The sequence below is a fragment of the Hymenobacter rubidus genome, assembly GCF_016734815.1.
In the GTDB taxonomy this organism is placed as follows: Bacteria; Bacteroidota; Bacteroidia; order Cytophagales; family Hymenobacteraceae; genus Hymenobacter; species Hymenobacter rubidus.
The window spans coordinates 1-55,705 of sequence record NZ_JAERQF010000007.1; the positions used below are offsets into that span (position 1 = coordinate 1).

The 55,705-nt window shown below is 62.3% G+C and carries 54 protein-coding genes; 33 read left to right on the forward strand and 21 right to left on the reverse strand.

What is annotated here, in order from left to right; translation table 11 throughout:
- Positions 1 to 233 precede the first annotated feature (233 nt).
- Entirely contained in the window at positions 234 to 1,058 is an 825-nt protein-coding gene (locus JKL48_RS06950; protein ID WP_201980473.1) for a hypothetical protein, read from the forward strand.
- A gap of 85 nt (positions 1,059 to 1,143) precedes the next feature.
- On the opposite strand, the gene JKL48_RS06955 is transcribed toward JKL48_RS06950, so the two are convergent.
- Together JKL48_RS06955 and JKL48_RS06960 are read right to left on the reverse strand one after the other, a co-directional pair.
- A complete protein-coding gene (locus JKL48_RS06955; protein WP_201980475.1) occupies positions 1,144 to 1,905 on the reverse strand; it encodes an SDR family NAD(P)-dependent oxidoreductase in 762 nt (253 codons plus the stop codon).
- A gap of 75 nt (positions 1,906 to 1,980) precedes the next feature.
- Positions 1,981 to 2,397, reverse strand: a complete 417-nt coding sequence (locus JKL48_RS06960; protein WP_201980478.1) for a helix-turn-helix domain-containing protein — start codon at positions 2,395 to 2,397, stop codon at positions 1,981 to 1,983.
- Between the two features lie 114 nt (positions 2,398 to 2,511).
- On the opposite strand from JKL48_RS06960, the gene JKL48_RS06965 reads away from it, so the two are divergent.
- Complete coding sequence (locus JKL48_RS06965) at positions 2,512 to 2,868, forward strand: VOC family protein (protein WP_201980480.1); 357 nt, start codon at positions 2,512 to 2,514, stop codon at positions 2,866 to 2,868.
- A 384-nt stretch (positions 2,869 to 3,252) separates the two neighbouring features.
- Here the strand turns inward: JKL48_RS06965 and JKL48_RS06970 are convergent, their stop codons facing one another.
- From JKL48_RS06970 to JKL48_RS06990, 5 genes are all read right to left on the reverse strand, one after another.
- Entirely contained in the window at positions 3,253 to 3,474 is a 222-nt protein-coding gene (locus JKL48_RS06970) for a hypothetical protein (protein ID WP_201980499.1), read from the reverse strand.
- Between the two features lie 50 nt (positions 3,475 to 3,524).
- On the reverse strand, positions 3,525 to 4,496 hold the full coding sequence (locus JKL48_RS06975; RefSeq protein ID WP_201980502.1) for a deoxyhypusine synthase family protein: 972 nt from the start codon (positions 4,494 to 4,496) through the stop codon (positions 3,525 to 3,527).
- Positions 4,497 to 4,651: 155 nt separating this feature from the next.
- Positions 4,652 to 5,191, reverse strand: coding sequence for an ATP-dependent protease subunit HslV (hslV, locus tag JKL48_RS06980; RefSeq protein ID WP_201980504.1), 540 nt, complete (start codon positions 5,189 to 5,191; stop codon positions 4,652 to 4,654).
- Between the two features lie 135 nt (positions 5,192 to 5,326).
- The gene (locus JKL48_RS06985; protein WP_201980506.1) at positions 5,327 to 7,027 is read right to left on the reverse strand and encodes a pyruvate dehydrogenase complex dihydrolipoamide acetyltransferase; all 1,701 of its coding nucleotides are present in this window, start codon (positions 7,025 to 7,027) and stop codon (positions 5,327 to 5,329) included.
- Positions 7,028 to 7,435: 408 nt separating this feature from the next.
- Complete coding sequence (locus JKL48_RS06990) at positions 7,436 to 8,059, reverse strand: histidine phosphatase family protein (protein WP_201980508.1); 624 nt, start codon at positions 8,057 to 8,059, stop codon at positions 7,436 to 7,438.
- A gap of 165 nt (positions 8,060 to 8,224) precedes the next feature.
- Here JKL48_RS06990 and JKL48_RS06995 point away from each other — a divergent pair, with 165 nt between their 5' ends.
- The 5 genes from JKL48_RS06995 (at position 8,225) to menB (ending at position 14,929) form a co-directional block, all read left to right on the forward strand.
- Positions 8,225 to 8,659: a hotdog fold thioesterase gene (locus JKL48_RS06995; protein WP_201980510.1), complete on the forward strand. Its 435-nt coding sequence runs from the start codon at positions 8,225 to 8,227 to the stop codon at positions 8,657 to 8,659.
- Between the two features lie 24 nt (positions 8,660 to 8,683).
- On the forward strand, positions 8,684 to 9,904 hold the full coding sequence (locus JKL48_RS07000) for a chorismate-binding protein (protein WP_236668655.1): 1,221 nt from the start codon (positions 8,684 to 8,686) through the stop codon (positions 9,902 to 9,904).
- A 131-nt stretch (positions 9,905 to 10,035) separates the two neighbouring features.
- A complete protein-coding gene (locus JKL48_RS07005; protein ID WP_201980515.1) occupies positions 10,036 to 12,198 on the forward strand; it encodes a M28 family peptidase in 2,163 nt (720 codons plus the stop codon).
- 60 nt (positions 12,199 to 12,258) lie between these two features.
- A complete protein-coding gene (gene menD / locus JKL48_RS07010) occupies positions 12,259 to 13,971 on the forward strand; it encodes a 2-succinyl-5-enolpyruvyl-6-hydroxy-3-cyclohexene-1-carboxylic-acid synthase (RefSeq protein ID WP_201980516.1) in 1,713 nt (570 codons plus the stop codon).
- Between the two features lie 133 nt (positions 13,972 to 14,104).
- A complete protein-coding gene (gene menB, locus JKL48_RS07015) occupies positions 14,105 to 14,929 on the forward strand; it encodes a 1,4-dihydroxy-2-naphthoyl-CoA synthase (protein WP_201980518.1) in 825 nt (274 codons plus the stop codon).
- A gap of 207 nt (positions 14,930 to 15,136) precedes the next feature.
- Here menB and JKL48_RS07020 read toward each other — a convergent pair whose 3' ends face one another.
- On the reverse strand, positions 15,137 to 15,331 hold the full coding sequence (locus JKL48_RS07020; protein ID WP_201980520.1) for a hypothetical protein: 195 nt from the start codon (positions 15,329 to 15,331) through the stop codon (positions 15,137 to 15,139).
- Positions 15,332 to 15,496: 165 nt separating this feature from the next.
- Between JKL48_RS07020 and JKL48_RS07025 the strand changes: the two genes are divergently transcribed.
- From JKL48_RS07025 to JKL48_RS07035, 3 genes are read left to right on the forward strand one after another with little or no spacing between them, the layout of a single operon-like run.
- Entirely contained in the window at positions 15,497 to 16,342 is an 846-nt protein-coding gene (locus JKL48_RS07025; RefSeq protein ID WP_201980523.1) for an FkbM family methyltransferase, read from the forward strand.
- Between the two features lie 28 nt (positions 16,343 to 16,370).
- Complete coding sequence (locus tag JKL48_RS07030) at positions 16,371 to 17,474, forward strand: AMP-binding protein (RefSeq protein WP_201980525.1); 1,104 nt, start codon at positions 16,371 to 16,373, stop codon at positions 17,472 to 17,474.
- Positions 17,475 to 17,526: 52 nt separating this feature from the next.
- A complete protein-coding gene (locus JKL48_RS07035; protein WP_201980529.1) occupies positions 17,527 to 18,351 on the forward strand; it encodes a DUF481 domain-containing protein in 825 nt (274 codons plus the stop codon).
- 187 nt (positions 18,352 to 18,538) lie between these two features.
- Here JKL48_RS07035 and JKL48_RS07040 read toward each other — a convergent pair whose 3' ends face one another.
- Both JKL48_RS07040 and JKL48_RS07045 read right to left on the reverse strand, forming a co-directional pair.
- On the reverse strand, positions 18,539 to 19,243 hold the full coding sequence (locus tag JKL48_RS07040) for a hypothetical protein (protein WP_201980532.1): 705 nt from the start codon (positions 19,241 to 19,243) through the stop codon (positions 18,539 to 18,541).
- A 91-nt stretch (positions 19,244 to 19,334) separates the two neighbouring features.
- Positions 19,335 to 20,774: a TlpA family protein disulfide reductase gene (locus tag JKL48_RS07045; protein ID WP_201980534.1), complete on the reverse strand. Its 1,440-nt coding sequence runs from the start codon at positions 20,772 to 20,774 to the stop codon at positions 19,335 to 19,337.
- Positions 20,775 to 21,107: 333 nt separating this feature from the next.
- Here JKL48_RS07045 and JKL48_RS07050 point away from each other — a divergent pair, with 333 nt between their 5' ends.
- The 6 genes from JKL48_RS07050 to JKL48_RS07075 all read left to right on the forward strand — a co-directional run bounded on the left by JKL48_RS07050 (position 21,108) and on the right by JKL48_RS07075 (position 25,537).
- Positions 21,108 to 21,548 (forward strand): ABA4-like family protein, encoded by a 441-nt coding sequence (locus JKL48_RS07050; protein ID WP_201980536.1) that lies wholly within the window; start codon positions 21,108 to 21,110, stop codon positions 21,546 to 21,548.
- 74 nt (positions 21,549 to 21,622) lie between these two features.
- A complete protein-coding gene (locus JKL48_RS07055; RefSeq protein WP_236668656.1) occupies positions 21,623 to 22,060 on the forward strand; it encodes an anthrone oxygenase family protein in 438 nt (145 codons plus the stop codon).
- Positions 22,061 to 22,122: 62 nt separating this feature from the next.
- Positions 22,123 to 23,106: a hypothetical protein gene (locus JKL48_RS07060; protein WP_201980538.1), complete on the forward strand. Its 984-nt coding sequence runs from the start codon at positions 22,123 to 22,125 to the stop codon at positions 23,104 to 23,106.
- Positions 23,107 to 23,116: 10 nt separating this feature from the next.
- Positions 23,117 to 24,151: a sensor histidine kinase gene (locus tag JKL48_RS07065; protein ID WP_201980540.1), complete on the forward strand. Its 1,035-nt coding sequence runs from the start codon at positions 23,117 to 23,119 to the stop codon at positions 24,149 to 24,151.
- An 8-nt stretch (positions 24,152 to 24,159) separates the two neighbouring features.
- Complete coding sequence (locus tag JKL48_RS07070; protein WP_201980542.1) at positions 24,160 to 24,912, forward strand: LytR/AlgR family response regulator transcription factor; 753 nt, start codon at positions 24,160 to 24,162, stop codon at positions 24,910 to 24,912.
- Positions 24,913 to 24,955: 43 nt separating this feature from the next.
- Complete coding sequence (locus JKL48_RS07075) at positions 24,956 to 25,537, forward strand: Uma2 family endonuclease (RefSeq protein ID WP_201980544.1); 582 nt, start codon at positions 24,956 to 24,958, stop codon at positions 25,535 to 25,537.
- 20 nt (positions 25,538 to 25,557) lie between these two features.
- Here the strand turns inward: JKL48_RS07075 and JKL48_RS07080 are convergent, their stop codons facing one another.
- The 4 genes from JKL48_RS07080 to JKL48_RS07095 all read right to left on the reverse strand — a co-directional run bounded on the left by JKL48_RS07080 (position 25,558) and on the right by JKL48_RS07095 (position 29,937).
- Positions 25,558 to 27,057 carry a TlpA family protein disulfide reductase gene (locus JKL48_RS07080; RefSeq protein ID WP_201980546.1) on the reverse strand — a complete coding sequence of 500 codons (1,500 nt, stop codon included), beginning with the start codon at positions 27,055 to 27,057 and terminating at the stop codon, positions 25,558 to 25,560.
- A gap of 40 nt (positions 27,058 to 27,097) precedes the next feature.
- The gene (locus JKL48_RS07085; protein WP_201980549.1) at positions 27,098 to 27,898 is read right to left on the reverse strand and encodes a LytR/AlgR family response regulator transcription factor; all 801 of its coding nucleotides are present in this window, start codon (positions 27,896 to 27,898) and stop codon (positions 27,098 to 27,100) included.
- 119 nt (positions 27,899 to 28,017) lie between these two features.
- Positions 28,018 to 29,127 carry a sensor histidine kinase gene (locus JKL48_RS07090; protein ID WP_201980560.1) on the reverse strand — a complete coding sequence of 370 codons (1,110 nt, stop codon included), beginning with the start codon at positions 29,125 to 29,127 and terminating at the stop codon, positions 28,018 to 28,020.
- Positions 29,128 to 29,226: 99 nt separating this feature from the next.
- Positions 29,227 to 29,937, reverse strand: a complete 711-nt coding sequence (locus JKL48_RS07095) for a hypothetical protein (RefSeq protein WP_201980562.1) — start codon at positions 29,935 to 29,937, stop codon at positions 29,227 to 29,229.
- Positions 29,938 to 30,170: 233 nt separating this feature from the next.
- Here JKL48_RS07095 and JKL48_RS07100 point away from each other — a divergent pair, with 233 nt between their 5' ends.
- Positions 30,171 to 30,881, forward strand: a complete 711-nt coding sequence (locus JKL48_RS07100) for an outer membrane beta-barrel protein (protein ID WP_201980564.1) — start codon at positions 30,171 to 30,173, stop codon at positions 30,879 to 30,881.
- A 195-nt stretch (positions 30,882 to 31,076) separates the two neighbouring features.
- Positions 31,077 to 31,736 carry an HlyD family efflux transporter periplasmic adaptor subunit gene (locus tag JKL48_RS07105; protein ID WP_201980574.1) on the forward strand — a complete coding sequence of 220 codons (660 nt, stop codon included), beginning with the start codon at positions 31,077 to 31,079 and terminating at the stop codon, positions 31,734 to 31,736.
- Here JKL48_RS07105 and JKL48_RS07110 read toward each other — a convergent pair.
- On the reverse strand, positions 31,733 to 32,140 hold the full coding sequence (locus tag JKL48_RS07110) for a peptidase associated/transthyretin-like domain-containing protein (RefSeq protein WP_201980577.1): 408 nt from the start codon (positions 32,138 to 32,140) through the stop codon (positions 31,733 to 31,735). The two genes, JKL48_RS07105 and JKL48_RS07110, sit on opposite strands and share 4 nt — an antisense overlap.
- A 582-nt stretch (positions 32,141 to 32,722) precedes the next feature.
- On the opposite strand from JKL48_RS07110, the gene JKL48_RS07115 reads away from it, so the two are divergent.
- The 9 genes from JKL48_RS07115 to JKL48_RS07155 all read left to right on the forward strand — a co-directional run bounded on the left by JKL48_RS07115 (position 32,723) and on the right by JKL48_RS07155 (position 43,074).
- Positions 32,723 to 33,463 carry a hypothetical protein gene (locus JKL48_RS07115; protein ID WP_201980580.1) on the forward strand — a complete coding sequence of 247 codons (741 nt, stop codon included), beginning with the start codon at positions 32,723 to 32,725 and terminating at the stop codon, positions 33,461 to 33,463.
- Between the two features lie 56 nt (positions 33,464 to 33,519).
- Positions 33,520 to 34,179 (forward strand): hypothetical protein, encoded by a 660-nt coding sequence (locus tag JKL48_RS07120; protein ID WP_201980583.1) that lies wholly within the window; start codon positions 33,520 to 33,522, stop codon positions 34,177 to 34,179.
- Positions 34,158 to 34,976 carry a sensor histidine kinase gene (locus JKL48_RS07125; protein ID WP_201980586.1) on the forward strand — a complete coding sequence of 273 codons (819 nt, stop codon included), beginning with the start codon at positions 34,158 to 34,160 and terminating at the stop codon, positions 34,974 to 34,976. The genes JKL48_RS07120 and JKL48_RS07125 overlap by 22 nt, the downstream gene beginning before the upstream one ends.
- A 338-nt stretch (positions 34,977 to 35,314) precedes the next feature.
- Complete coding sequence (locus JKL48_RS07130) at positions 35,315 to 38,416, forward strand: PAS domain S-box protein (RefSeq protein WP_201980588.1); 3,102 nt, start codon at positions 35,315 to 35,317, stop codon at positions 38,414 to 38,416.
- A 464-nt stretch (positions 38,417 to 38,880) separates the two neighbouring features.
- Positions 38,881 to 39,402, forward strand: a complete 522-nt coding sequence (locus tag JKL48_RS07135; RefSeq protein ID WP_236668657.1) for a c-type cytochrome — start codon at positions 38,881 to 38,883, stop codon at positions 39,400 to 39,402.
- 248 nt (positions 39,403 to 39,650) lie between these two features.
- Complete coding sequence (locus tag JKL48_RS07140; protein ID WP_201980592.1) at positions 39,651 to 40,208, forward strand: hypothetical protein; 558 nt, start codon at positions 39,651 to 39,653, stop codon at positions 40,206 to 40,208.
- A 76-nt stretch (positions 40,209 to 40,284) separates the two neighbouring features.
- Positions 40,285 to 40,542 (forward strand): hypothetical protein, encoded by a 258-nt coding sequence (locus tag JKL48_RS07145; protein ID WP_198070155.1) that lies wholly within the window; start codon positions 40,285 to 40,287, stop codon positions 40,540 to 40,542.
- A gap of 2 nt (positions 40,543 to 40,544) precedes the next feature.
- The gene (locus JKL48_RS07150; protein ID WP_317191902.1) at positions 40,545 to 41,723 is read left to right on the forward strand and encodes an ABC transporter permease; all 1,179 of its coding nucleotides are present in this window, start codon (positions 40,545 to 40,547) and stop codon (positions 41,721 to 41,723) included.
- Between the two features lie 46 nt (positions 41,724 to 41,769).
- The gene (locus tag JKL48_RS07155) at positions 41,770 to 43,074 is read left to right on the forward strand and encodes a PP2C family protein-serine/threonine phosphatase (protein WP_201980595.1); all 1,305 of its coding nucleotides are present in this window, start codon (positions 41,770 to 41,772) and stop codon (positions 43,072 to 43,074) included.
- Between the two features lie 141 nt (positions 43,075 to 43,215).
- On the opposite strand, the gene JKL48_RS23530 is transcribed toward JKL48_RS07155, so the two are convergent.
- Both JKL48_RS23530 and JKL48_RS07165 read right to left on the reverse strand, forming a co-directional pair.
- A complete protein-coding gene (locus JKL48_RS23530; protein ID WP_201980597.1) occupies positions 43,216 to 44,706 on the reverse strand; it encodes an O-antigen ligase family protein in 1,491 nt (496 codons plus the stop codon).
- Entirely contained in the window at positions 44,703 to 45,776 is a 1,074-nt protein-coding gene (locus JKL48_RS07165) for a GumC domain-containing protein (protein ID WP_201980599.1), read from the reverse strand. Before JKL48_RS07165 ends, JKL48_RS23530 begins: the two co-directional genes overlap by 4 nt.
- A gap of 147 nt (positions 45,777 to 45,923) precedes the next feature.
- Between JKL48_RS07165 and JKL48_RS23535 the strand changes: the two genes are divergently transcribed.
- The 6 genes from JKL48_RS23535 to JKL48_RS07195 all read left to right on the forward strand — a co-directional run bounded on the left by JKL48_RS23535 (position 45,924) and on the right by JKL48_RS07195 (position 52,005).
- Positions 45,924 to 47,396 (forward strand): oligosaccharide flippase family protein, encoded by a 1,473-nt coding sequence (locus tag JKL48_RS23535; RefSeq protein WP_201980600.1) that lies wholly within the window; start codon positions 45,924 to 45,926, stop codon positions 47,394 to 47,396.
- Positions 47,397 to 47,541: 145 nt separating this feature from the next.
- The gene (locus JKL48_RS07175; RefSeq protein ID WP_201980603.1) at positions 47,542 to 48,696 is read left to right on the forward strand and encodes a glycosyltransferase family 4 protein; all 1,155 of its coding nucleotides are present in this window, start codon (positions 47,542 to 47,544) and stop codon (positions 48,694 to 48,696) included.
- Positions 48,697 to 48,727: 31 nt separating this feature from the next.
- The gene (locus JKL48_RS07180) at positions 48,728 to 49,273 is read left to right on the forward strand and encodes a hypothetical protein (protein ID WP_201980605.1); all 546 of its coding nucleotides are present in this window, start codon (positions 48,728 to 48,730) and stop codon (positions 49,271 to 49,273) included.
- A gap of 5 nt (positions 49,274 to 49,278) precedes the next feature.
- On the forward strand, positions 49,279 to 49,959 hold the full coding sequence (locus JKL48_RS07185) for a polysaccharide deacetylase family protein (protein WP_201980616.1): 681 nt from the start codon (positions 49,279 to 49,281) through the stop codon (positions 49,957 to 49,959).
- The gene (locus tag JKL48_RS07190) at positions 49,956 to 51,068 is read left to right on the forward strand and encodes a glycosyltransferase (protein WP_201980622.1); all 1,113 of its coding nucleotides are present in this window, start codon (positions 49,956 to 49,958) and stop codon (positions 51,066 to 51,068) included. Before JKL48_RS07185 ends, JKL48_RS07190 begins: the two co-directional genes overlap by 4 nt.
- Before the next feature lie 169 nt (positions 51,069 to 51,237).
- A complete protein-coding gene (locus JKL48_RS07195; RefSeq protein ID WP_201980625.1) occupies positions 51,238 to 52,005 on the forward strand; it encodes a TatD family hydrolase in 768 nt (255 codons plus the stop codon).
- Between the two features lie 18 nt (positions 52,006 to 52,023).
- Here the strand turns inward: JKL48_RS07195 and JKL48_RS07200 are convergent, their stop codons facing one another.
- The 4 genes from JKL48_RS07200 to JKL48_RS07215 form a co-directional block, all read right to left on the reverse strand.
- Positions 52,024 to 52,374 (reverse strand): hypothetical protein, encoded by a 351-nt coding sequence (locus tag JKL48_RS07200; RefSeq protein ID WP_201980627.1) that lies wholly within the window; start codon positions 52,372 to 52,374, stop codon positions 52,024 to 52,026.
- A 51-nt stretch (positions 52,375 to 52,425) separates the two neighbouring features.
- Positions 52,426 to 53,748, reverse strand: coding sequence for a PAS domain-containing protein (locus tag JKL48_RS07205; protein WP_201980631.1), 1,323 nt, complete (start codon positions 53,746 to 53,748; stop codon positions 52,426 to 52,428).
- 109 nt (positions 53,749 to 53,857) lie between these two features.
- Entirely contained in the window at positions 53,858 to 54,217 is a 360-nt protein-coding gene (locus JKL48_RS07210) for a hypothetical protein (RefSeq protein ID WP_201980634.1), read from the reverse strand.
- 98 nt (positions 54,218 to 54,315) lie between these two features.
- Positions 54,316 to 55,632: a PAS domain-containing protein gene (locus JKL48_RS07215; RefSeq protein ID WP_201980638.1), complete on the reverse strand. Its 1,317-nt coding sequence runs from the start codon at positions 55,630 to 55,632 to the stop codon at positions 54,316 to 54,318.
- Positions 55,633 to 55,705 lie beyond the last annotated feature (73 nt).

Consider the following 55,705-nt stretch of genomic DNA (forward strand, 5'->3'; position numbering starts at 1 on the left):
GCCTAGGAGGCCAAACACCCGCTCAAGTCTTCGCACAACCCTCATTCATCCAACCATAACTATATTGCTTAACAGGCCCCGCTAAACTGTCCAGTTTTTGGGGAGTAGTACAATGCAACGAATTGCCCACGACGCCGGTCAGGCAGGCATCGGCCATTGCAATGCGGGTAATTTACCACCCGCTGGCCTTCTGAAAGGACTCGTTCCAGTCATTCATTTCATCAGTCGGGCCCATGACTACCGCTATCCGTTTACGTTTTATCGCGCTGGGCTTGCTGGCCCTGGCAGCTGCCTCGGGTTGTGCATCTGACAAGGCATCGTCGGCACTTCAGCCCTGCGCTGGTCCTTCGGCCTCGGCGGCTGGCCGGGTAGTGGTCCAACCGCGCGAAATGCTGCTGGCCACGGGCCCCAGCCTTGCCCTGCAGTGCCACGACGAAGTTGCGCATCCGTGCGGCAACTACAGCTTGCCGCGCACCGTGGCCCCCATCGACCAGGGCCTGCAAATTGTTTTTGGCAGCCCCGTAGCTCCCACTATTTGCCTCACATCGATTGGCTCCGCTGCCACCAGCATCGACCTGGCCAGCACGCCCACCGGCTCCTACGCCCTCGACCTGACGGCCAGCGGCCGGCACACCACCGGCACCCTGCTCATCCTCCCCGACCGCGTTGAGCTCACCACCTGCGACAGCAACACGGTGGCCGTGCGCGGCGGCGTGCTGTACCGCCTTCCCGTCAATACCCTCTTCGGGCAATTGTATGCACGCACGGCGGCGGCCCAAACGGCCGCCATTGCCCTGCTGGACTCCCTGCGTCGGGAAGGCGCCCAAGTGCTGACATTGCCAACCGGCAACTACGGCTATTTCCGCACCGACGGCAGCGGGCAGCTTATTCCTATTTCCAATTATCAGAACGGGCAGCCGGCCACGGCCATCGCCACGCCCGTGCTGATGACTTTCACGGGCGATTTCAACCGCATCAAGGGCGTGGTGCGCCGGCGGGCCCAGTACAATGACCTCTCCGTCGGCATTACCTCGGCGCGGGGCGAAAGAGCTTTTTGAGTGATACCCGAACGCAGGCGGGCAAGCAAAAAGCCGCTCTAATCTAATGTGAGAGCGGCTTTTTGCTTGGCACTGCCGGTGCAGCCTACACGAACATGCCGCCGGAAGCTTCAATGCGCTGGGCATTTACCCAGCGGCCTTCTTCGGAGCAGAGGAAAGCCACCACGCCGCCGATGTCGTCGGGCTGGCCGGTGCGGCCCAGCGCCGTTTGAGACGCCACGAAGGCGTTGAGCTGGGCATTGTCGCGCACGGCTCCACCGCTAAAATCGGTTTCGATAGCGCCTGGGGCCACCGTATTCACGGCAATGCCACGGGCACCCAATTCTTTGGCCTGGTAGCGGGTCAGCACTTCGATGGCGCCTTTCATTGCCGCGTAGGCCGAAGAGCCGGGCAGCGCGAAACGGGCCAGCCCCGAGGAAATGTTGATGATGCGGCCGCCATCGGCCAGCAGCGGCAGCGCCTTCTGCGTCAGGAAAAATGGGCCTTTGAGGTGGATATTCAGCACCTCATCGAATTGCGCTTCGGTGGTATCGACAAAGGCAGCGTGCAGGCCGGTGCCGGCATTGTTTACCAGAAAGTGAAACTGCTCGGCCTGGAAGGTATCGCGTAGCGTGGTGCGCACCTGAGCAAAAAACGCATCGAAGCTGCCGGTGTTGCTGGCGTCGAGTTGCAGGGCGGCAGCTTGCTGGCCCAGGGCCGCGATTTCGGCTACCACGGCGTCGGCGTCTTCTTTTTTGCTGTGGTAGGTAAGGAGTACGCTAATGCCTTTTTTGGCCAGGCTCAGGGCCATGTTTTTGCCCAGGCCGCGGCTGCCGCCGGTTACGAGGGCTATTTTGGAAGTGCTCATCAGTTCAATAATTGGGGTGAATGATGAGGCAAAGGTCCGGCCCGTGGCAGCGGGTTTTATGGTGAGTAGTTCAGTTTAAATGGTGACACGTTCCGCACTTGCCTCGCGCTGGGCGGCCCACTCCTGCTCGCGGTACTGCTTGGGCGTGCAGCCCTGGAAGCGCTTGAAGAACTTGGTGAAGTTGGAAGGGTCGTAGGTGAGGTTGGCGGCAATATCGGCCACCGAGCGGCTGGGGTCGCGCAACAGCTCCCGGGCCACGTCCATGATACGGGCCTCGAAAAAGTAGCACGGCGCGTGCCCGGTAGCCAGCTTAATGGTGTTGCTCAGGTGCGTGGGATGGATGCAGAGAATACCCGCCAGGTCGCGGACTTCGAACATCTCGGTGGCCCGGCCGGCCACGATATCGGCCAGGTGTCGGTCTACTTCGCGCAGAAAATCGGCGGTGATTTCGTGCTGGCGGGCGAAGAGCTTGGGAGGAATGGAGGTAGGCATGGGTGGTACTCGTTGGTATTGAAGCAGCGTATTATTCGAAGTAGAAAGGACCTGTAATGGTTATGACGTTGAATACCTTTAGAAACTTTACTTGCTAATGCCCACCGCCAAAACATGATTCTCAACCACCTCAACCTAGCCGTCAGCGACGTGCTACAAACCCAGGCTTTTTTCGAGAAGTACTTCGGCCTGCAAGCTGTCACGAAGCCCAACGCCGCCCTCGTGGTACTCCGCGACGATGCTGGCATGGTGCTCACGCTAAGCAATTTCGACCGCGCTACGGAAGTTACCTACCCCGAGCATTTCCACATCGGCTTCATCCAGGAAAGCCCGGCTCAGGTTGACGCGCTGCACCAGCGCCTCACTGCCGACGGTTTCGCCATCGACCCACCCCGCAAATTCCACGGCTCCTGGACGTTTTACCTGCGGACACCGGGCGGTATCCTGGTGGAGGTGCTGGCCGATATGTGAGCCAACGATAGTAGCGAAAGAGCCTGCCGCTTTACCAGCGGCAGGCTCTTTTGTTATAGGTTCCGAATCAGGTCTTCTAATTCGCGTTGGCTGATACTGGCTGTTTCAGCCTTATCGTAGATATAGAGTAAGCTCACCGTTTGAGTCGCTTCATCGGTCACCAGCACCGATTCTAAGTGAGTTTTGATGCGGGCTCCTCCGCTTTTGCCCCGGCCCTTGCTGCGAATGGCCAGCCGAATTTTAAAAGCATTTTGCCCCAAGGGCGTACCCAAATCCGGTTTGGCTTGCAGTTAGGCCTCCAGCAGGGCAAGGTCAGCTTTTAACGACGGATATTTCTTCAAGAGCTTCTTAGCAGCCACCAAAAAGCTCTGCGCTGTGACGATGTTAACTGGCATCGTCCAAGAACTCGCGCAACGAAAGCAGGGCCTGCCCAATCCGGCGCGCCTCCTTCACCTTGGCAAAACCAGCGCTGATGCCCTGCATAATTTGCAGCTTCTGACGCAACTGCTGTTGCTGGCGTTGCAGCTTTTCCCATTCGGCATAGGCTACGACCACGGCAGTGCGTTCGCCGGCTTCATTGGTGAGGTATTGCACGGTGCTTTTCATGGTGTTGAAACTGGAATAAGCAACGGCTGGTTCAGCCGCCGCTCAAGAACTTATTGCCCCAGCACAATGGCGAACACCAGTGGCGCGACAATAGTAGCGTCGGATTCGATGATGTATTTCGGCGTTTTCTCGCCCAGCTTGCCCCAGGTAATTTTCTCGTTGGGCACGGCGCCGGAGTAGCTGCCGTAGCTGGTGGTGGAGTCCGAAATCTGGCAGAAATAGCCCCACAGCGGCACCTCGTGGCGCTGCAAGTCCTGGTGCAGCATGGGCACCACACAAATGGGGAAGTCACCGGCAATGCCGCCGCCAATCTGGAAGAAGCCTACTTTGCTTTCTTCGGTGGCATTCTGGGTGTACCAGTCGGCCAGGTACATCATGTACTGGATGCCCGTGCGCATGGTGTGCACGTTCTTCACGTCGCCGGTCATCACGTGACCCGCGTAGATGTTGCCGAGCGTGGAATCTTCCCAGCCGGGGCAGATGATGGGCAGGTTTTTCTCGGCCGCGGCCAGCATCCAGGAGTTTTTGGGGTCAATCTGGTAATACTGTTCCAACTCGCCGCTCAGCAGAATCTGGTAGAAGAATTCGTGGGGGAAATAGCTTTCGCCGGCCTTGTCGGCCTTTTCCCAAAACTTCAATACCGAGTGCTCGAGGCGGCGCATGGCCTCTTCTTCGGGGATGCAGGTATCGGTTACGCGGTTCATGTGGCGGGCCAGCAGGGCCTGCTCGTCGGCGGCGGTGAGGTCGCGGTAGTGCGGCACCCGCTCGTAGAAATCGTGGGCCACGAGGTTGAAGATGTCCTCCTCCAGGTTGGCGCCGGTGCAGCTGATAATCTGCACCTTGTCCTGCCGAATGAGCTCGGCCAGCTGGATGCCCAGCTCGGCGGTGCTCATGGCGCCGGCCAGGGTAATCATCATCTTGCCGCCATCGGCGAGGTGCTTGTTGTAGCCATCGGCCGCATCCACGAGGGCAGCAGCGTTGAAGTGGCGGAAATGGTGGCGGATGAAGTTGGTAATGTGCATGGGTTGGGGGAAATGTTTTCTGAATTGGCTGAACGTCATGCTGAGCGTAGCCGAAGCATCTCGCGTGCCGAAGTAATTCTTACGATTGATTTACTGCCACACGCGAGATGCTTCGGCTACGCTCAGCATGACGGGTTGGCTGTTTCTGTTGCCGCCTACGATGGCGACTCAATCATCAAATTATGATTGGTGTAAATGCAGATGTCGGCCGCGATGTGCAGGCCTTCTTCCACCATCTGGCGCGCGGTGAGGTGCGGCGCGTGTTTCTTCAGCGCCAATGCGGCGGCCTGCGCATACATCGCGCCGGACCCAATGGCGGCCACGTCGGAGTCGGGTTCCAATACGTCGCCGGTGCCGCTGAGGATGAGCAGTTCGTCCTTGTCGGCCACCACCATCATGGCTTCGAGCTTGCGCAGGTACTGGTCTTTGCGCCAGTCCTTGGCCAGCTCGATGGCGGCGCGCTTGAGGTTGCCGCCGTAGCTGGTCAGCTTCTCCTCGAAACGGTCGAGCAGCATAAATGCATCGGCCGTGGAGCCGGCGAACCCGGTCACCACTTTGCCCTCGAGCAGCTTGCGGATTTTGCGCACGTTGTTTTTGGCTACGTGTTTGTCCATGGTGGCTTGGCCGTCGGCCCCCACGGCAATTTCGCCGTTGTGGCGAATTCCGAGGACGGTAGTAGAGCGGATTCTGGTCATTACAGTTTGGTTAAAAAACGGTCATCCTGAGCGGAGCGAAGGACCTTATCACGGCAGCAAGCTTCTTGAACGATTTCGTTCAATCGTGATAAGGTCCTTCGCTCCGCTCAGGATGACAACGATTTATCAATTACCTCAAATCATCAAACGCATGGGGTCTTCCAGCAGGCTTTTCAGCGTCTGGAGGAAGGCGGCGCCGGTAGCGCCGTCCACCACGCGGTGGTCGCAGCTCAGCGTCACCTTCATGATGTTGCCGATGGCCAGCGCGCCGTCCTTCACAATGGCGGTTTGCTTGATGCCGCCCACGGCCAGGATGCAGGCATCCGGCGGATTGATGATGGCGGTGAATTCGTCGATGCCAAACATGCCCAGGTTCGAGATGGTGAAGGTGCTTCCCTCCCACTCGGCCGGCTGCAGCTTCTTGCTCTTGGCTTTGCCGGCCAGCTCCTTCACCTCGTTGGCGATGGTGGCGAGGCCTTTCTGGTCGGCGTTGCGAATCACGGGCACCAGCAGACCTTCGTCCACGGCCACGGCCACGCCGATGTTGATGACCTTGTTCTGGCGAATCCGGTCGCCGAGCCACGAAGAATTCACGGCCGGGTGCGAGCGCAGGGCAATAGCCGCCGACTTCAGCACCAGGTCGTTGAAGCTCAGCTTTACCGGCGACAGCTCGTTGAGCTTCACGCGGGCTTCCATGGCCTTGTCCATGTTGATTTCCATCGTGAGATAGAAATGCGGAGCCGTGAACAAGCTTTCGGAGAGGCGCTTGGCAATGACTTTGCGCATCTGCGACACCGGCGTATCGGTGTAGGTATCGGTCGAGGCCGGGGCGCTGACGGCTGGCGCGGCTGCGGGAGCAGCCTGCGGAGCGGCGGACGGGGCGGGTGCAGCCACGGGGGCTGCTTGCGGAGCGGAAGCGGCGGCAGGCGCAGCAGCACCGGGCTGGAATTTCTCTACGTCGCGCTGCACAATGCGGCCATTGTCACCGCTGCCCACTACCTGGGCCAGGTTGATGCCTTTTTCTTTAGCAATGCTCTTGGCCAGGGGCGAAGCCAGGATGCGGCCGTTGCTGGCCGGAGCGGCGGCGGCAGGCGCAGCCGGAGCTTCGGTAGCGGCGGGTGCAGCAGCTTCGGCGGGGGCGGCAGCAGGCGCGGCGGCCGGAGCCGAACCACCGCCAAGCAGGGCCTGAATGTCGGCGCCTTCTTCGCCGATAATGGCCAGGATGCCGTCAACGGCCACGGCTTCGCCGGCTTTGGGGCCAGTGTAGAGCAGGGTGCCGTCTTCGTAGTTTTCGAGCTCCATGGTGGCCTTGTCGGTTTCGACTTCGGCCAGGATATCACCCGATTTTACTTTGTCGCCCACGTTTTTCAACCAAGAGGCAATGGTACCTTCGGTCATCGTATCGCTCATTTTGGGCATGCGCACCACGGTGGCTTTTTTGCCGTTGGCGGGAGCCGCAGCAGCGGGCGCCGGGGCAGGAGCCGGAGCGGGTTTGGGCGCTTCGGCTACGGGAGCGGGGGCTGGCGCGGGTGCAGCGGCGGCCGGAGCCGGGGCGGCACCGCCGCTCTGGCCGTTCAAGAGGCCGGAAATGTCTTCGCCTTCCTTGCCAACAATGGCCAGAATGCCATCAACCGGCACGGAGTCTTTCTCTTTCGGCCCGATGTAGAGGAGCGTACCATCTTCGTAATTCTCCAGTTCCATGGTGGCTTTGTCGGTTTCGACTTCGGCCAGGATGTCCCCGGATTTAACTTTATCACCCACTTTTTTGAGCCAGGCCGCGATGGTCCCTTCGGTCATCGTGTCGCTCATTTTGGGCATTTTTATGATTTCGGCCATCGGATATAGAAGCGCTAGAGTTGAGAAGGCCAAAATTAGCCGGAAAAGTTGGCGGGGGCAATGTTATTATAAGGAGATTGTAAGGACTTGCTCACAATATGGAGCTTGCCGACGCTGGAACACGAAAAAGAACGGTCATGCTGAGCGGAGTCGAAGCATCTCTACTGCTTCGTTGCAACGAAGCTGTTTAGAAAGTCAAAATCGTTGTCATCCTGAGCGCAGCGAAGGACCTTATCACGGCAGAACAACGCCTATTCTGCCGTGATAAGGTCCTTCGCTGCGCTCAGGATGACAGACGTGTAGGCAAATCATACTTTCTAAACAGTTTCAACAGCATTGATTACTTCTGCGGTAGAGATGCTTCGACTCCGCTCAGCATGACCGTTTTCTCTAGATGTTACCCCGAATTCACCCCGCCACCTGCAAATGCGCCACATCCAGAAAGTTCTTGATGGTGAACACCGAGCCGGTGTATTCCAGTTTATATAAACATAAGTTACTGTGCTCGAAGCCTTCCATGCAGCTGAGTGGGTAGTTGAGCAACTGGCAGAGCATGACGCGCATGGCCCGGCCGTGCATGCAAACCAACACGGTTTGTTCTTCTTCGCGGGACTTTAACAACTCAATGAACGGACGCTGGCGGGCGGCCACTTCCTCGGGGCTTTCGCCGCCGGTGAGGCGGGCGTGGGTATCGCCGGCCACCCAGCCGGCCAGCACTTCGCGGTATTCAGCGTCTTCTTCCATCGTGATGCGGGTGCCCTCACGCACGCCCCAGCTTATCTCGTTGAGGCCGGCGTGGGCTTCGTGGGGCAGGCCAAGGTCGAGGAACTGCTGCACCGACTCGTGGGTGCGGCGCAGGGCCGAGGTGTAGACTTTATCGAACGGGATGTGGCCATAGGCTGCAAAGAATTGCGCCGCCTGCCGACGACCGGTGTCGTTCAGGCTCGAATCGACGCCACTGCCCTGCACGATGCCGCGCACGTTGAAATCGGTCTGGCCGTGGCGCAGCAGGAAGATGGTCCGTGGCCTCACGTTGGGTGGTAGTTTTGTGTAGTAATCCATCTAACAATCCATCAAAGTACGGGGTTTGGCTTTTAGTTGTTCGTTGCTAGTTGTCAGTCGTCAGCTCGACCATACCCATTGGTTAAGCGCTTCAGATGACGACCAACTGCCCCCGAACAACCGACAACATACGATATGACGCTGGAAGAAGTAAAGCGCTGGACTGCCTCCCGCCCCACCCTGGCCGATGCCCTCGGCATGGAAATTACCGACGTGCACGCCGACTACCTCGAAGGCCGGATGCCCGTGGATGGCCGCACCCACCAGCCCATGGGCCTGCTGCACGGCGGGGCCTCGGTGGCGCTGGCCGAAACCCTGGGCAGCATCGCCGCCGCCCTGCGCGTCGACCGCACCAAGCAGGCCTGCGTGGGGCTGGAAATCAATGCCAACCACCTCAAAGGCGTGCGCGATGGCTGGGTGCGGGGCCGCGCCACGCCGGTGCACATTGGCCGCAGCACGCAGGTATGGGAAATTCGCATCAGCCACGAAGAAACGGGCGTGCTGGTTTGCATCAGCCGCATCACCATGGCCGTGATTGACTTGCCGGCCGCCAGCCCGCAACCCGTTTAAATGCTGGCGGGTCAACTTCGGCACTTGCCCTGGCCGGCCGCAGCGGCGGGCCTCGATGCCACGGCCCGGCTGCGCCACCTCGCGGCCGGCGCGTTGCGTACGGGCCGGCCCCTGGCCATCTGGCGCGAGCCCGGCCGGGAGCACCCGCGCCTGCTGGTGGCGCGCTCCCTGGAGGCCAGCTACACCGGCCTGCCTCCCGCCCTCGACGACCAGGCGCCGGCCGGTTTCGCCTTTTTTCCGTTCCGTGACTCTGACCACAACCCTGCCCTGTTTCTGCCCGCTGACGTGCGCTTCGATGCCGCCCGCCCCGAAACCGTGGCCGTGGCACCTGCCGCCCGCGAGCTGGTGCCGGGCCTGACGGCCTGGCTGGGCCTGCCCCCGCTGGCAGAGCTGGCCTGGCACCACAGCGCGCTGCCCGTGCCGCACACCGCCACCGAAGCCGAATACACCACGCTGGTGCGCACTGGCGTGGCTGCTATTGCCGATAAATCGGTGGTAAAAGTGGTGTCATCCAGGGCGGCCCGGCATCCCCTACCGGTTGGTTTCGACCCGCTGGCGGCCTTCGCGCAGCTGAGCGAGCAGTATTCGCGCGCCTTTGTGTCGCTGGTGAGCGCGCCGGGCGTGGGCACCTGGCTGGGCGCCTCGCCGGAAGTGCTGGCCGAGGTCACAGCCGATGGGCAGTTTCATACCATGGCGCTGGCTGGCACGCAGCCGCTGGTGCCGGGCGTGCCGCCGCAGGATGCCATCTGGCGGCAGAAGGAGATTGAGGAGCAGGCGCTGGTGGCCCGCTACATTGTGAGTTGTTTTAAGCAGCTACGCCTGCGCGAATACCACGAAACCGGGCCGCGCACCGTAGCGGCCGGCCAGCTGCTGCACCTGCGCACCGACTTCGAAGTCGACCTGAAGAACGTACCCTTTGCGTCGTCGCTTGGCACCGATATGCTGCGGTTGCTGCACCCTACTTCGGCCGTGGGCGGCATGCCCAAGGTGCCGGCCCTGGCTTTTTTGCAAGCACACGAGGGCTACGACCGCGCCTACTACAGCGGCTTTCTGGGCCCGGTGAACGTAGAAGCGCCCGGCATCTCGCGCCTCTTCGTGAACCTGCGCTGCCTGCAGGTGCGCGCCACCGAGGCCATTCTTTACGCCGGCACCGGCCTCACCATCGACTCCGACCCGGCCCGCGAATGGCAGGAAACCGAGATGAAGATGCAGACCGTGGCGGCGGTGCTGCCGGCAATTTCCTAGCGCCGGGCGGCCATTGGCGCAGTGACTGGTGCGGGCGGCGTGCCCGGCCCGGCGGGTTGGGGCGCGTGGGCCAGTGAGCCGGCAGCCGGGCGGTACTTTCACGGCATCATTTCCCTTAATTGCACCAGTCAATGAAAACCCTTATACCCGTCCGCACCGTTTTGTTGGCCTGCTTGCTAAGCTGTTGCGGGGCGGTGGCGCGGGCCCAGCTCCCGGCCCTGCTACAGGCGTATGCGCGCACCAGCGCCGTGACCGGGCGCGAGGCCGAGGCCAGCCGCTTCGTACAGGGCCTGTTCAAGGCCGGGACCGTGCAGCCGGACCGGCTGGGCAACCTGGTGCTGGTGCTGGGAAGCGGGGAGCCGCGCCGCCTGCTGGTAGCCCCGCTCGACGAGCCGGGCTACGTGGTGAGCCAGATTCAGCCCAACGGCTACCTGCGGGTGGCGCCGGTGGGCGGCGGGCAGGTGGGGCCGCTGTTTCATCAGTTTCTGGAAGGCCACGATGTGCGGATTATGAGCGAGAACGGCGGCCGCAACGCCGTTTCCTGCGTGCCTTCGTCGCACTACGACAACCAGCGGGCCGAGCCGGAAAAGACCAAGGCGCCGTTTTCCTGGCAAGCGGCGTTCCTGGACGTGGGCGCCGGCTCGGCCGCCGACGTGGCCCGGCAGGGCATTCGCCTGCTCGACCCGCTGACGCTGGAAAAAAAGCCGGTGCTCGTGGGGCAGCAGTGGATAGCCGCCCCGGCCATGAAAACAAAAGCGGCGGCCGTGGCGCTGGCCACCGTGGCCCGGACGCTGGCCGCCGGCCCGGTTAAGGGCACGGTAGTCATCGCCTGGACCACCCTGGAGCTCATCAACGGCAAAGGCTTCGAGGCCGTAGCGAACCAATACGGCCCTTTTGCCGAAGTGTACCGCTTCGAGCGCACGTTGGATGCGGCGGCGGCCGGCACCGGGCAGGTGCTGGCCAGCCCCCTGCCGCCCACCGCCCTGCCGGGGATGCTGGCCATGCCCCCGCCCCGCGCCGGCCGCCAGCCCGTGCTGCCCAACACCCGGTTGGCAGCGGCCCGCACCTACCTGCTGGGGTTGCCCGCCCGCTACGCCAACACGCCCGTCGAGGCCGTGGCGCTGGCCGACGTGCAGCTGCTGGCCCAGGCGTGGCTGGCGGCCGCGGGCAGCGCCGGCACGGCTCCGGTTACGCCCGCGCTGCCGCCGGCCGCCGGGCCCGCCCCGCTGCCAACGCCGGCCGCCACGCTGCTGGCGGGCCTAGTGGGCCAGTACGGCGTGAGCACCGCCGAAACGCCGGTGCGCGAGTTCATCGCCCGGCAGCTGCCGGCCTGGGCCCGCCCCGAAACGGACCCGGCCGGCAACCTGGTGCTCCGCTTCGGGCAGGGCCCGCGCCACCTCGTGTTCGTGGCCCACATGGACGAAGTGGGGTTTGTAGTCGACTCCGTTCGGGCCGATGGGCGGCTGGTGCTGGGCCTCAAGGGCGGGGGCTTTACCTGGCTGTGGGAAGCGCAGCCGGCCTTGCTGCACACGCCGGGCCAGGCCGACATTGCCGCTGTTTTTGAGCCGCGCGCCAACTACCTGCAGGCCACCAAAAGTGCGCCATCGGCCGCCATCACGGCTTTCGCGGGGTTCACCTCGGCCCAGCAGGCGCAGGCGGCAGGCGTGCGGGTGGGCAGCACCACCGTTACCATGCCCAAGCAGCTGCGCCCTCTGGGCCCGCAGCGGGCCGCTGCCCGCGGCCTCGACGACCGGGTGGGCTGCGCGGCCCTGCTGCTTAGCCTCCAGCACCTCGACCCGGCCAAGCTGCCCTGCCGGGTGACCTACGTGTGGTCGACGGGCGAAGAGATTGGACTGCTAGGCTCGGCCTTTGCCGCGCAAAAGCTGCGCGATGCCACCGTGGTGTACCCCATCGACACGTTTGTGTCGTCGGATGCGCCCCAGGAGTCGCCGGGGTTTGGCTACTGCCCGCTGGGGCAGGGCGCCGTCATTCGGGTGGTGGAAAGCATCAATTTCGCCCGGCGCGACCTAGTGCAAGGTGTGCACGCGCTGGCCGACCGGCAGCACATTCCCCTGCAGGAGGGCATGACCGTGGGCGGCACCGACGGGCTGGAATTCATGAACTACGGCATTCCGTCCGTGCCGCTGTCGTGGCCCGGCCGCTATTCGCACTCGCCCGTAGAAGTACTCGATTTCCGCGACATGGACAGCCTCGTGCGTCTGTTGGGAGCCTTGCTCCAGCCTGAGCCGGCGGCCCGCACCGCCTCCAAAGCGAAGGCCCGGCCGCGCAAGTAGCCCGGGCTGCTTGCCGTGATGGTGGCCCGCCGCACTTTATATCTCTGACTTCTTTTTTGCATGACGATTCAAGCCGTTTATAACATCGCCGAAATCTGCGCCCGGCACGGCATTACGGATGTCGTTTTATCGCCCGGCTCGCGTTCGGCACCGCTCACGCTGGCCTTTGCTCGCCATCCCGGTTTGAACGTCCGCGTGGTGCCCGATGAGCGGGCGGCGGCTTTTATTGGCCTCGGTATTGCGCAGGCTCAGCGGCGGGCCGTGGCGCTGGTGTGCACCTCCGGCACAGCGGGGCTGAACTACGCGCCGGCCGTGGCCGAGGCTTTTTTCCAGCAAATACCGCTGGTGATTTTTACTGCCGACCGCCCGCCGGAATGGATTGACCAGCTCGATGGCCAGACCATCCGGCAGCGCAACCTCTACGGCGTGCACGCCAAGGGCGAATTCGAATTTCCCGTCGACACTTCGCACGCCGATGCCAAGTGGCATTCAGCGCGCATCGTGAACGAGGCCATCAACCTGGCGCAGGCCGCGCCCGCCGGGCCGGTGCAGGTGAATGTGCCGCTACGCGAGCCGTTTTATCCGAAGGCAGGCGAGGGAATTGTTTATGAGAAGGATGTAAAAATTATTTACGAACACCCCTCCAATCCGACGCTTTCTCCGGCCGAAATCCTGGATTTGCGCCAGCAGCTGCGCAATGCCAGCAGTGTGGTGGTAGTGGCTGGCCAGCAGGCCAGCAACCCCGGCCTGCTGGCGGCCCTCTACGAATTCACCAAAGTCCGGCACGTGCCGGTGGTCGGCGACACTATTGCCAACATCGGCGAGGTATCGGATGCCCGGTTGCAGGACGTTTTCCTGGCCGGCTTGAGCAAAGAAGACAAGGCAGCACTCAAGCCCGATTTGCTCATCACCTTCGGCCAGTCGCTCATTTCAAAGAGCCTGAAGCTGTTTTTGCGCGATGCGGCCCCGGCGCAGCACTGGCATCTGCAGGCTGCGGGTGAAGTGGCCGATACTTTCCGCAGCCTGACCCGGGTGGTGCGGGTACCGCCCGCCGTATTTTTCCAGCAGCTGTCGGAAAGCACGGCGATGAGCGAAACGCCGGAAATCACCCGGAGTTGGCAGCGCGCCGATAAAGCCGCCGCCGCGTTTCTGCAGCAGTTTTTTGTAGACGATGCGCAGCCGTTTAACGAATTCTCGGCTTTCCGCCACGCACTAGCCCATGTGCCCGACCAAACGGCCCTGCACCTGGCCAACAGCATGGCCGTGCGCTACGTCAACATTCTTGGCCTGCCGCAAGGCCGGCAAATTGAGGTTTTTGCCAACCGCGGCACCAGCGGCATCGATGGCTGCAACTCGACGGCTGTGGGCGCAGCACTGGCCCAGCCGGAGCGTCCGGTGGTGCTGCTGACCGGCGACGTGGCGTTTTTCTACGACCGCAACGCCTTCTGGCACAACTACCCGCTGCCCAATCTGCGGGTGGTGCTGTTCAACAACCACGGCGGCGGCATCTTCCGCATCATTGACGGGCCGCGCCAGCAGCCGGAGCTGGACGAGTTTTTTGAGACGCGCCAGCTGCTCACGGCCGAGAACACGGCGCGCGATTTCAACCTGCGCTATTTCCCGGTTTCATCATTCGCTGAACTGGAAGCCACGCTGCCGGTTTTCTTTGCAGCCGAAACCGGCGCGGCCATTCTGGAAGTCTTCACCGACTCAAAGACCAACGCGGCATTTTTTGAGGAATACCGCAGTGCGGTGAAGGCCGCATTTGCTTGAATAGAACATCCATTAACTGAACGTCATGCAGAGCGCAGCGAAGCATCTTTACCGCAATAGTAAATAATTGCGTTGTGCAGTAAAGATGCTTCGCTGCGCTCTGCATGACGTTCTTTTTTTTCCATTCCAACCTATGTCAGAACCCATCAACTGGACCCCGATTAAAGAGTTCAAAGAAATTCTCTTCACGCAGTTTAGCGGCATCGCCAAAATCAGCATCAACCGGCCGCAGGTGCACAACGCCTTCACGCCGCTCACGGTGCAGGAAATGATTGATGCCATGCGCATCTGCCAGGACCGCACCGACATTGGCGTCATCATCCTCACCGGCGAGGGCGGCCGGGCCTTCTGCTCGGGCGGCGACCAGAGCGTGCGCGGCCACGGCGGCTACGTGGGCGAGGACACCGTGCCCCGTCTGAACGTGCTGGAGCTGCAGAAAATCATCCGCTCCATCCCCAAGCCGGTGGTGGCCATGGTGGCGGGCTGGGCTATCGGCGGCGGCCACGTGCTACATGTGGTATGCGACCTGACCGTGGCGGCAGACAACGCCCGCTTCGGCCAGACCGGCCCCAACGTGGGTTCGTTCGACGGTGGCTTTGGGGCCTCTTACCTGGCGCGCATTGTGGGCCAGAAAAAGGCCCGCGAAATCTGGTTTCTCTGCGACCAGTACGACGCCCAGGAAGCCCTCGACATGGGCCTCGTGAACAAAGTAGTGCCGCTCGATAAGCTGGAAGAAACCACCGTGGCCTGGTGCCACAAAATTCTGCAAAAGAGCCCACTAGCGCTGCGCATGCTCAAATCGAGCTTCAACGCCGAGCTGGATGGCCAAGCCGGCATTCAGGAGCTGGCCGGCAACGCCACGCTGCTCTACTACCTGAGCGACGAGGCCAAGGAAGGCCGCAACGCCTACATGGAGAAGCGCCAGCCGGACTTCTCGAAATTCCCAAAATTTCCGTAGCACGCTACAACTGCACAAGGAAGCAGGAATATCAATCAGCCCGTCATGCTGAGCTTGTCGAAGCATCTCTACTGCAATAGTAACTAATTGCGTTGCGCGGTCGAGATGCTTCGACAAGCTCAGCATGACGGTTAAATAAACACACTGAAAAAGCCCTGCCAGTCCGACAGGGCTTTTTCAGTGTGTTCCAAAATTGGGTTGTCCGTTTTAGAAAGCCGACCCGAATGCCTGGCAGCCTTCGCACCAACCAAAAAAGAAGCGCAGGCGCTCGTTTTTACGTTCTTTCTTCAGGGCTTTGGCCTGGGATTTTTGTTCGGGCGTACCAGTGGCGGCGGGGCTGGCGCCGGGCGCCGAAGCAGTGAAGGGCGCTACCTGGGGCGAGGGGTGGGATTGAGTCAGCATAGCGGGAAGGGTATAGTGATAAGCCATATTACACATTTTCTTTTAAAAAAGCAACCAAAAACTGGCGGCCATTCCTGCGGTGGCGCATCGGAGCGAACCGGATACCTTTGCGGCAGCTCCGACTAGGGTGCCAGCTATTGGCTTTCTTCACTTTCCCTTCCTGCGATGTTCCGTTACCTCATCAACTCCTTCAAGCGGAAGCTGGCCCGCCGCGTCACCCAGAAACACCCCACCCGCGTCGACCATTTTGAGTTGGCGGGATTGGGCCAGGTCGATTTTACCAATTGGGAAAACCCGCTGGTGGAAAAGAAAGAGATGGCCGCCGAAACGGTTGCGTTTTTCAAGCAATTTTTGCACGATGGCGACGGCGCCATCGACATCGGCGCCAACATCGGCCACATGACCGTGCAAATGGCGCTGGCCACCGGCAAAACCGGCCTCACCCTGGGCTTCGACCCCAACCCGTACGTGTATGATATTCTGGCGGAAAATGCCCTGCTGAACCCGAACAAAACCGCCATTAAAGCGCACAACCTGGCCATTTCGGACGAGGACAATGAGTTCTTCTACAACTCGTCGGAGGCCTCGTTTAACAACGGCGGCATTTCGCTCACCAGCGACAACCGGCACGGCAAATTTGCCCTGAGCCACAAGGTAAAAGGCGTTAACCTGGAGGCATTTTTGGAGCGCGAATACCCTGGGTTTATTGACAAGCTCAAGCTCATTAAAATTGACACCGAAGGGTACGACAAGGAAATCATTAAATCCATTTCCGACCTGCTATTCAAGCACCATCCGGTGGTGATTACGGAGTGTTTTGGCAAAAATTCGCCGGAGGAAAAATTCGAGCAGTTTCAGGTGCTCAAAGGCCTGGGCTACTCGCTGTTCTACATTTCCGATTTTACGATTGATGCGGAAGTGGTACCCATTCTGAAGCAGGAAGACATGCTGAACTGGAAGCATTTCGACTTTTACTGCACCGCAGACCAGTCGCAGGCCGCCCGGCGCTAAGGCCGGCGCCGACGCGTAGTTTTGCGGCATGACGACTGCCGCCCTGCCCACCTCCCTCCTGCTCAACGGCCGCGAATTCAGCTACGCGGCCATACGCGAATACCCCGCCCGGCTCGACGCGCCGGTGAACGGCTACGAGGCCAAAATTCTGGATTTTATGCGCCAGTGGCTGAACGGTGCCCAGGAGTTTGGGCTGCACACGTCGGGCAGCACGGGCGCGCCCTCGCTCATCACGCTGCGGCGGCGGCAACTGGAAGCATCGGCCCGGCGCACGGGCGACTTTTTTGACCTGGGGCCGGGCGACCGGGCGCTGGTGTGCCTCAACTGCGAGTACATCGGCGGGCTGATGATGCTGGTGCGCGGGCTGGAGCGCAACCTGCACCTGACCATTGTGGAGCCGCACGCCGACCCGTTTGCCTACGTGGCCGCTGATGCGGCCTTCGATTTTGCAGCCTTCGTGCCCTTGCAATTGAAAATGGTGCTGACCGCCGGCCACGCCCCGCGCCTGAATCGGATGAAGGCCGTCATCATCGGCGGAGCACCGGCCGATGCCTCTTTACAGCAAGAGCTACAGCCGCTTACAGTGCCGGTGTGGCTGACGTATGGCATGACCGAAACCTGCTCGCACGTAGCACTGCGGCGGCTGAATGGCCCGCAGGCCACTACCTCTTTCCGGGTGCTGCCCGGTATCGCGGCCGGCCAGGACGAGCGCGGCTGCCTGACCCTGCGCGGCGACGTAACCGATGACCAACTCATCGTCACCAACGACGTGGTGCGGCTGCTCGACGCCCACACCTTCGAGTGGCTGGGCCGCGCCGATTTTGTAATAAACTCCGGCGGCGTGAAAGTGCCCGCTGAGAAAGTAGAGCTGGTGCTGGACGTGGCGCTGGCCGAAATCGGGGCATCGCGGCGCTGCTTTGTGGCCGGGCAGCCCGATGAGCGCCTCGGGCAAGCGGTGACGGCTTTTATCGAAGGCCCGGCTCTACCGGCCAGTCAGGAAGCGCAGTTGAAAGCGCTGCTGGCCGAACGCCTGAGCCGCTACGAGCAGCCCCGGCAGCTGCGCTACTTGCCCGCGTTTCACACCACGGCCACCGGCAAGCTCGACCGGCCGGCCACTTTACGCAGCTTGTAGCGCCATGCCGTGCCTGCTAAATCCACGGCATCGCCGACTGCTGAGGTGGCTGATGGCCCTGACGCTCCTCCTGGGTGGCACCCACGCGGCCCAGGCCCAAACCGACTCGACGGCCACTGCCGAACCCGATTCGGCGGTGGTGAATGGGGTGGGCGGCCTCACGCCACCGCCGGCCGGGCTGCCATCGGCGGAGTTCGAAACCTATAACCTGGACGGGACGGGTGTGCGCTACACGGCCGCCATCACCGGCCTCTACACCACGGGCACGGTGGAGCGGGTGTACTTCACCACCAGCCACACCGGCAGCCTGGCGGCGGGGCACTGGCAGTTCCCTGCAGCCGTCAGCTACAGCTACGGCCGGCAAAGCGGCCAGCTCAAGGAGCGGGAATTGCTGCTGCTCACCACGCCCGACTACCGCCTGGGCAAATGGAAATTTTACACCCTGGCCGAGCTGGAAACCAGCAACCTGCGCGCCATCGACCACCGCGTGGTGCTGGGCGCCGGCGCGGGCTACCAGCTCTACGCCGACTCTACCAACAGCGAAGTATCGGTGAGCACTTTTCTGCTCGACGAAAACACCTACTACGACACCGAGCCTGCTTTGGAACGCCACGTGGTGCGCAACTCCACCCGCCTCAAAGTGCGCCTGAACCGGGGCGTTTTCAGCGCCTCGACGCTGCTGTTTTACCAGCCCGCGTTGGAAAACCCCGACGAGGACTACCGCGTGAACAACTCCACCATTCTGGCCTTCAAGCTCTACCAGCACCTAGCGCTGAACCTGGCCTACACTTTCTCCTACGAAAGCGTGGTGGTGCAGAACCGCAGCCGCGCCAACGGTACACTCTCGGTCGGCTTTGCCTACAGTTCCGGAAAATAACCAAGCCACCAAGCCCCAGGCATGGCCGCAAAGAGGCTTCAACCTTTAGATAGAAGTTGTTTGATTTTACCAAGACATGAGACATTAGACACGAGACAGGAGAAAGAATTTCACGTCGTTTTAGCCCTTTTTCTCCTGTCTCGTGTCTAACGTCTCATGTCTAAAAAATAACTCAAACAGAGGCTTCTTATTCCGGCCGCATGCCGACCTGGGTGAAGAGCGGTTCCCGGTCCTTGAGCACCTTGAACAGTTCGCCCAGAAACACGTTGGCTCTCAGGTAGAACACGGGGCCGTTTAGCTCCTTTTGGATGGCGCGCGGCACGAACAGCGGCTGCCGCCAGCCCGCACCGGTGCCCACGCCCGCCCACCGAAATACCCGCAGCTGAGCAGCCATGGCGGGCTCGGCCACGCCCAGGAAATCGCGGGGGGTTTTGTCGAGGTCGCCGTCGTCGTTTTCGTACAGCACGTACACCGAGCCCAGGCCCAACTGCATGTTGGCACTGAGTTCCCAGCGCGGATTTTCGAGCAACACGTAGCCCGCGTAGCCGGCCAGGTAGCGGAAGCGCAGCTGCGCATCGGCATCCTCAGCGGCGTTGTCGGGCTTTGCCTGCCGGGTGGGCACGCCGGTGCTGAGGAAGTAAACGGCCGCGCCGGTGCGGAAGCGGTTTTTGAATTCAATGCCCAGCTTCAGGCCGTTGATGGTGGTGAACTTGTGGTTGATGATGGAATAGCGCGAGTCGTATTGCGCCACGAAGCGGTTGTGCGGCAGGCGCGGAATGGCTGGACGCCCTTTCACCGAATCGCGGCGGGGCACCCGAGCGGGTGGCAGAGCTGCATGGGCCGTTTGGACCATCAACAACAGCCCCACCACCAAAAACTTTAACACGGACATAATGTGCAGAATACGTAGCAACACGCCGCTGGTTGGCGACGGCATCCGGAGTTAACCACGTCGGGCAGTCGAGGGTTCAGCAAATTGGCATTTACTGCCCCAGCGCGGCGTTGAGGGCCGCCACGGCTTCGGGGCCGGTGCTGGGGCGCGGGGCCGTGCGGGTGATGATGCGGCCATCGCGGCCGATGAGCCAATAGGTGGGGTAGCCCTGCACCTGGTAGCGGGCGGCCACGTCGTCCTGCTCGGGGCTGCGCAAGTGAATGCTGTTGGGACTGGTGAGGTGCTCGGCGGCCAGCACCTGCTGCCACTTGTCGGCCTTGTCGCCCACCGAGATGTAGACGAAGGCCACGTCGCGGCCCGCAAACTTCTGCTTCAGCTCGTTGCTGGCGGGCATTTCCTTCATGCATGGGCCGCACCACGTCCCCCAGAAATCGAGGTACACCACTTTGCCGCGCAGGTCAGCGAGCGATACTTTCTTGCCTTCATTGTTCAGCAGCGAAAAGGCCGGCGCCAGGTTGCCCACCTTCACGGCCAGCTGCCGGCCGATGAGCATGCGCAGGTCGCGGGCCATGGTGGAGTCGTGATTTTGCGTGCGGAACGTGGGGTAAGCGGCCAGCACACCATCGAGGTTGCCCTCCATTTTCCAGTCGTAGAATATGTACATTACCTGGTCGATGGTGGCGGTGCTGGGGCCAAAGTCGGCGGTGGCCTGGGCGTAGTGCCGGCGGGCTTCGGCGGGGTCGGTGCCGAGGGTGCCGTCGGGTGCCAAGCGGTTGCTGTAGGCATTCAGGAACCACATAAGCGCACCATTGCTTTCGGTACCCCGGTCCAATTTTATGTATCTATCCAACTGCTTTAGCGGCAGTTGCGCCAGAAAATCAAAATAGTTGGCAGGCAGTTGCGCGGGGGCTTTCACTATGTTGCGGCGGTAGGCCGGGTACTCTAGTAGCTTGCGGCCCCACTTCAGGTCAATATCGAGGGCCGTGCTGCGCTGAAAATCGGCCGGCAGTGGGTGCGCTTTAGCGTACGCCGTGAGAAAGGCCTGCTGCTGGGCCCGAAACTGGTCGGCAGTCTGCCGGAGTTGCTCGGCCGTGATGGTGGGCGTGAATTCGGGGCGGGGCGCATCGCCGGCCGGGCCAAACTCGAACTTCCAAAGCGCCTGTGCCAGGTAGTTGCTTACGTCAGCACCGCGCCCGGTATAGACCAGGGTTTCGTCGAAACGGGGAAAATCGAGAGTCATGCGCACATCGTCGCCCGGCGCGAGGTAGAGGGTGGTGCGTTGGCCGGAATAAGAGAACGTAATGGCCGTGCCGCCTTTCAAATCCGGCACCGTCATCCGAAAATCGCCGGCAGGGCTGAGCACCGTTCGCACCCGTTGATGGTAGATATGCCCGTGATATTCGAGCCGCACCGAGTCGCCAGCCGGGGCGTGGTCGAGGTGGCCGCTAAGCGTGGCCTGCGCTGGTGGAGTTGGGGTAGCCAAGCAACGGAGCAGAAAACCGAAAAGCAGCGTGGGTAGCGAAAGCAGCATAAATGGGAAGATTGAAGTTGGAAGGGTTGGAAAGGTAGGATTCAGCGGTAGAATGATTGAAACTGTTTAGAAAGTTGGCCTTGGATTATCGGTCATCCTGAGCGCAGCGAAGGACCTTCTCACGCCAGCATAATCACCGTTCAGCAGTGAGAAGGTCCTTCGCTGCGCTCAGGATGACATCGGGTTTGACTTACTAAACAGCTTCATTGGTTGCTTCGCCCCATCCCAATTGCCGCCTGACCCGCCGGATTCGCCGCTTCGCCCCGGTAGCGCTGGCGGCCGGGAGCGAGGCAACGTAAGTTTGAACCAGTTATTTCAATCCATCAGCTGCTTATGCTCACGCCCGACTTCCTGTTTTCCCTGGCCAACCCCGCCGCGCTGCTGGGCTGGGCGCTGCTGGTGCTGGCCCCGCGCTGGCGCGGCACCCGCGCCGTGGTATTGAGCGGGGCGCTGCCCCTGCTGCTGGCCGGCACCTACGCGGTACTCATTGCGGCGCACTACCTGGGGCCGCACGGCCACGAGGGCGGCTTCGGCTCGCTGGACGAGGTGGCGGCGCTGTTCCGCGACCGGTGGGCGCTGCTGGCAGGCTGGGTGCACTACCTCTGCTTTGATATGTGGACGGGTGCCTGGGAGCTGCGCGATGCCCAGCAGCGCGGCGTGCCGCATTGGCTGCTGGTGCCCTGCCTGGCGCTCACGTTCCTGTTCGGACCGGTGGGACTGCTGCTGTATTTCGGCGTGCGCCAGCGGTATCCATTGCCGGTAGCGGCAGCATAAAGAATTTATTTTCAAATCGTTTCTGACAAAATACAATGAACCTGCTTCCCTAAACGCTGCTGTGGCTGCTGGTATTGAATCTGGGTGTAGCCTTCGGTGCGGGGCTATATGAAACGCGCATTGTGCTGCCGCAGTGGTTCAGCAAGACGGCCGCGGGCTACCGCGTGAACGACGAGGCCATGCGCGCCATCGATACCGGGCGGCGCTTCTGGGGCATGGTCACGACGCTGCCCCTGACGCTGCTCACGTTTGCCAACCTCGCGGTGGCCTGGTCGTCCCCGCCGCCCCGGCACGACTGGTGGCTGGCCGCCGCGCTCCTCACGCTACTGGAGCGCCTGGGCACCTTCGGGTTTTTCATTCCTACGGCCATCAAACTGCAGCGCAATGTGGCATTGTCCGAGGCCCAGGCTGGCCAATTGGCAGCGTGGTGGGTGCGCCTGAACTACGGCCGCAACCTGCTCACGCTGCTGGCGTGGCTGGCGGCGCTGCGGGCCTTTTCGCTTCCGGCCTAGGCCCGCTGCTGGCTTGGTCAAGCCATTGAAACCTGTCTCCAACCATTTATTTTAACGATAGGATGAAAACTGCCCTGCTTCCGTTTTCTGCGTTTTCAACGGCTGATGGTTCGGCCGCCCCAGAAATGGCTTTTTCGCTGCGCACCGTTCTGCGCGTGCTGCACCGCGTGAACCCGGTGCTGTCGTGGACGGGCTGGGTGAACGTGGGCCTAGCCGTGCTGGCCCTGGCCCTGCTGCTGCTCGACCGCCGCCTGGTGACCGGAGCGCTGGTCTGGGCCAAGCCCCTAAAATTTGCGCTGTCCATCACGGCCTTCTGCTGGACACTGGGCTGGCTGCTGGCCGACCTGCCCCAGGCCGCTCAAAACGCGGTGCGGGCCATCAGCTGGGGCGTGGCCGTAAGCATGTTGGTGGAGCAGGGCGTGATTTTTCTGCAGGCGGCGCGGGGCACCACCTCGCACTACAACACCCGCACGGCGCTCGACGGGGCGCTGTTTTCGGTGATGGGCCTGTTCATTCTGGTCAATACCCTGATGACGGTTTGGGCGCTGTATCTGGTGTGGCGGCACCAGCCGCACGGGCCTGTGGGCTACGTGTTGGGCATGCGCCTGGGCCTGCTGCTGTTCCTGCTTGGGAGCGTGCTGGGCGGCGCGATGATTCACAACATGCAGCACACGGTGGGCGCGCCGGACGGCGGCCCCGGCCTGCCGGGCCTGGGCTGGAGCACCCGCGCCGGCGACCTGCGCATTGCCCACTTCCTGGGCATGCACGCCCTGCAAGTGCTGCCGCTGCTGGGCTGGGCCCTCAGCAGCTGGGCGCCGCGCTGGGCCGTGGGCCTGACGTGGGCCGGGGCCGCGCTGTATGCCGGCGCGGTGGCCGCGCTGTTTGCGCTGGCTATGGTGGGCCGGCCGCTTTGGGCGGGCAGTAGCGCGAACGTTGTAGTTCGCGTCCCCGCGCTGTTTCAACGATTCGCTACTAGCGCGGAGACGCAAACTGCAAAGTTCGCGCTACAAATTGCAGCCCGTACACGAACAAAAAAACCGTCGTAAGCCCCTCCGCATGACGCAGCCCGCCCTCAATGACCGCCGCTTTGTGCTCTGGGGCATCCCACTGCTGAGCTTGCTCATTACGGCCGTCAACCTGCCCACCGGGCCGTATGGGCGCTGGCCGATGGTGCTGGTGCACTGGGCCATCTCGCTGTACTTCACCTCGGGCTATTGGGTCGTCACGCGGCAGCTGTGGCTGGGCTTGCTGCAACGCTTGCCGCGCCCGGAGCAGACGCCGCGCCGCCTCTGGCTGCTGGCCGGGCTGGCAGTGCTGGCCACCTCGGCCGCCACGGTGGTCCTCACGCTGCCCCTGCACCTGCTGCTGCCCCGCGACTTTCCGCTGACCTTCGATTTGCTGCTGCGCGAGGCTCGTTTCAGCCTGGTACCTACCGTGGCGGTGCTCACGCTCTACGAAGCCATGTATTTTTTCGAGCAGTGGAAGGACAACCTGAGCCGCGCCGAGCAATTGGCCCGCTCCCAAACCCAAGCCCAGCTCGACGCCCTCCAAAGCCAGCTCGACCCGCATTTTCTGTTCAATAACCTCAACACGCTCGCGGCCCTCATCGAGCCGGAGAATGCGCCCGCCCAGCAGTTTGTGGAGCAGCTGGCCGATGTGTACCGCTACGTGCTGCTGGCCCAGGGCCAGCCCACCGTGCCGCTGGCCGAGGAAATGGCTTTCATCGAAACCTACCTGGCGCTGCATAAAGCGCGTTTTCGGGATAATCTGGTGGTGGAAATAGCCGTGCCGCCCGCCGCGCTGGCCCGCCGGGTGGCCCCGCTCAGCGTGCAGCTGCTGGTAGAAAACGCGCTGAAGCACAACGAGGCCTCGCGTCAGCACCCGCTGCACCTACGCCTGTGGGCGGAGGCCGAAAACCCGGATTTTTTGCTGGTCGAAAACGCCCTGCGGCCCCGCACGGCGGGCCTTGCGCCCGGCACCGGCACGGGCTTGGCCAACGTGCGCCAGCGCTACCTGCTGCTGAATCCGGCGCGCCCCATCGAAATTCTGGAAGCGGCCGGCAAATTTGCCGTCAGACTGCCGCTGCTGTAACCTTGCTCATGAAAATCCTGCTGCTCGAAGACGAGTACCCGGCCGCTGAACGCCTGCAGCGCCTGCTGGCCCAGGCCGCGCCCGAAAGTCAGGTGCTGGCCGTGCTCGACACCGTGACCGGAGCTCTCACCTGGCTGGCCGCCAACCCAGCACCCGACTTGATTCTCAGTGACATTCAGCTGGCTGATGGGCTGAGTCTGGAAATCTGGGAGCAGGCCGTGGTACCCAGCCCGGTCATCTTCACCACGGCGTTTGACGCCTATGCCATCCGCGCTTTTCAGGCCAACAGCGTGGCGTACTTATTGAAGCCTGTGAAGCTGGCTGAGCTGCAAGCCGCGCTGGCCAAACTGCGCCAGTGGCCGAAAGGCGATAGTGCCCCCATCGAGCGTTTGCTCGATGCCCTGCCCCGGCCCAGCCGACCGTATAAAACGCGCTTCCTGGTGCGGCAGGGCGAGCAACTGTTGCCCCTGCCGGTGACGGAAGCTGCCTGGTTTCTCAGCCGCAACGACACCGTGACGCTGGTAGTCGCTGATGGCCGCCGCTTCGTGCTCGACTACACCCTGGAACAGCTCGAAACCCTGCTCGACCCGGCCCAGTTCTTCCGCCTCAACCGCCAGATTATTGCGCAACTGCCGGCCGTGCGCCGCCTGCACCCACATTTCGGCGGCAAGCTGCTGGTCGAATTACACCCCGCGCCGAACGAAGAAGTGTTGGTGAGCCGGGAGAAAGCCAGCGCCGTAAAGGCGTGGCTGGAAGGGTAGGTTTCGCCGTATCTTGGAGCCACATTAGCCACTGTCATTTTTTATGGATATCAAACTTAAATCTGCGGTACTGGAACGCCTCACCGACGAGGAATTCTACCAGTTCTGCATGGATAACCGCGACTTGCGCATCGAGCGCGATGCCCACCATCAAATCACCATCATGCCGCCCACCAATTCTGAAACCGGTGCCTCCAATGGCCAACTCACCCGCTTGTTAGGTAATTGGGCTGAAGACTCTGGCTTGGGCATCTTTTTCGATTCTTCCTCCGGCTTTACCCTCGATACCGGCGCCATGCTTTCTCCCGATGCCAGCTGGATAGCCTGGGAAAACTGGAACGCCCTCAGCCCCGACGACCGGCGCGGCTTCGCCCGTATTTGCCCCGATTTTGTGGTCGAGCTGCTCTCGCCCACCGACCGCCTCACCGACACCATGCGCAAGATGGAGCACTGGCTCGAAGCGGGCGCCAAGCTCGGCTGGCTCATCGCGCCGGGCACCGAATCGGTTTATATTTTCGAGCCCGGCCAACCGGTGCGGCCCGTCGTCGGGTTCGACCAGGAATTGGTAGCCGGGCCCTTGCTGCCCGGCTTCCGGCTGGAGCTGCGGCGGCTGCGGCTGAGCTAGCATGCCGCAATAACGGGCGCCTACTCCTGCAGCGCTTTTTCCAACAGCGCTGTGGTCTTGGCATCGGAAGGACGGGGCGCATTCAGGTGCATCAACCGTCCATCGCGGCCAATAATAATATAGCTTGGCACCGACCCGATGAGGTAGGCCTGCGCCGTCGCCGCCTCCCATTCGCCCCCATCCCGCAGGTGAACAGTGTTAGAACTGCGCAGGGAATAGGCCGCCAGGGCCTTTTGCCAGGCACCCTCCCGGCTGTCGATGGACACGCACAGGAACAGCACGTCCCGACCCACAAAATGCTTTCGAAGCTTGGCTGCGGCCGGCGCCTCGGCTAAGCAGGGCGCACACCACGACGCCCAGAAGTCCAGGTAAACCACCTTGCCTTTGAAGTCTGCCAGGCTCACCTTTTTGCCCCGGTCGTCAACCAAAGTAATAGTCGGGGCCGGCTGGCCGGCCTTCAATGCCTGGTGGTGCTGCACGCTGCTAGTAAGCGCCTGCAGCACGGCGGGGTCACGCGTGTGCTGCTGCACCATATCGAGCAGAGCCTCCGCGCCAGCGGGCCCATTCCGCTGAATATACTTGGCCAGGACGTAGCCCACGGCCAGGTCAGCGGACATATTTCGGCCGAAGGCCGCCCGTACCTGCGCGGTAAGCTGCGCCAAAGCTTGGGAGCCGGAAACCAACGGTGGCTCACGCTCATCCAGCGGTTGGCCAGTGGCAAAGAAATGGGAGCGGTTAAACAGCAGGTTATTGCCGTACAGTTCCAGTACCTGCTGCACCTGGTATTCCGTCAGGGCGGTATCCGGCAGCAGGTCTGGGCGTAGCTGGGCGTTGAGGCTGGGGAAGTCAAGCTTCTCGGCGGCCTGGGCGTCGTGGGCATTCGCGTACTTTACGGTGAGCGGCAGCATGAGCTGCCAGCTGGCCCACTGCATCTGAATGGCCCGCCGGGCATACTGCCTGAAAGGTGCCGGCAACGGGTGGGCCGCGGCGTAGGATTTGAGAAACGCCAGCTGCCGGGTGCGCTCCTCCGTGGCCAAACGCCGTCGCTCCTGCAGGGTGGGCACTATTTTCAGGGCCATTTGCCGCATCTGCTGCACCGAGTCATCGGGAGACTGAAAGCGTCGGTAATACTCCAGCAGGTAATTGCACGGATTAGCTGCCGCACCCTTAAACCGCATGGAGCTGGGGTAATTCTCCGCGTCGTAGCTCACTTGCAGCACATCGCCGGGGTGCAGATACAGCAAGGCCGGCTCACTGCCAATGTCAAGCTCGGCCTCGCCGGGGGTGCGCAGCGCCGGAATGGAAAGCCGGAACCTGCCATCGGCCGTAGCTCTGGCTTGCACGGCGTGCTGCCATTTGCCCAGCCGGCTGCGGTCGTAGCGCAGCACAATGTCTTCGCCATCCGGGTGCTGCGCCCATCCCGTCAGGACCACTGACTTGGGCAGCGGGGCGGCAGCCGGGGCCATCGGGTGCATCATGGCCAGCAGCCCCCCCAGAAACGCATAAACCCATTTATCCATAAAAGCCACCGGCGCTTGCACCCCGAAATATAGCATCCAACTACCTGTCCAGCCAGCTCTTGAACACGTTCACTTTCTCGCGGCTCACCAGCACCTGGGCATCGGGGGCGGTGGGCTTGAGCACGGTTTGCAGGCGGGAGTTGGTGTAGTGGATGATGTCCTGAATGGCCGACTGCTGGGCCAGATAGGCGCGGTTGAGGCGGAAGAAGCGGCGCGGGTCGAGCAGGCCTTCGAGCTGGTCCATCGTGTAGTCGACCACGAACTTGCGGCCCTCGGTGGTTTGCAGGAAGGTGGCTTTTTCGAGGCTGAAGAAGTAGGCAATCTGGTCGAGCGGCACCACTTTCAGGTGTTCGCCCACGCGCACCACAAACTGGGTTTTGTAGCTGGCAGCAGGCGGCGCGCTTTGCTGCATCAGCTGCACGAGCTGGGCCAGCAAAGCGGAGTCGAAGGCCGGTGGCGGCGCCGTGGCCGTGGGCATGGGCAGGCGCTCGCGCAGCTTCATCACGGCGGCCGTTAGCTCCTCCTCGTCAATGGGTTTGAGCAGGTAGTCTACGCTGTTTACTTTGAAGGCTTGCAGGGCGTACTGGTCGTAGGCGGTGGTGAAAATAACCGGGCAGCGCACCTGGGTTTGCTCGAAGATTTCGAAGCTCAGGCCATCGGCCAGGTGAATATCCAGGAACAGCACATCGGGCGCCGGGCCGGTTTCGAGCAGCTGCACGGCCTGGCTCACAGCCTCGGCCGTGCCGATGACCTGCACGGGCTCGGGCTGCCGGGCCAGCATATCGGCGAGGCGGCGGGCGGCGAGGGGTTCGTCTTCGACGATGAGGGCAGTTAATTTCATTTAACAATTATCAATTAACATTTAACAGTTGTTCTGGCGGCGCTTTTCAAGGGTTTTCAAATTGTCTGCAAAGGCTCGGCGAATAAGTCGTCAGCTTGTTAAATGATAAATGTTAATTGTTAAATGACCAGCAGCGGCAATGTTACCACAAACTCCCCCGCCTCCTCCCCTATTGCCAGCGGCTTGCTGGTAAGAAAGGCGTAGCGCGCCGCCAGGTTTTTCAGGCCCAGGCCCGAGGTCTCGCCCGGCGCGAGGCGGCGCGGGCGCAGGGTGTTGCGCACGGTCAAGGCAGGGGCGGCGGCATCCAGCGTCACGGCCACGCGCAGCGGCTGGGCCTGGAAGGCGGTGTTGTGCTTAATGACGTTTTCGAGCAGCAGCTGCAGCGCCAGCGGCGGCACGAAAAACGGGTGCAGCGCGGCCGGCGGCAAGTTCATTTCCACAGCCAAGGCGTCGCCGAGGCGGGTTTTCTGGAGGTACAGGTAGCTTTCGGCGAACTTCAGCTCGTCGGCCAGTGGCACCAGCTCTTGGCTCTCGCTGTCGAGCACGTAGCGGTACACCTGCGCGAGCTGCCGGATGAAGCGCACGGCCCGGGCCGGGTCGTTTTCTTCGACCAACGAGGTCAGCGCGTTCAGGGAATTGAACAGAAAGTGCGGGTCCACCTGCCGGCGCAGCGAGTCGAGGCGGGCCACGGCGGTTTCTTTTTCGAGGCGCTCGGCGCGCACGGCGGCATCGCGCCACTGAAAAAAAAACGAGCGGCTGTGGTTGAACAGCGAGATGATGACGGTGACGATGAGCGGCATCAGCACCCGCCAGTACATGGCCCCCGACCAGAGCCGGGCTACCGGCTGCCCCTGAATGAGCAGCAGCACGGCGTTCATCACCACGATGAAGAGCACCGAGCCGCCCAGCGACACGGCCAGCGTGAGCAGCAGCCGGCGCAGGGGCTGCGTTGTCCAGGGGTAGTGGCGGTTCAGCCACTCCACCACGTAGCCGTTGGTGAGCCACAAGCCCACGCTGTAGCACACGGTGTAGGCGTAAGTAACGGCGAAGGCCGTCCAGCTGTGCACCGCCCGGGGGTTCACCAGCAAGCTGATGATGACGGCCATTAGCAGAATAAGCTGCGCCGCCCGGCCCAACGAGCGCATGGACCTGGGCAGGGCCCGAAACACGTTGGTAGTTGGCGGCGGGGTATTGGAAGCAGCCACGGCGGCGGGCAGGAAAGTTTGCATCAAAGTAACGCAGAAGTGTGAAGGAAAGCCGGCGCGAACGGGGCAGTTCGCGCTCCGGGCTGCCTGCCCGGCTTTTTAGCCACGGGTATTTTTGCCCCCTTACTTGGTGGCTGCAATGTCGGCGGGGCATTGCGCCAGCATGGCGTCGTTCATTTTTTCGCCCCAGGTGGGGCTCAGGGCATTGGCGGGCCGGAAGGTGGCGAAGAGGCCCTTGGCCTTTTCGTAAAGTGGCTTGGCCTTGTCGGGGCCGCCGCCAAACATCGAAGGGGTATGAAATGCGTTATTGCCGAGCAGTAGGTACACGCGCGGGTTGTTGGGGGCGAGGGCTTTGGCTTGGTTCAGGGCTTCGGCTACCCGGCCCGCGTACACCATGCCCCGCGTCATGGGGCTCACCATGATGCGGCCCTGGTAAATGTAGGCCTGGAGCACCAGCAGCTCGGCCACGTCGGCGCCGGGCAGCTTTTTGGCCGCATCGAGGGCGGCCTGGGCCTGGTCGAACCGCTTGTCCTGCCGGTCATCGGGCTGGCTGGCAAAACCCAGCTTGAGGTAGCCGCGGGCCTGGTAGTAGCGGGGCTCCCAGGCGGTGGGGGCCGCGGCCACGGCGCGCTCCAGCTTGGCGAGGTTGGCCTGCACGTCGGCGGGCGTGGCGGCGGCGCTTTGCTCGGCAATGGTGGCTGCCATCAGGGTGGTGAAGGCATCGGAAGCGGCACTGGGCACGGGGGCAGCCGAAGCCAGCGCCGTGGTTTTGGATTGGGCGACGGCCAGCAGCGAAGTGGCGGCCAAAGCGAGGGTGAGGACGGCGGCTTTCATGGGGCTTGGGACTTGGGCTAATGTGCGGTGGTTGGTGATTCAAAGGTGGCGGCGGGGTGGGCCGGCCTTCAACTCCCCGTTGCCGAAGCGTCGATTGAGCCGGACGAAGCGTTGGATTGGCCGATGGCCCGTAGCACCCTGTTTGCCGGAAACCCGGTTTCGGCCTACCTTCCCACTGCCTGGCGGGGCCTGGTGCTACTGACCGGCATTCTCCATCACTTCTCCCCTACCCGATGAAATTGCTTCTACTCGCTGGTAGCGGCTTGCTGCTGGCCGCTCCGCTCCTGGGCCTTGCCCAAACCGCTCCCGCTGCCGCGCCCCGCTACTATGCCGGGCTGGGTGTGTACAGCAGTCACTTTCAAAAGCTGGGTAAATGGCATAACGGCGACAAAACCGGGTTTCGGCTGCCGGTGCAGCTTGCGGCCGGCTACCAGCTACGCCCGCGGCTGGCGCTGGAGCTTGGCGCCGCCTACAGCGGCATCACGACCACCTACGCTATTACCGCCGATTACAGTCACAACAGCTTTTTCAATCCCACCGGTATTACCCCTTACACTTATCAATACTCCAACACCACCACCGAAGGCCTCGTCTCTATTTCGACCCTGGCCCGATACACGCTCCCGCACCGGCTTCCCAGCCGATTGCACCTAGCAGCGCTTGGGGGTTTCACGTTGGAGCACCAATCCATTTACTCCCGTGGCTTCGAAGGCGACGACCTCTCCGGCACCCTCCAAACTGTTCCATTCTCTCGCCGCTTCTCGTTCGACAATCTACTGCTGACGGTGGGCTTGGGCCTGCGCTGCCGCCTGACTCAGAGCACCGAACTGAACTACCATTTCACGGAGAATCGCCTCATTGCCACCTCCTATCCGGGAATTGCCGTTTACACCACTACCGCCAGCCATGCGCTGGGCCTGCGCTACAGCTTCGGGCAGCACTAGCGGACGTCAGATGAGCATGGCAGCTTTTCGGTGCAGCAGCTTATGGACAAGCAATTGCAAACCCATCGCCCCGCGGCGACTAGCCTGCAATTTAGGTTAAGTAGAAGTATTCTGGTACATAAGCGCCACACTTGTCGGTCAGTTACGTATCAGGTGCGGCGCAATTTCTCTCGCTGCCTTTCTCTTTGTTTCGATATGAAAAAAAGTATCCTCATTGCCATCGTTTTTGTGCTGATTGGAGGCGCCGTGCTGGGCCGGCGGTGGTGGGTAAAATCTACGGCTGAAGTAACGGCGCTGGCGGCCGGCCCGGCCCCGGCTGCCGTCATTCCCGATTCGACGGTGCTGGAGCTCACGGGCCGGGTCAGTGCCGGGGGCACCGAGCCGGTATTGGCCAAAACGACCGGCCGCGTGCGTACCATCTTCTTTGCCGAAGGCGATTTTGTGCGGCAGGGCGCAGTGCTGGCCAAGCTCAACAACTTCACCTTCGTGCTGGCGCCGCACAGCGGCTTCCTGGTTTCGCGGCATCTCACGGCCGGCCAGTACCTCAACCGCACCACGGCCATTGGCACCATTTCGACACGCCCATACCTGCTGGTGCCGGTGGTGGTGCCGGCAACGGAGGCGGCCAGCATCCGGCCCGGCGATTCGGTGCGGGTGTGGGCGGCGGCCCGGCCCACCCGCGTGGTAACCGGCGTGGCCAGCCCTGCGGCCGCCGACGACCCGGCGGGTACCAACCTCGAAATCCGCCTCACCTCGCGGGCACCGCTGCGCATCGGGGAGCAGGCCAAGGTGCAGCTGCACCGCCAGGGCTTGGCTGCTCCAGTGGCTGATGCGGCGCCTGCGGCGCACCGCTAGCCTAGCTGTTTGTACTTGCCCTGCCGGCCGCGCAGGCTGAGGTTGTCGCTGCTGTCCACCGTCACGCCCGGCGAGCGGGCCAGCACGTCGAGCGAGGTATTGCCCGCCACCAGGGTGCTGCCTTCCACGTTCACCACGGTGCGGTCGGCCTGGCGCTCAAACAGCGGCTTTTTGCCCGCTACGGTCACTTCTTTCAGGGCCGTGGCGGTGCTGGTTGGCAGCGTCAGCGGGGGCAGCTGCTGAGTTTCGCCGCCCGCCACCTTTACGGGCAGCCAGCCGCGCACGAAGCCCACCTGCGCGGCCGATACCCGGTAGTTGCCAGCCCCCACGGGCTCAAACCGAAAGCTGCCTTTCTCGTCGCTGAACTCCGATTTAGCAGCGCTAGTAGCCTCACCCAGCGCCAACCTGCGAACAACGGCCCGGCCAGGGAGCGGAACGGGAAAAAGGAGTTGGCGACCGGGGCGGGCGAAGCAAGCGTCGGCATCCGCTTGCGACGGGAAAAGCGGGAAAGCATGGTGTCCATTTGCGTGCAGAAAAAAAGTCGTGAGAAAGAATCAAAGCCAGTAGCTGTGCCAATAGCATTCATTATTGCCAACCAGCGAATGGCTGGGTTTATAGCCCGGATGCAATCCATGGGCAATTGTCCATCGGTGGACAGGTGTTTGCAACCAGACATGCAGCTGCATGTCTCTGCTGCTACCCTGCCGGAGCGCCGCCAGGGGGTGTAAGGGCCGCTATATAGGTGTTGATGACAAAGTCGTGCGACCAGCAGGAAGGGTTGCGGCAGGGCACTACAGCGCGGCCCGCTGGTGGCGTTGGCTGCCAAGGGCACAAGCGGGGGCCGGAAGCTCGCGGCCTCAGACGCTGCCGAAAGCCGGTCATTTATACATGATACAGCATGCAATTCGCTGCCCAATCGGTTAGCTTTGCCAGTGCTTGTTCAAGGCCAGCCCGATTTTTTGCCTAAACCAACCGCCCTCATTACAATGCCCCAGACCATTGCGCCCTCGCAACCCCTCACCATCAGCAACGGCCAGTTCAACCAATACGCTGCCAACTGGTTGGCACTATTTGAGGACGGCGCCGGCGACAAATTGGCCAACAACTTCCTGCTGCCCGCCGACGGCAGCCGGCTGCCAGGCGTCAGCTTTCCGGTGATGAGCGTGGTGGATTTGGTGTCGGCGCTGGGCGTGACGCACATCAAAGCCCGGTTTTTGGCGGTGCCGGATGAGGCCGGCCAGCCCCACTTCGCCATTGCCCTCTTCGCGGCCAATGCCGGCAACGAAACTGTTTCGGCCTACTACGTTTCCGAGGGTTATTGGCAGGATGCGAACCTGGTGCCGCCCCTGCAACTGCCCGTTGCCAACGTATTGGCCCTGCACTGGGCCAACAGCTGGGCCGATGCCGCTACTTATCCCATCACCGCGCAGATGTTCAATAGCGGCACGAAGCTCACGGAAGATGACACTGGGCTACACCCGCTACAGGGCTACACCTTCGGCGTGAGCGACTTCCTGCAGCCGCTGCAGGACATCGACGACCTGGGGGCCCTGGACACGTGCAAGCTGCGGGCGTTTTTCGGCCTCCGTACCTACGCCAACGTTGGCGAGGTACCCGCCGCTATTTTTGGGCTGATGCTGCGCCTCACCGATGCCGCCGGCGCGCTCCTGCGCGGCGCCAATAGCGACGCCGAAGACATGGCGAGCCCTTGCCCACCATCGTGCTAGCCAACCCACGCCCACTATAAAACTGAGGATGGGGTGCTCCTAAGCCTGCCGCTGCTATGACCACCGATGCACATTTCTGGAACCAGCTGCTTAGCAGGACGTCGATAACGCCGGTATTCGTAGCGGGCATCATTGGGCTGCTGCGTTACCGGCAGCTTCCCGTGGTGCTGCGCTGCCTGCTGGGGCTGGTCGGTTTTGCTTCGGCCATGGAGCTGGCGGGCATGGTGTTGCAGGCCCTTCATCGGCCCAACCTGTTTCTGATTTCGTTGGACTCGGCTGGTGAGTTCTGGTTGCTGTCGCTGGTGTATGCCTGGGCCCTCGATTCGCCCGCCTTCTGGCGCTGGCGCCCGTGGCTGGCGGGCGGCTTTGTGCTGTATGTGGGGTTGAGCAAAGGACTGGTGCTGGAAGCCACCCAGTTCAGCCCCGCGGTGCAGGTGCTCGAATGCCTGCTGGTGCTGGGCTTGGTGATGAGTTACTTTGTCAAGCTGCTCAACGAGCTGCGGGTAACGCACCTGCGCCAGGACCCCATGTTTTGGGTTTCGGTGGGGCTGCTGGCGTATTTTCTCGGAAAGCTGCAACTTGCGCTGTTCAGCAACTACATGCTGCACCACTACTCGGCCGAGCTGAACTTCACCATTTGGAATTTCCATTCCTTGCTCACCTTTCTGCTGTATATCTGCTATTGCCGGGCCCTATGGATGCGCCCACAGAAGTAAGCTTTGGCCAGCTGCTGCTGGCCGCCATCGGGCTGATGCTGCTGATTGGCGGGGCGGTGGTGGTGCTGCTGGTCACCTACCAAAAGCGCTTGCTGCAGCAGCAGCTGCACCTGCGCGCCGCCGAAGCCGGCCACCAGGAGCAGCTTCTTTTGGCTGTAATCGAGGCCCAGGAGGTGGAGCGGGAGCGCATTGGCCGCGACCTGCACGACGACGTGGGCTCTACCGTGGCCATGGCCCGCATGCTGGTCGACCGCCTGGGCGGTACCATCGGCGGCGATGATGCGGCCACCTTGCTCGACCTCGCCCGCGAAGTGCTTGGTACCGCGGTTGACGAAATTCGGAGCGTGTCGCACAGCCTCTACCCCGCGCTGCTGGCCCGCGCCGGGCTGCTGAAAGCCCTGGAATATTTGGCGGAGGTGACGCGCCGCTCCGGCTCGCTGGCCGTCGTGCTCGACTTGCACTACCCGCACCCGCTGGGCCTGGCCCAGGAGCTGGCGCTCTACCGCATCTGCCAGGAACTGGTGCACAACACCATCAAGCACGCGCGGGGCGCCAGCCAGCTGCGCATCGAGCTGCACCAAAGCGGGCCCCGGCTCTCGCTCACCGTAACCGACAACGGCTGTGGTTTCAGCCCCGGCCCCGCTGCTGCCAACGGCGTTCCGGCGGTGCACGCCGGGGTGGGCCTGCGCAGCATTGGGGTGCGCGTGGACATGCTCCGCGCCCGGCTGGAGCAGCAGTCGGCCCCCAACCAGGGCACCCGTACCCGCATCGAGCTCGACCACCCCTTGCCCGCCTAAAGCAGGGGCGCCCGCGCCGCAGCAGCATAAATTACCCAACGGGTAGTGAAGGCGAAGGCATGCCGTTTACCGGCTGGCACAGTCCCTGCGCAAGGTGAGCGGGGTTATTTCGATGGCCGTTGCTTCATCGCCGCCGAATATAAAATTTCTGGCGGCATAAAAGCAGTATCTTACATAGATTTCAGTTAAATACCGCCTGCAAGCTCAGGCTTCGTTTGGTATTTAATCAATAGCTGCCTGCCGTGCTCAGCCAGGAATTCTCCTTGCTAACTCACGGGTGGGAAGGTCGCACCACACAAAAGTCAACGCTTGCCTTCCGGGTCGGCAAACCGTCTGCCATGAAGGAAAGTGAAAAGAAGTACCGCCGGCTGATTGAAGGCAGTCCGGCTTTATTGGTCACCGTGGACCTGCAGGGCCGCATCGTCGACACCAACGAGGCGGCCGTGACGCTGACCGGCGTGGAGCGCGACACGTTGTTGGGAGCGGACTTCTTCGCCTTTTTTACCGCGCCGGAATTGGTGTGGGATGCCTACCGCGAGGTGGTGGCCAACGGAACGGTTCGGAACGTGCCGTTCACCCTTTGCCACACCAACGGCTCGCTGACCGAGGTGCTGTTCGACGGCTCGGCCAACCGGGACGACCAGGGGGTGCTGCTGGGGGCGGTGATTGTGGCCCGCGAAGTGGCCGAGAAAAACTGGGCCACCGAACTGGGCATCGCCAACAAAGAACTGGCCTTCCAGCACAACGAAAAGGAAAAGCGGGCCGATGAGCTCAGCATTGCCAACGAAGAGCTGGCGTTTCAGAACGATGAAAAAGAGAAGCGCGCGCAGGAGCTGAGCGTCGCCAACGAAGAGCTGGCGTTCCAGAACGACGAAAAAGAAAAACGGGCGGCCGAGCTCAGCATTGCCAACAAAGAACTCGCCTTCCAAAACAACGAGAAGGAAAAACGGGCGGCTGAGTTGGGCATTGCCAACAAGGAACTGGCCTTTCAGAACGACGAGAAGGAGAAGCGGGCGCAGGAGCTCAGCGTAGCCAACACGGAGCTGGCGTTCCAGAACGATGAGAAAGAGAAGCGGGCGCACGAATTGAGCGTGGCCAACACCGAGTTGGCCTTCCAGAACGACGAGAAGGAGAAGCGCGCGGCCGAGCTGAGCATCGCCAACGAAGAGCTAGCCTTTCAGAACGATGAAAAAGAGAAACGGGCGCAGGAGCTGATTGTGGCCAATAAAGAGCTGGCTTTTCAGAACGACGAGAAGGAGAAGCGGGCGCAGGAGCTGAGCATTGCCAACATTGAGCTGGCGTTTCAGAACGACGAAAAGGAGAAGCGGGCCGCCGAGCTGGTCATTGCCAACAAGGAGCTGGCGTTTCAGAACGACGAGAAGGTGAAGCGGGCGGCCGAGCTGCGCGTGGCCAACTACGCCCGCGGCCTGATTGAGGCCAGCCGCGACCCGCTGGTCACCATCAGCCCCGAAGGCAAAATCACGGACATGAACCAAGCCACCGTGAACATCACCGGCATGGAGCGCGCGCAGCTGATTGGCTCGGACTTTTTTGTGTACTTCACCGACCCGCAGATGGCCCGCGAGGTGTACCAGGAAGTGTTTGCCAAAGGCACCGTGGCCGACTCGCCCCTCACCCTGCGCCACCGCGACGGCAAGCTGACCGACGTGCTGTTCAACGGGTCGGTGTACAAGAACGACGAGGGCACCGTGCTGGGCGTAGTGATTGTGGCCCGCGACGTGACCGACCAGAAACGCGTGGCCACGGAGCTGATTGAGGCCAAATTTGCGGCCGAGCGCGCCACCGTGCTGGCCGAAGAAGCCCAGGCCAAAGCCGAAAGCGCCACCGGCATTGCCGAAAACGCGGTGAAGGCGAAGCAGCAGTTTCTCAGCAACATGAGCCACGAAATCCGCACGCCCATGAACGCCATCATCGGCTTCACGAAGGTGGTGCTGAAAACCGAGCTCACCGACAAGCAGAAGGAATACCTGACGGCCATTAAGCTGAGCGGCGACACGCTGATTGTGCTCATCAACGACATCCTGGACCTGGCCAAGGTGGACGCGGGCAAGATGACGTTTGAGCAGATTCCGTTCAAGCTCTCGGCGTCGGTGGCGGCCATGGTGCACCTGTTCGAAACCAAGATTCAGGAAAAAAACCTGGCCCTGGTGATGGAGTACGACGCCAAAATTCCGGAGGTGCTGGTGGGCGACCCCGTGCGCCTGCACCAGGTCATCCTCAACCTGGTGAGCAACGCCGTGAAGTTTACCAGCGAAGGCACCATCACGGTGGGCGTGCGGATGCTGGTGCAGGACAAGGAAAAAGTCATCCTCGAATTTGCCGTCACCGACACGGGCATCGGCATCGAGGAAGCCAAGCTGGGCACCGTGTTCGATGATTTTCAGCAGGCCACCAGCGGCACCAGCCGCTTGTACGGCGGCACCGGGCTGGGCCTGGCCATTGTCAAAAACCTGGTAGAGCCCCAGGGCGGCACCATCAATGTGAAGAGCAAGGTGGGCGTGGGCTCCACGTTCAGCTTCATCCTGAGCTTTGGCAAAACCACCGAAAAAGCCGACGCCGAATCGAGCCTGATTATCGAGCGGGAAACGGAGTTTACAGACGTCAACATTCTGGTGGTGGAAGACATTGCCCTGAACCAGCTGCTGATGAAGACCCTGCTGGAAGACTTCGGTTTTGCCATGGACGTGGCCGGCAACGGCAAGCTGGCCCTCGAAAAGCTGCGCACCACCCGCTACGACGTGGTGCTGATGGACCTGCAGATGCCGGTGATGAACGGCTTCGAGGCCACCGAATACATCCGCAACGTGCTGCACCTGACCGTGCCCATCATTGCCCTCACGGCCGACGTGACGACCGTGGACGTGGAGAAGTGCAAGGCCGTGGGCATGAACGACTACATCTCGAAACCCATTGACGACAAGCTGCTGTACAGCAAAATCATCAAGTTTCTGAAGCAGGCCGACACCGACAAAACCACCGGCGAATCGGACGCGGCCGACCAGCCCCTCCCGCTCCCCACCTGCGTCAACTTCGACTACCTGAAGCGCATTACCAAAAGCGACGCCCGCATGGCCGAGATGATTGGGCTCTACCTGCAGGAAATTCCGCAGCTGGTGCAGACCATGAAAAAGGCCATTGCCGAAAAGGACTGGATTGCCCTGAAGCGCGCCACGCATTCCATCATCCCCACGTTTGCCACCATGGGCATGAGCCCGAATCTGGAGGACGTGGCCAAGTCCATTCAGGGCATGGCCGTCAAGCTGATTTCGGTGGGTGACGGGGCCAAACCCGAAACCATGGCGACGCTACTGTCCTTGTTTTTGGAGATTGAAGCCGCCTGCGCCCTGGCCGCCCAGGAGCTGGAGCAGAAGCTGCTGGTGCTGCCCCAGGCGCCGGCGCGGGCCACGTACGCCGGCTGAGAGATTGTTTGAGCCAACCTAGAGCGGTTTCGGTATCAGTGTACAGTCCGAAGCAGCGGCAGTAATAGCGCGAACTTTGTCGTTCGCGTACCTGCTCCGTTAAAGAAGGTCAAACGGCGTGGCGGCGTGAACTACACAGTTCGCGCTACTATACAGCGACCCCGAAAATGCTCTAAAACGGTTCTGCTCCGATAAGTTTAGCAGGACCGGTTTTAGCAAATTTTCGGCTAACACTGCTCCCGCTGCCCCAGAAACAAAAGAATACTGCGTGCTGGTGCTCGTTGGGGACGCAGCTGGCTTATGATAGGCACCTATAGCGCTAGCCTTGCCAGGCTTTGTTAGCGCTTCGTAGCAATCGACCAAGGCCCGGAGAAATTGAAATGGGCCAAGGCTGCAAAAGGCTGCTCCACAGGGCTTGGATGGTAAATTTGCCGCACATATATTCCACCTAAACCCAACGTGTTATGCGGTTCAATTCGGTTGGTTTCGCCCTTTCTGTCGGTATGTTGCTGATAGTCGTACTCATTGGTTTCACCCTGTTGAGCGCCGCCGGGCTGGTGGGCTTCGCGGCCGATGATGTAGAGGCGGCGCGCATCGAAATTTCCTCAAACGAAGGCCCTGCTTATCCGGTGGAAAAGGTGTCGACGTCCCGCAATGTGTTTTCGGGCGTGCAGGCCGCTGAAGTAGCTGCCGGCGACGCTCTGTTTAAAAGCAACTGCGCCCAGTGCCATGCGGTGAATGAGCAGGTGGTAGGCCCGGCGCTGGCCGGCATCACCAAACGCCGGCCCATGAGCTGGATTTTGCCGTGGGTGAAAAATTCCAGCAAAGTGGTGGCCAGCGGCGACGAGTACGCAGTGGCCATCTTCACTAAGTTTAATAAGCAGCAGATGCCCTCTTTTGCTCTTTCAGACAAAGAAATAACCTCTATTGTGGCTTATATCAATGCTCAACAAGAAACTCCGATGGCGGTAGCAACCGCATACTAGTTTTGGCTGCTGGCCGCCGAAATCAGGTGGCGGCCCCGGTGTCATGTCGAAAGCAGCGGGATTTTTCTCCAAACCAACCAAGTAAAACGGCGTAGATGCAGTCCAGCATGATGACCACAGGCATATTGGGTGGGGCAGTACTTGCCATTGGGGTTTGCTTGGTTAGCCAGGCGCAGGCTCCTATTTCGGTCAAGCCTTTTACCGAGGCCGCCGTTGTGCTCACAACGGGCACTATTTTGACGGGAACGTTGGTCCTATATCCCGAAAAGGAGCTGCTTTCGCTCCGGTGCCCGAACGACAGCACCTACACCCTCCCCGCGCATTTGGTGCGCGGATTTGCTGTTAAAGACGCCCCCGACCAGCAGCGCGCGGGCGATACCTACATTGCCTTGCAGCGCATTTTTCGGGTGTTTCCCTTGCCTGCAATCAAAGGCTCTTCCCCGGTTGCCTGGGGATTCTATGAGCAGCTCAGCCGCGGCCCCGGCGCGGTATTGTTGCGGCGCGAGCGGGCGGTAGGGTACCAAGAGCTATTGCATGGAAGTTTTCCCAGCTTGAATGGGCTTGCCGCCCGTCCTCAGCCCACGATAACCGTCTACCCCGGCGCTACCATTGTCACGCTTTATCTGGCCACGGCCGTCGGCGCGGTGTTCAAGTTGCGGAAGCCCCAGGACGTGCTCAAGTACTTTCCTGATAGGGAAACGCAGCTGCGCGCTTACGTCCGGGAAAACGGGCTAAACTTGTCTAACGACCGGGAATTGTCCTTCTTGGTTAACTATGCCAATACGCTGGCGAAACCAACGCCATGACTGTTGGTAACTGATTCGGAGTAATGGCCCCTACCGGCCTTACATTTGCCCAAATCCCAGCCCGCCGTTTCTCCCCGTGACTGACCCCGAATTCGACCTGCTCGACGAGCTCTATTTCGTCACTCCGTTCCGCACCTTGCTCCAGAAAACCGGCCTGCCCGCCGCCGAGCTCGAAGACCAGCTCCGCACCTTGCTGGAGCAAGGCCTCATCCGCAGCTACTGGCCCGACCCGGATACCGAGCTGGCCTACGAAACCACGTCCTTCGGCGCCATCGCCCGCGATGCCTCTTATCTGGCTTCCAAGGAAGGCCTGTTGCAGCACAACACCCGCTAGCCGTGGCAACCACGGCAGCACCGGCGGCGCCGCCTGTGGCGGCCAGCGCGCAGGCCGTAGCCCGCCCGCCCGGCTACTACGTGCGCCAGCGCCTGTGGCAAAACCGGCCCGCCGTGGCCGGTCTGGCGTTCATTGCCTTGTGCACACTGGTGGCCCTGCTCGGCTATTGGGTGCTGCCCGACAACTCGCCCAATGCCAACCACGGCTTCGTGCAGATTCAAAAGCAGCCGCCGGGCTTGGAGGTGCGTTTTCTGTATTTGCCAGTCGCTGATTCGGTTGCCAAAGGCCGGCAGGATGCGAATATTTTTACTACCTGGCTGACTGGGCGTGAACCACAGCGCGAAGAACTGCCCATCGCAGCTTATCGCCGCCTCAATAGCCAGTACATTGCCGTACGACATTGGACTGCTCCGGATGCTACGTTGGCTCCTTGGCAACAAATTGCGCTTAAAACACCCCTCAAGCAGCTTTTTGATACGCAGACGCACTACCGCACCTACTGGCTGGGCACCGACAAAGCCGGGCGCGACGAGCTGAGCCGGCTGCTGCTGGGCACGCGCATCTCGCTGGGCATTGGGCTGGTGGCGGTGCTTATTTCGCTGGCGTTGGGCATGGCCGTGGGCGCCGTGGCCGGCTACTTCGGCGGCTGGGTCGATTCCGTGTTGCTGGGCGTGATGACGGTGGTGTGGAGCATTCCGGGCATCATGCTGGTTATTGCCATTTCGCTGGCACTCGATAGTAAGGGCGTGTGGGTCAGCTTCGTAGCCGTGGGCCTGACTATGTGGGTGGACGTGGCCCGCGTGGTGCGCGGCCAGATGCTCAGCCTGCGCTCGGCCACGTTTGTGGAGGCCGGTCGGGTGCTGGGGCTGCCTACGTCGCGGCTCATTGCGCGGCACCTGCTGCCCAACATGCGCGGTCCGCTTATTGTGCTGGCCACCAGCAACTTCGCGGCGGCCATTCTGCTTGAAGCCGGCCTGAGCTTCCTCGGGCTAGGCGTGCAGCCGCCCGCGCCCAGTTGGGGCCTGATGGTGAAGGAAGGCTACGACCTGCTGGGCACCGAGGCCGGCCTATGGCTCACGCTGCTGCCGGGCACGGCCATTTCGGCGCTCGTGCTCAGCTTTAACCTGCTGGGCAACGGCCTGCGCGACGCTTACGACCCCAAAACGCCCGTGGCTGCTTAAGTTTGTAGCCCCGTGGGCATTTTCGTCCGCGTGCTTACCTTTCCGCATGGCTTCCGCTGCTCCTTTTTCTTCTGCTGAGCCCTCGGCTGATTTGGCCGGTCAGGTAGCCGCGCGCGACGAGCAAATCAAGCAGCTCAAGCGCCAACTGCAGCTCAAGCAGTTTGAGTTGGATACTGTGCTAGGCGTGGCCCACGACATGACCGCCCGCGACCATTCCGTGGACGAGCTTTACCACATGCTGCGCCTCACGTTGCAAGGCCAGCGCAACGCACTCCAGGTCTTGCTGTTTGCGCACGAAGGGCAGGATTTTAAAGTGCGCCTGTCGCTGGGCGTTGACATGGCTGCCGCCGAAAAATTCAAGCTCAGCCGCCCGCTGCTCGACGGCGACGTGCGGCAGCCGCAGGCCGTGGAAGACCTGAACCTGGGGCCCGATTGGGACCGGTACGAGCTGATTCTGCCCATTCTGCGGCAGCGCCAGATAGTAGCCTACGTGTTTGTGGGCGGCCTGCGCACCGACCACGACCGCCAGCAGATGATTCCCTTCATCACCTCCCTGGCCAACACGCTGATGGGCGCCGTGGAAAACCGCCGGCTCCAGGCCCAGCGCGTTGCCGATGCCGCCGTGCGCAAGGAAATTGAAATTGCGCAGGAGGTGCAGGCCATGCTGTTTCCGCGCCACCTGCCCAACGACAGCCACCTGGCTATTGAGCGCAGCTACGTGCCCCACACCGAAATCGGGGGCGACTACTACGACGTGGTGGAGATGGATGCCGACCGCCTGCTGCTGTGCGTGGCCGACGTGAGCGGCAAAGGCGTGCCCGCCTCGCTGCTGATGTCGAACTTCCAGGCCGGGCTGCGCACGCTGCTGCGCCAGGGCGTGGAGCTGGCCACCATCGTGCCCGAGCTCAACCACTTGCTGTTCCGCAACTCGGGCGGCGAGAAGTTCATCACCGCTTTCCTGGGCATCTACGACCGCCGCACCCGCCGCCTGCAGTACGTGAACGCCGGCCACAACGACCCGCTGCTGCTCGCCGACAACGGCAGCGTGCAGCCGCTCAAGCACGGCACCGTCATGCTGGGCATCATGGAAGAGCTGCCGCTGCTGCGAGTGGGCGAAATTGAAATTCCGCTCCATTCCCTGCTGCTGCTCTACACCGACGGCCTCACCGAAGTATTCGATGCCGACAACAACGAGTTTGGCGAGGAAGGCGTGCTGGCCGTGCTGCACCGCAACCGCTACCTGCCGCTGCCCAAGCTGCACCAGGAGCTGCTGCGCAGCATCAACGCCTTCAGCGCCCACAACGCGCAGTTTGCCGACGATGTGACTATTCTGAGCTGCCGGTTTAAATGAGCTGGGAAAATAGTAGGAAAGCAAAAAGCACGTCCTGCTGAGCGCAGCCGAAGCATCTCGCTCGCTTCGTTCAACGATTGAATTACTCTTGCACGCGAGATACTTCGGCTGCGCTCAGCAGGACGTGCTTTTGCTCACTGCTCATTGCTCATTGCTTACTTCATCTGTAAGCGGAGCTTCTGCCAGCCACGTGTCGGACCGTACCAACAGGGCCAGGCACACGAAAAATACCGGCCCAATCTTGTCTACTTCCACCAGCTCGTTGAGCGTGAGGTGGAAAACGATGACGACCAGGGAGAGGGTGGCCGCCAGTACTACCCGACGCACATCCGGCTGGCTGGCCGAGCGGTGATAAAGCCGTTCACCCGCCAGCAGGGCCGTAGCCACTAGGGTGAGGAACAGGACAAATCCCGGGATGCCCTGCTCGGCCAGCTGAAGCAGGAAATAGTTGTGCGTCGTTGATTTTTCGGGGTTGTCGCTTACATAGGTGCGGAAGCTTTTCACCGTGTAGCGCTTGTACTCGGGGTAAAAAGTAGCTGCTCCGCTGCCCACCAGGGGTTTGTCCCCAATCATGCGGGCGGCGGCTACCCAGCGGTACACCCGCTCCATGCCCGATACATCTTGGAGTTTATAAGTTGCCTCCAGGTGTTTTTCGAAATTTTTGCCGTTGAACACGGTGCGCTCGTAGTTGGGCGCGTACTCCATGTACCGGTCGCCGACCACCACGTAGGCCACCGACAGCGTGACGCCCACGGCCGCTGCTACCAGCACCACCCGGGTCAGGTGCAGTCGCATCACCACGTAAAACAGGCCGGCGATGGGCAGCGACAAAATAGAAGCCCTTGTGTAGGAAGTAAGCAGCCCAAACAGCAGAATGCCCAACCCCCCCCGCCACGCCCAGCGCCCCCCCGCCGTGCGTGCCGCCTGCATGGCAAACCACCCAAACGGAATCAGTAGCGCCAGCATGGCTGCGTAGATGACGTGGTTGCGGAAAAACGGGTGCAACGACCAGTTAATCTGCTCGAAGCTAAAGCCTTTGGTGGCGTGCCGGCTGGCTACGTAAAGCACGCTCAGGCAGGCCCCGGCCGCGTACACCGAAGCAAAGCGCCAGGCATCGGCCGGCCGCCGCACAATGAGCAGGGTGCCCAGCAAAAACGGCGTGATGTACCACACCTTGGCCAGCAGGTACTTAATGGACTTGATGACCACCACCGAAAAAGCCGCGTCCACAGCCGTCCACAGCAGCATCAGCCCCAGAATGACCAGCAAGGGGTGCATCCATTCGCGGCGGGGCAATGGCCCCGCGCCCAGCACCAAGGCGCCCAGCACGCAGGCCGTGATGGCCAGCATGAGCGGCTCGGAAGGCACGTCCATGCTCAGGCCCCCAAACAGGCCAATTTCCTGGGTAAACGGCAAAATGAAAAACAGCAGGTAGTACAGCCAGCGCCACTCGATGAGGGCCACCAGCAGGCCCACGGCCAGCAGCGCCGGCAGCAACAGCGCGGGCATTTCGGCCAGGGCCGCCGCCGCGCCGCCCGTCAGCAGCAGCGCGATAAAGCCCATAAACAGCAGCTGGGGCCCATCGAAGGACTGCCAGATGCGGTGCAGGCGCTCGTTTACGGGTGGGTTCACGCCGGACGCAGGGCACTCGGCCGGTTGTTGTGGCGGTACAGCTCGAGCAGCGCAATGAACACCACCGCCAGCGCAAACGTCAGCAGCATGGAGCCCAGCACGATGAGCGAGCGCACGGGCTTGAATTTCTTGGTGGCCGGATAGGCCTTCTGCACCAGGTACACGCTGGAAATGCGGCCCTTAATGCTCAGCTCGGCCGTTTCGTAGGCCGAGCGCGCCGCGATAAGGCGGCCCTGCAAATCGGCCACGCGGGTCGTGAACATGGCCAGCGAGTCGGTGCCGGCCACGTAGCTTTCCAGGTTGATGAGGTTGCCGCCGTCGGCACGGGTGAGGCCGCGCAGCGAGCGGCGCAGGCCGGCCACGTCGCCCCCGCTGGCTTCGGCCTTGCGCAGGGCCGCTTCGGTTTCGATGAGCTGCTTCACCATGTAGCGGCCCTGCATCTCCAGCCCAAAGATGCCGTATTTGCGGCGGGCGCCCACCAGCTCGCGGCGGCTGCGCTCGTAGCTGGTGCTCAGGTACTCGTAGCGCTGGCGGTAGAGGTCGAGCAGGTGCCGCCGGTTTTCCAGCGTCAGCTGCTGGTTCACCGAGTCGATAACGTGCACCAACGTGTTGGCAATCTGGGCGGCCAGGTTTTTGTCTTTGTCCGTAAACGTAAGCTCGATGGCGTCGCGCTCGTTGTGCACAATGCTCAGGTTGCCGCTGAACTCGCTGAGCACGAAATTGTCGGTGGCATCATCGCCGGGAGGGCCGGCTTTATAGTGTTTGTAGAGATTGAATTTTTTGATGACCAATTCGGCTACCGTCTGCGATTCGCCGATGGAAATGGCCCGGTCCAAGTCTTCAGCCCGGCCACCCAGCTCGAGTTTGCCCCCGTCTACCAGGCGGTCAGGGTCGGTGGTTTGCGGGTTGGTAGGTATGAACACGGCCGTGGAGCGGTACACATTGGGCAGCAGCAGCGCCACGATGATGCTGACAATGGCTGCTAACCCCACGGCCCCAGCCACAAAGTATTTCCAACGGTTGATGATGGGCCCGATGCCCACCAGGGAAAAAGTAGGTGTAGATGACATACTGAAAGGAAAGCCCAACGCTCCGACAGGTTAATTATTGGGCAAGCGGCGGAAAAAGCAGCGGGCAAAGATAGCCGGAAATTGGCCTGGATTGGTTACAAGATGCGGCTGCTCGGGCCCGGTGCGTAGCTTTGCCAACCCAACGCCGTGCGGCGCGGGGCTATTTCAGGTTTTAGCTTACTCGTCGGCATCAAACGGTTTTTTGGCAATATCAGCTTCGTCGTCCTGCTCAACCTGCTGGTGAAACCCGGCTGGGTGGTGGTCGAAAACCTGGTGCAGGACCGGCTCGGGCACGCCACGTTCGGGCTGGTGACGGCCCTCTCGGCCCTTACGCTGGTGGTGGCGGCGCTGTCCGACCTCGGCCTCACGCCCTACGCCGTGCAGCGCGTGGCTGCCGAGCCCAGCTTCCTGGCCGAAACTTTTCCGACGCTGCTGCCGCTGCGTGGTGCGCTCAACTTTGTGGCCCTGGCCGTTATGCTGGTGGTGGGCTGGGGGCTGGGCTACCGGGGCAACGAGCTGCTGCTCCTCGGCGCGGTGGGCGCGGCGCTGCTGCTGGCCCAGTACGGGCAGTTTTTGCGCGGCACCCTGCAAGCCCATCAGAAGTTCAACACCGACGCCGTGCTCTCGGTGGTGGAGAAATTTGTGCTGCTGGGCGCCGTGCTGGTGCTGCTGCCCATCGGCCTCACCCTGCCCAATTACGTGGGGGCGCGGCTGAGCGCGGCAGCCTTTACCACGGTGCTCACATATGGGCTAATGACGCGCCTTTTTGGCCGAATTAAGTACCGCTGGCAGGGCCCCGTGGCCCGCACCGCCCTGCGCGCCAGTCTGCCCTTCGCCTTCATGACGCTGCTCTATGGCGTAAACGAGCGCATCGACATGGTGATGCTGGAGCGCCTGGCCTCGCCCACCGAGGCGGGCTACTACGCCGGCGCCTACCGCTGGGTCGACGCCGTGATGATGTACGCCTGGACGGTGCTGCCGCTGTTTTTTGCCAAGTTTGCCAGCGTGCCGCGCGATGCCGTGGCCCAACGCCAATTGCTACACTTTGGGCAGCGCATTGTGGCGCTGCCGCTGCTGTTCATCGTAGCCTTCATTCTGTTTCGGGGCGAGGTGGTGTTCTGGCAGTTCAGCCACAGCAGCCCGGCCGAGGTGCAGCGCATGACGGTGTGCCTGAAAATTCTGTTCGTGAACGTGCTGGTGCACGCCTTCTTCGCCATCTACAGCACCTTGCTCACCAGCACCACCCACGAGCGGGCGGTGAGCTGGCTGGTAGCCGGCAGCATCGTGCTCAACATTGGCCTAAACCTGTTTTTGCTGCCCCGCTACGGCGCCGTGGCCGCCTCCCTCGATACGCTGCTGTGCGCCGTGGCCGTCTCCGTTGGCTACCTGGTGCTGGTGCGGCGGCGCACCAACGTGGGCGTGCCCTTCCGCCTGCTGGCCCGGCTGTTGCTGGCGTTCGGGCTGCTGTGCGGCGTGTGGTACGGCCTGCAATACGGCCTGAACGGCGCCCTAAGCTGGTGGCTGGAAGCGGGTATCATGGGCGTGGTGTTCGGATTGATTGTGCTGGGCACGGGGCTGGTGCAACGCAAAGAAATCAGCCAGTTGGTACCGAAACGGTAAATTGCGCTGTAATCATCGACTCTCAAGAACGTCATGCTGCGCTTGTCGAAGCATGACGTTCCGCAATAGTAAATCAAATTACTGCTGCGGGAGAGATGCTTCGACAAGCGCAGCATGACGTTCCGTTTAACTTCCGTTGTTCCCCATGCACGTTGCCGTCAATACTCGGTTTTTGCTGCCCGGCGCCCATTTAGAAGGCATCGGCCGCTTCACCTACGAGACGTTGGCTCGGCTGGTGGCGCAGCATCCGGAGGTGACGTTTCACTTTCTCTTTGATAGAGCTTTCGACAAGCGCTACCTCTTCGGGCCCAACGTGGTGCCGCATGTGCTGGCCCCGCCGGCGCGGCATCCGTTTCTGTACGTGGCGTGGTTTGAGGGCGCGGTGGCCCTGTGGCTGGCCCGGCACCGGCCGGCGGCCTTCCTCAGCCCCGACGGCTTTACGACGTTGAACACGCGTGTGCCTCGCGTCACGGTCATTCACGACCTGGCGTTCGAGCATTTTCCGCTTGATGTGGGCCTGTTGCAGCGCAAGTACTACCACTTTTTCTCGCCCCGCTTCGCCCGCGCTTCCGAGCGGCTGGTGGCCGTGTCGGAAGCCACCAAGGCCGACATCGTGCAGACCTACGGCACCGCGCCGGCCAAAATCAGCGTGGCCTACAACGCGCCGGCCGAGCTGTTTCGGCCCCAGCCCGCGGCGGCGCAGCACGAAATCCGGCGGCGCTTCAGCCAGGCACAGCCCTATTTTCTGTTCGTGGGAGCCTTGCAGCCGCGCAAAAACCTGGGCCATTTGCTGCGGGCGTTTGACCAGTTCAAAACCACCGGCGGAGCGGCCGTAGCCGAGGCCCAGCTGCTCATTGTGGGCCGCAAGGCCTGGAAAGCCGGCCCCATCCTCGATGCCTACGAGCAGATGCAGCACAAAGCCGCCGTGCATTTTACCGGCCGCGTGGCCGACGCCGAGCTGGCGGGCCTGTACGCTGCGGCCCGCGCCACGGTGTATGTGCCCTACTTTGAAGGGTTTGGCATTCCGATTGTGGAAGCGCAGGCCAGCGGCTGCCCGGTGCTCACGTCCAATGTCAGCTCCATGCCGGAAGTGGCCGGGGAAGGCGGCGCCCTGCTGGTCGACCCCAACCAGAGCGAAAGCATTGCCGCCGGCCTCACTCGGCTGTGGCACGATGCCGCGCTCCGCCAGCAACTGGTGGCCCAGGGGCAGGAAAACTTGCTCCGGTTTTCGTGGGCCCGCAGCGCCGAAGTGCTGTGGGAAGCCATTTTGGCGGCAACCAATCAAGGGCGCAAGCAGTGAGCGCATGGCATCCGGGCCTTACTTTTGCACCATGGCCCGTTCGCATCCTTACAATTTTGCCCATGTGCTGCTGCCCCAGCTGGCCTGGCGCCGGCCGGCCTCGGTGCGCCGCGAGCTGAGCGACCCCTACCTGGCCAAGGAGCTGCTGCACTACGTGTGGGACAAGGCCGCCGAAAACCTGCCCCCCGCCGACAAAATGGCCCCCAAAGGCCTGCGCCTGAGCTGGCACGAAGTGGCGGGCCGCGTCACGGCGCTGTTCCATTTGCCGCCGCCGCAGTCGACCATGGAGGCCTATTTTACGGCGCTGGTGTACGAAGAAGACGACGAGCCAGCCGAAACCGAAGCCGAAGAAACGCGGCCCCGCTACTTCACCCTCGAAGCCACGCTGGGCCTGAGCACCCCTGCCGGCATGCCCACCGTGGTGGGCGAATGGTCCGGCGACGTACACCGCCACTTGGGCCGGGGGCCCGCCGGGGGCCAGCCCGACACCGGCGCTTCTTTCCTGGCAGCGCTGGCGGGCGTGCTCGGCCCGCTGCCCGACACGAGCGTGCCGTTTATGCGCATCGTGCGTTCCTGATGGCCATGCGGGCCCGGTTCGAAGCGGCGGCGCTCACCCGCCCGCCCCGCTTGCTGCACGCCCTGCTGCCCGGCTGCGAATGGACGGGCCCGCACCACACCGCCGCCAGCGCGCCGGTGCTCTACCTTACCTTCGACGACGGGCCCATTCCCGAAGAAACGCCCTGGGTGCTGGAGCAGCTGACGCTTTTCAACGCCAAAGCCACGTTTTTCTGCGTGGGCCAGAATGTGGAGCGCTACCCCGAAATAGCCCTGGCGGCCCTGGCCGGCGGCCACCGCCTCGGCAACCACACCCACCACCACCGCAGCGCCTGGGCCACGGCCCGCGCCGAGTACCGGCAGGAAGCAGCCGATTGCCAGGCCGTTCTGGACGGGCTTCTGCTCAGGAAGGAACCGCCCACATCGTTGGAAAAACCGCTATTCCGGCCGCCCTACGGCCGCCTTACCTGGCCGCTGCTGCCACTGCTGCGGCCCGAGTTTCGGCTCATCATGTGGTCGGTGCTGACGCGGGACTATGACCCCGGCCTGCGTCCCGAAGACTGCCTGCGCTTTGCGCTGGCCGCCGTGCGCCCCGGCGACATCCTCGTTTTTCACGACAGCCGCAAGGCCAGTGTGCGGCTGCGCTACGTGCTGCCCCGGCTGCTGGCGCACTTTGCTGAGCGCGGCTTTGCGTTTCTGACCCTGTGAACGGCTATTGGATGGGCGGGCTGCTGGGGTTTGTGGGGCTGTGGTTGCTGGCCATGGCCTACGCCGCCTGGCGCTTTGCGGTCCGGCGCGAAGCCCGAGCACCGCTCCCAGTATCCTTGCCTCGGGTGAGCATTCTGATTGCCGCCCGCAACGAAGAAGGGGCCTTGCCGCGCTGCCTGGCCAGCTTGCGGCAGCTGGACTACCCAGCCGAGCTGCTGGAAATTCTGGTGGGCGACGATGCCAGTACCGACCGCACCGCCGCTGTAGCGCAGGCCGCCATGCAGGGATTTGCCGGGCGCTTCCGGGTTGTTTCCATCACCGAAAACAGGGGCCTGGCACGCGGCAAGGCCAACGTGCTGGCTCACTTAGCGCGGCTGGCTACCACCGACTTTTTCTTTATTACTGATGCCGACATCGGCCTGCCGCGCCGCTGGATTGCGGCCCTGCTGGCGCCGGCCGTGCCGGGCGTGGGCACGGTCACGGGCATCACGGCGGTGCGCGGGCCGCAGTTGTTTCACCACTTGCAGGGCATCGACTGGTTGTTGTCGCTGAGCATGGTGCAGGTGGTGAGCGACCAGGGCCGCCCCGTGACGGCCATGGGCAACAACATGCTCGTGACCCGCGCGGCCTACGAGGCCACCGGCGGCTACGAGGCCTTGCCCTTCTCCGTGACCGAAGATTTTGCCTTGTTTCAGGCGGTGCTGGCCGCTGGCTTCGACTTTCGGCAGGTGTTCAATGCCGAAGTGCGGGCCGATTCCTTGCCCGTGCCCACCTGGGCGGCCCTGCTGCGGCAACGCCGCCGCTGGCTGCGCGGGGTGGAAGGACTGCCGTTTCGCCTGCGGCTGGAACTGCTGTTTTTCAGCGGTTTTTGGCCGGCGCTGGCGGGCGTGGCGTGGCTGGCCGGGGCCGGGCCGGCGCTGGGCATCTGGGGGGCAAAGGTGGTGGTGCAGGGCGTACTGGCTTATTTTGCGCACCGCTGGGCGGGCCTGCGGCTGCGGTGGTGGCTGCTGCCGCTGTTTGAGCTGTATACACTGGCGCTCACGGTTTGCATCCTGGGTTTTCGGCTGGTGGGCGGGCCGGTGGTGTGGAAGGGGCGGCGGTATGATTAAGTGTGGCCAAAAGAACGGTCATGCTGAGCGCAGTCGAAATATCTCTACCGCAGCAGTAAAGCTGATTAGTTGCACGGTAGAGATGCTTCGACTCCGCTCAGCATGACGTGCTTTTTTGCTCGTTCACCATTCAACACTTAACCCTCAAAACTCAACCCTCCTACACAATATGCATCTCACCGATTCCCACGCCCACCTCTACTCCGAACAGTTTAAGGCCGACCGCCTGGAGGCGCTGACCCGTGCCCAGGAGGCCGGCGTGCGCACCATTGTGATGCCCAACGTGGACCACAGCAGCATCGACGCCATGCTGGAGCTGGAGGCGCAGGCCCCGGAAACCTGCTTTGCCATGATGGGGCTGCACCCGTGCTCGGTAACGCGCGATTTCGAGCAGCAACTGTACGAGGTGGAAACCTGGCTGGGGCGCCGCCCCTTTGCCGCCGTGGGCGAGGCCGGACTCGACTTGTATTGGGACAAAACCCTGCTGGCCGAGCAGCAGGAGGCCCTGAAAATTCAACTGGCAATGGCCAAGAGGCACCAATTGCCCATTGTGCTGCACACCCGCGAGGCCTTTGCCGAAACCGTGGCCCTGGTCGAAGCGGCGCAGGATGGCACACTGCGCGGGGTGTTTCACTGCTTTTCGGGCACGCCCGAAGAGGCGGAGCAGGCTATTCGGCTGGGCTTTCGGCTGGGCATTGGCGGGGTGGCAACCTTCAAGAACGGCGGCGCCGACCGGGTGCTGCCGGGCATCGGCCTGGAACACCTGCTGCTGGAAACCGACTGCCCCTACCTGGCGCCCGTGCCGCACCGGGGCAAGCGCAACGAGCCGGCCTACCTGCCGCTGGTGCTGCGCCGGGTGGCCGCGCTGCTGGGCAAAACCGAAGCCGAAGTGGCCGAAGCCACCACCCGCAACGCAGCGGCATTGTTCAACCTATAGCAGCGCGAAAGCCGGAGCTTAGAGGCTGTTTTCCAAGCTGAATAGCTGGTTTTCAATCTGGTCGGCGAAGGAGTTAATCTGGTCGAGGCCGGTGCGGGCTTCCTCGATGTGGCCGCGCTGGTAGCGGGTGGCCAGGTCCTGGCCCGTGCGCAGCATTTGCTGCACGGTGCGCTCCAGCTCGCGCACGGCGGAGACATTGCCCAGTTCGGGCTTGGCCACGGATTGAATCCACTGCCCCAGCGGATTGTCGGGGTAGGAAAAAAGGTCGGGTTCGGCTTCGCGCACGCCGTAGAGCACGGAGCGCAGCCGCGACTTAAAGAGTACCTGCTTCACGCGGGCCTGCTGAAAGTCGAAAGAAGTAAGCGGCATGCGAGAAGCTAAAAAGAGCAGGGCGGATAATGCAGCAAAGGTAGGCGGGGTTTAAGCCGAAACCTCGGCACTAGCGGCGGGGCCGGCATCGCGGAGCCGTTCCAGCTCCAGGCGGGCCCGCACAAAATCGGTCACTTCAAAAGCAAAGACCAGAATTCCGGCCGGTTGGCCGTATTCGCGGAACTGCTGGTAAGTGAAATTGAAATAGGTGTCGCGCAATACGCCGCTCGCGTCGCGCTCGAGCTGCATTTTCAGCTCCTTGCCGTAGAACGTCTCGCCCGTCTGGTACACCTTGTCCAGCAGGCCGATGATGCCCTGGTCCTTCACCTCGGGCACAATCTCGGCCACGGTGCGGCCCACCAGTTCCCGGTGCGGGAATAGCTGCTGGTACTGCGGGTTCACAAACTCGTAGCGGTGCTCCGGGCCGCGCAGAATGCAAATCATAGCCGGGGCCTGCATGAAGAGGCTTTCGTAGGTTTCGCGCTGGTTTTCGGCCTTCTGGTACAGCTGGTAAGCTTGGTCGGAAAGGGCGGCCTGCTGCTCGTTGGCCTGCAGCAGCTCCTGCACCATCTGGCGCTGCTCATGAATGTCGGTGGCGCCGCCCACCCACATGCTAATCTCGCCGGTGGCGGTGCGCCGGGGCACGGCGCGCACCAGTATCCAGCGGTACTGGCCGTCGGAGCGGCGCAGGCGGTACTCTACCTGGTAAGGGTCGCCAGTTGCCACAGACTGTTGCCAGGTGCCGCGCACGCGGTCCCGGTCTTCCGGGTGCAGGCCGTCCAGCCACTGCCAGCCGGTTTGCTGGTCCATTGGCCGGCCGGTGAAGGCCAGCCAGCGCGAGTTGAAATAGTCGCGGTGGCCCGCAGCGTCGGCCGTCCAGATGAGCACCGGCAGGTTTTCGAGAATGAAGCGGGTGCGGTCGTGGGCTTCGTCGAGCTCGCCTTGTACCTGGGCGGCGCGCAGGGCAGCGCGGTGCTGGTCGGTCACGTTCTGGGTGCGTTGCAGAATGTATTGCAGCTCGCCCTGCTCGTCGAGAATGGGGTAATGGGTGGCCTGCCAGTACCGCTCCTCGAAGCCGCCGCCCTGCTCGGCGGGCAGGGCCAAGTCGTAGCGAATGAGGGGCATGGTGTGGGGCTCGCGGAAGCGCCGCACGTGCTCGTGCGATTGAAAAATGACGTCGCCCTCGTTCTGGTCCACCGACGGATAGGCTTCGAACAAGGTTTTGCCCACCGCTTCCTCGCGCGATTTCAGCGAAACGGCAACGTGGCTGTCCGTATTGTCGATGATGGTGGCATCGGGGGCCATGAGCAGCAGGTTTTCGGGCAGGGCGCGAAACAAGCGCTGATAGTCGACGGGGAGAGGCGAAACAGGCATTTAAACAAGCTGAAAACAAACAAAACTTCTACAACCAACGCCCCGGCCAGCGGGAGCGGGGCCTAAAAATAGGGCGGCCCACCCAAACAAGCTCAACCCACCCGTGGCACTACCCCGTGCCCAGGGCGGCTTCGAGCGAAAGCAGCAGCACTTCGATGCGGTCGGCGAAGGAGTTAATCTGGTCGAGGCCGGTGCGGGCTTCCTCGATGTGGCCGCGCTGGTAGCGGGTGGCCAGGTCCTGGCCCGTGCGCAGCATTTGCTGCACGGTACGGTCGAGCTCGCGCACTTCCGGGTGTGCACCGTGCTGGGGCTGCAACACGGTGTGCAGCCACTGGCCCAAGGGATTATCGACGGGCGAGAAAAGGCTGGATTCGGCCTCTCGCACGCCGTAGAGCACGGAGCGCAGCCGCGACTTAAAGAGCACCTGCTTCACGCGGGCCTGCTGAAAGTCGAAAGAGGTAAGCGGCATACAAGGGGAAAAGACGGGTGATGAAGGCCGGTGCGGCCGCAGGCCAGGCGACTGAAGAGCCCGAAAAAGGCGAAGTGGTTGCGCGGGCTACCCAACAATCAAACCAGGGACGGGCCGTCGGGGGCGGGGCCGTTTTCGCGGAGCTGCTCCAGGGCCTGGCGGGCACGCACGAAATCGGTGACATCGAAGGCGAAGACCATGATGCCGGCGGGCCGGTCGTTTTCTTGGAACAGCTGGTAGGAAAAGTTGAAGTAGCCGTCGTAGACGCTGCCATCGGCCTGTTGGAACTGCAAGGGAACTTCGTTGCCGTGAAACGTTTCGCCGGTGCGGTACACGTTTTCGAGCAGCTCCTGAATGCCTTGGTTGCGCAGCTCGGGCAGGGCTTCGAGCACCGGGAGCCCGGTGAGCTGCCGGCCCTGAAACAGCTGCTGGTAAGCCGTGTTCACAAACTCGTAGCGAAACGCCGGGCCGCGCAGGATGCAGATGAGCGCCGGAGCCTGCATGAACAGGCTTTCGTAGGTTTCGCGCTGGTTTTCGGCTTTCTGGTACAGCTGGTAGGCTTGGTCGGAAAGGGCGGCCTGCTGCTCGTTGGCCTGCAGCAGCTCCTGCACCATCTGGCGCTGCTCATGAATGTCGTTGGCCGCGCCCACCCACATGCTAATCCGGCCAGCGGCATCGCGCCGGGGCGACGCCCGGATGAGCAGCCAGCGGTACTGGCCGTCGTGGCGGCGCAGGCGGTACTCGTACTGGAACGGGGTGCCCGCCGCCAGGGCCTGCTGCCAGCCCTGGAGCATACCGGGCCGGTCGTCGGGATGGGTGAGGTCGGCCCAGTCGATGTCCTTCATCTCGGCCAGGGTTTTGCCCGTGAAGTCCAGCCAGCGCTGGTTGAAGTAGTCGGGGGTGCCGTCGGGGCGGTTGGTCCACACCAGCACGGGCAGGCTTTCGAGGATGAACTGGGTGCGCTGCTGGGCCTCGTCGAGGGCCTGCTGGGCCTGGGCGGCCTGCTCGGCGGCGCGGTGCTCGGCGGTCACGTCCTGCGGCATTTGCAGAATGAATTGCAGCTGGCCTGCAGCGTCCAGAATGGGGTAATGCGTGAGGCGCCAGTAGCGCTCCTCGGTGCCGCCGCCCAATTCGGCGGGGCGTTCCAAGTCGTAGCGCAGCAGGGGCATGGTGTCGGGGCGCAGGGTGCGGCGCACCTGCTCGTGCGAGGCGGCCAGGTCGCGCTGGCTTTCGGGGGCCGAGGGATAGGCGTCGAAAATGTCGCGGCCCACGGCCTGGGCCCGTGGCAGCAGCGAAACCGTCACGTGGTCGTTGGAGTTGTCGAGCACCGTGCCATCGGGCGCTAGCAGCAGGTAAGAGCCGGGCAGGGAGCGAAAGAGGTCCTGGTAATCGATGGATGCCGGAAAATCAGCCATGGATATAGATAAGGAAGCGCGGGAAGCTGCCGCGAAGGTGGCAGGTACTTAATGGGGCTTTGATGAACGCCGG

Excerpts from the sequence above, each read along its gene's own strand:
- JKL48_RS07020 (WP_201980520.1), bottom strand. The coding sequence starts at position 15,331 with ATGCTGACTCAATCCCACCCCTCGCCCCAGGTAGCGCCCTTCACTGCT.
- JKL48_RS07130 (WP_201980588.1), top strand. The coding sequence starts at position 35,315 with ATGAAGGAAAGTGAAAAGAAGTACCGCCGGCTGATTGAAGGCAGTCCG.
- JKL48_RS07045 (WP_201980534.1), bottom strand. The coding sequence starts at position 20,774 with ATGCTGCTTTCGCTACCCACGCTGCTTTTCGGTTTTCTGCTCCGTTGC.
- JKL48_RS07205 (WP_201980631.1), bottom strand. The coding sequence starts at position 53,748 with ATGCCTGTTTCGCCTCTCCCCGTCGACTATCAGCGCTTGTTTCGCGCC.
- JKL48_RS07040 (WP_201980532.1), bottom strand. The coding sequence starts at position 19,243 with ATGTCCGTGTTAAAGTTTTTGGTGGTGGGGCTGTTGTTGATGGTCCAA.
- JKL48_RS07060 (WP_201980538.1), top strand. The coding sequence starts at position 22,123 with ATGAAAACTGCCCTGCTTCCGTTTTCTGCGTTTTCAACGGCTGATGGT.
- JKL48_RS07175 (WP_201980603.1), top strand. The coding sequence starts at position 47,542 with ATGCACGTTGCCGTCAATACTCGGTTTTTGCTGCCCGGCGCCCATTTA.
- JKL48_RS06960 (WP_201980478.1), bottom strand. The coding sequence starts at position 2,397 with ATGCCTACCTCCATTCCTCCCAAGCTCTTCGCCCGCCAGCACGAAATC.
- JKL48_RS07195 (WP_201980625.1), top strand. The coding sequence starts at position 51,238 with ATGCATCTCACCGATTCCCACGCCCACCTCTACTCCGAACAGTTTAAG.
- JKL48_RS07080 (WP_201980546.1), bottom strand. The coding sequence starts at position 27,057 with ATGGATAAATGGGTTTATGCGTTTCTGGGGGGGCTGCTGGCCATGATG.
- JKL48_RS07210 (WP_201980634.1), bottom strand. The coding sequence starts at position 54,217 with ATGCCGCTTACCTCTTTCGACTTTCAGCAGGCCCGCGTGAAGCAGGTG.
- JKL48_RS07070 (WP_201980542.1), top strand. The coding sequence starts at position 24,160 with ATGAAAATCCTGCTGCTCGAAGACGAGTACCCGGCCGCTGAACGCCTG.
- JKL48_RS07105 (WP_201980574.1), top strand. The coding sequence starts at position 31,077 with ATGAAAAAAAGTATCCTCATTGCCATCGTTTTTGTGCTGATTGGAGGC.
- JKL48_RS07005 (WP_201980515.1), top strand. The coding sequence starts at position 10,036 with ATGAAAACCCTTATACCCGTCCGCACCGTTTTGTTGGCCTGCTTGCTA.
- JKL48_RS07125 (WP_201980586.1), top strand. The coding sequence starts at position 34,158 with ATGGATGCGCCCACAGAAGTAAGCTTTGGCCAGCTGCTGCTGGCCGCC.
- hslV (WP_201980504.1), bottom strand. The coding sequence starts at position 5,191 with ATGACCAGAATCCGCTCTACTACCGTCCTCGGAATTCGCCACAACGGC.
- JKL48_RS06975 (WP_201980502.1), bottom strand. The coding sequence starts at position 4,496 with ATGCACATTACCAACTTCATCCGCCACCATTTCCGCCACTTCAACGCT.
- JKL48_RS07085 (WP_201980549.1), bottom strand. The coding sequence starts at position 27,898 with ATGAAATTAACTGCCCTCATCGTCGAAGACGAACCCCTCGCCGCCCGC.
- JKL48_RS07180 (WP_201980605.1), top strand. The coding sequence starts at position 48,728 with ATGGCCCGTTCGCATCCTTACAATTTTGCCCATGTGCTGCTGCCCCAG.
- JKL48_RS06985 (WP_201980506.1), bottom strand. The coding sequence starts at position 7,027 with ATGGCCGAAATCATAAAAATGCCCAAAATGAGCGACACGATGACCGAA.
- JKL48_RS07155 (WP_201980595.1), top strand. The coding sequence starts at position 41,770 with ATGGCTTCCGCTGCTCCTTTTTCTTCTGCTGAGCCCTCGGCTGATTTG.
- JKL48_RS07075 (WP_201980544.1), top strand. The coding sequence starts at position 24,956 with ATGGATATCAAACTTAAATCTGCGGTACTGGAACGCCTCACCGACGAG.
- JKL48_RS06965 (WP_201980480.1), top strand. The coding sequence starts at position 2,512 with ATGATTCTCAACCACCTCAACCTAGCCGTCAGCGACGTGCTACAAACC.
- JKL48_RS07090 (WP_201980560.1), bottom strand. The coding sequence starts at position 29,127 with ATGCAAACTTTCCTGCCCGCCGCCGTGGCTGCTTCCAATACCCCGCCG.
- JKL48_RS07025 (WP_201980523.1), top strand. The coding sequence starts at position 15,497 with ATGTTCCGTTACCTCATCAACTCCTTCAAGCGGAAGCTGGCCCGCCGC.
- JKL48_RS07200 (WP_201980627.1), bottom strand. The coding sequence starts at position 52,374 with ATGCCGCTTACTTCTTTCGACTTTCAGCAGGCCCGCGTGAAGCAGGTA.
- menB (WP_201980518.1), top strand. The coding sequence starts at position 14,105 with ATGTCAGAACCCATCAACTGGACCCCGATTAAAGAGTTCAAAGAAATT.
- JKL48_RS07115 (WP_201980580.1), top strand. The coding sequence starts at position 32,723 with ATGCCCCAGACCATTGCGCCCTCGCAACCCCTCACCATCAGCAACGGC.
- menD (WP_201980516.1), top strand. The coding sequence starts at position 12,259 with ATGACGATTCAAGCCGTTTATAACATCGCCGAAATCTGCGCCCGGCAC.
- JKL48_RS06970 (WP_201980499.1), bottom strand. The coding sequence starts at position 3,474 with ATGAAAAGCACCGTGCAATACCTCACCAATGAAGCCGGCGAACGCACT.
- JKL48_RS07120 (WP_201980583.1), top strand. The coding sequence starts at position 33,520 with ATGACCACCGATGCACATTTCTGGAACCAGCTGCTTAGCAGGACGTCG.
- JKL48_RS07065 (WP_201980540.1), top strand. The coding sequence starts at position 23,117 with ATGACGCAGCCCGCCCTCAATGACCGCCGCTTTGTGCTCTGGGGCATC.
- JKL48_RS07050 (WP_201980536.1), top strand. The coding sequence starts at position 21,108 with ATGCTCACGCCCGACTTCCTGTTTTCCCTGGCCAACCCCGCCGCGCTG.
- JKL48_RS07095 (WP_201980562.1), bottom strand. The coding sequence starts at position 29,937 with ATGAAAGCCGCCGTCCTCACCCTCGCTTTGGCCGCCACTTCGCTGCTG.
- JKL48_RS07185 (WP_201980616.1), top strand. The coding sequence starts at position 49,279 with ATGCGGGCCCGGTTCGAAGCGGCGGCGCTCACCCGCCCGCCCCGCTTG.
- JKL48_RS06955 (WP_201980475.1), bottom strand. The coding sequence starts at position 1,905 with ATGAGCACTTCCAAAATAGCCCTCGTAACCGGCGGCAGCCGCGGCCTG.
- JKL48_RS07215 (WP_201980638.1), bottom strand. The coding sequence starts at position 55,632 with ATGGCTGATTTTCCGGCATCCATCGATTACCAGGACCTCTTTCGCTCC.
- JKL48_RS07100 (WP_201980564.1), top strand. The coding sequence starts at position 30,171 with ATGAAATTGCTTCTACTCGCTGGTAGCGGCTTGCTGCTGGCCGCTCCG.
- JKL48_RS06950 (WP_201980473.1), top strand. The coding sequence starts at position 234 with ATGACTACCGCTATCCGTTTACGTTTTATCGCGCTGGGCTTGCTGGCC.
- JKL48_RS07030 (WP_201980525.1), top strand. The coding sequence starts at position 16,371 with ATGACGACTGCCGCCCTGCCCACCTCCCTCCTGCTCAACGGCCGCGAA.
- JKL48_RS07165 (WP_201980599.1), bottom strand. The coding sequence starts at position 45,776 with ATGTCATCTACACCTACTTTTTCCCTGGTGGGCATCGGGCCCATCATC.
- JKL48_RS07135 (WP_236668657.1), top strand. The coding sequence starts at position 38,881 with ATGCGGTTCAATTCGGTTGGTTTCGCCCTTTCTGTCGGTATGTTGCTG.
- JKL48_RS07035 (WP_201980529.1), top strand. The coding sequence starts at position 17,527 with ATGGCCCTGACGCTCCTCCTGGGTGGCACCCACGCGGCCCAGGCCCAA.
- JKL48_RS06995 (WP_201980510.1), top strand. The coding sequence starts at position 8,225 with ATGACGCTGGAAGAAGTAAAGCGCTGGACTGCCTCCCGCCCCACCCTG.